Here is a 56,377-nt window from a genome sequence, read left to right as displayed (position 1 = left end):
CCCCCGGTGCTGCCCGCCCCCCGTCGACGGGCAGCCGGTCGGTCGAAGCGATATCGGTACTTCTTCGTCCGTCCGCAGCCCGCCCCGCAGCCCGCCCCGCGACCGATTCGCGACCGATTCGTGGCCGAGGAGCCGGCGGTGCGGGATCGCCGTGCCCGAGTCCCAGATTGGCGGGTCCGAGGGCGCGTGTATTGCACGAATACGTCATGGTGGGGGGCCGCGGCGCGGTCCGGCAGCCGAACAGTCCGATTCCGGGCTCGTCGGCGTCGTGACCGACACGCTACTGTGCGTCGATATGCGAGAAGCCGGTCGACCGTCGGGGGACAGGCGCCCCGAAGCGCGCGGTGGTGGGAGCGCGACGAGTGCCGTCCGCGCCGAGGTGAGTCCTGCGGCAAACGGTGCGGAGGCAGGGGAGTTCGTGGCCCGAAGGGCGGGTCCGGCATTGCGCGGACAGGTGTTGGGCCTGCGTGGATTCCGCCTCCGAGCCCGTGGTACCAGACACCGGTTGGTCGTGCCGGACGGGGTCGTCAGGGTGATGATCGGGTTCGGCGAACCGGTGCGGGTGGTCGACGCGATCGACCCGAGGCGTGCCGTGTCCGGAACCTCGATGGTCACCGGGGGTTGTACGAAGACCGTGATCGGCGAGCACACCGGTGTTCTGGCGGGCGTCACCGTGCTGCTGACGCCGCTCGCGGCCTACCGGATCTGCGGCCTCCCGATGGCCGAATGGGTTGACCGCCCGCTGGACCCCGTGCACCTGCTCGGCACGCGGGAGCGGCACTTCGACGAACGCCTGGCCGAATGCCCCGACTGGTCGGGCCGTTTCGGCTTGGTCGAGGACCTGCTTGCCGCCCGGCTCCGGGACGGTCCGCTTTGTTGTCCCGAAGTCGTGGACACCTGGCGGGAGTTGCTGCGAGTGGACGGACGCGCGCGAGTGGACGAGCTGGCCGACGCGGCCGGCTGGAGCGTCCGGCGCCTGGAGCGGCGCTTCCGCGAGCAGATCGGCACGTCGCCCAAGACCATGGCCCAAGTCCTGCGCCTGCGCGCGGCGTTGCGACGGCATGACGCGGGGCTGTCGTGGACGGAGGCGGCCACGGAGACCGGCTACCACGATCAACCCCACTTCGTCCGCACCTTCAAGGGTCTGATCGGGTGTACGCCCGGTCGATTTCGGTCCGACCAGGAGGTGCGGCGAAGTGTGGGCGAGGCGGGGTGGGTCGATTCGTGACCGGGGCGATCGCGGGGTTGCCCGGCCGGCGGCGGGTCACGACAACAGTCGGTCGACCAGCCCGTCGATGTACTCCGGAGTGAGTGCGCCGATCCCGAACAGGACCCGGATGTACATCGGGGCCATGACGTGGTCGAGTACGTCGAGCGCGTCGGGTGGGTCTTCCCCGCGCTCGGCGGCGCGGTCGAGCATCGACTGCAGTTGCCGGGAGCGTTCGGCGAGGAAGTCGTCGCGTGCCCGCAGGCCCTGTTCGTCCATGTCGGACAGCGCGATGGTCAGGCGCAACACCGCCGGGCCGTGGGGGCCGGTGATTTCGCGGGCCACGTTGGCCGCGTAGGTGTGGAGGTCGCCGGACAGGCTTCCGGTGTCGGGCATCGGCGACCGTGCGGTCAGGCGGGAGTTCGTCACGTCGGCGAGCAGGTTCTCCAGGCTGCCCCACCTGCGGTAGATGCTCGTGTCGGCCACACCGGCGCGGGCCGCGACCTCGCCGACGGTGAAGCCGCTGTAGCCGCGTTCGCCGACCAGGTCCGCGACGGCCTGGTGTACCGCCGCGCGCACGCGGGCACTGCGCCCGCCGGGCCGCCGGGCTCGTTGTGGTTCGTCCATCCGCGGTTCGTCGATCCGTGACTCGTCCATCCGCTCACCTTAACGCAGCTGCTGCTTGCCTTAGTGGGCGGATGCGCTTTACAGTCCTCTCTAACGCAGTAGTCACTTGCGTTTGTGAGGCTTGCCGGGCTGCTTTGTGCCGGCAAGTCGGTCATGCCCGGTCGTACCGGGCGAAGAAGGGGGACGAGCATGGCTGCATTGCCTGTGGCCGCAGGCGGTCGATCGAGCCGGACGGCGTTGCTCGCGTCGACCTGCGCGGGCCAGTTCATGGTGCTGCTCGACAACACGATCGTCGGCGCGGCGCTGCCCGACATGCAGGAGCGTCTGCATACCGAACTGACCGGCCTGCAATGGATCGTCGACGCCTATGTGCTGCTGGTGGCCATGTTGCTGCTGTCCGGCGGCGTGTTCGCCGACCGCTTCGGCCGAAAACGGGTGTTCCTGTCCGGCGTGGCGGTGTTCACCCTCGCTTCGTTGATGTGCGCCATGGCGCCCTCGGTCGGCTGGCTGCTCGCCGGACGGGTGCTCCAGGGTGTCGGCGCCGCCGCGCTGAGCCCGGCGTCGCTGGCCCTGCTCGTCGCCGCTCATCCTGTTCCGCAGGAACGAGTGAAGGCGATCGGACTGTGGGCCGGATTCAGCGGCATCGGCCTGGCCGCCGGCCCGCCGGCCGGTGGCCTGTTGGCCGATGCCTTCGGGTGGCCCGCCATCTTCCTGATCAATGTGCCCATCGGCGTGCTGCTCCTGGCGGCCGGGCTGCGCCTCCTGGACGAATCCCGTAATCCGAACGCGCCCGCGATCGACGTCCCCGGGACGGTGTTGTCCGTCCTCGGCGTGGGGGCGCTGACCTATGCACTGATCGAGGGCGGCAGCCGCGGCTGGACCTCGCCGCTGATCCTGGGCGGTTTCGCCGTCGCGGTCGTGGTCCTCGCCGCCTTCGTCGTCGTCGAGGGGCGCCGCGCCAACCCCGTGTTGCCGCCGCGGTTGTTCCGCCGGCGACTGTTCACCGTGTCCAACACCGCCATGGTCGTGGTGGGCTTCGCGCTCATGGGCTCGACGTTCTTCTTTTCCCAGTTCTTCGTATACGTCCAGGGCAGTTCGCTGGTGCGCGCCGGCCTGCAGACGCTGCCGACCACGCTCGCGATGGTGATCGTCAGCCCGTTCGCGGGCAGGCTTGCCGCCCGATACGGCTTCCGCGTCGTGGTGACCGCAGGGCTGACATTGGCCGGACTCGGGCTGCTGGCACTGGGCTTCGTGCACGCCCACACCGGCTACGGGAACGTGTGGTGGCGACTGGCGATCGTCGGTATCGGCTTCGCCCTGACCATGTCCCCGCTCACCGGCGCCGCCATCCAGGCAGTCGACCCGCAGGAGGGAGGGCTTGCCGCGGGCATCAGCAGCACCACACGCCAGATCGGCGCCGTGTTGGGCGTGGCCGTGCTCGGGGCCGTCGTGCGCACGCGGCAGTCCGACGGTGCCTCGTTCGAGGCGGGCCTGAACAGCGCGTTCCTGGTGGCCGGCGTGGTCACCCTGATCGGCGCCGTGTTCACGGGCCTGTGGCTGACGGCGACCACGCCCACCGAAGCCCCCACGCGGCGGCAACAGGCCGCCGATCCACGCGCGAGCGCGCCCGCCGGCGCGGTCGAGCCTCCCGGGGCTGGTTGACGAGGTCGTGACACGAGGTGCTCCCGGGGCGGCGTGAGTGGTGTGGGGGCGGGCTTCATGTGCCCGAGGTCGGCGCCCGGTCCGCCGGCGGTCGGGCAGTTCGTGGCATCGTGACGAGGGCCACCACCGATGCGCCGGCCACGCAGCCGGCCGCCACACCGCCTCGGGCGGGCGGGACACCCGCGGTCGCGGCCGGCGTGATCGGTGTGAAGGCGGCCGCGGTTCCGAGCCCGAACAACACGCCCGGGACGGCGACGGCCCACCAATAGGCGCCGTGCGCGCCGGCGGTCGCGGACGCCGCGAGCGCCGTAAGCCCCACCGCGCCCAAGGCGCAGTACACGGAGACGGCGCGGGCCGAGCCGAAGGCGACGTGGCCACGGTTCCCGCGCCCGAACACCCACCAACCCACGACTGACCGATCCGGCACGGCCGACTCCTCTCGGCCGGCGCGACGATCGAACGTCCGGACCTCGGCGGCGACCAGGCCGTCGACGCCGGAAGCTCGGCTATTCGGTTGCCCATCGGGAACGGACGGCCGAGGATCGCTGCGGAGTGTGGCGGCTGTGCGCGGGTCACGCTCCGCCGCCGACGGCCGCATCGGCGGGCGTCTCCACGCGTCGCGTCCGGGTCGAGCAGGACCGGCCCACCGTGCTGTTCACCGGAACGGGAATATTAATGGGTACTTACGTGTCGATCAGAGGATGGCTGGAGTGCGACGAGAAGCAACTCGCCGCCATCCACGAGATCATCTCGTCCTACGCAGAGGATCACTACTCCAACGGATGGGGCACACCTCGCCGGCACGTCAACTGGACCCACTACATCTTCTACGGCGCCGACATCCGCGAGTCGTGCCGGGACTGGTTGCTTGACCAGCTCCGAGAGATTGCCCGGATCCCGGCTTCCGATGACGACGGAGACCGAGTCCGGGGCCTCTTCCTTGCCGGTCACGAAGTCGACGGGGCGGCCGAATGGCAGGTCCGCGAAGGTCGCCTCTTCATCTCGCCGGCCGACGTCCGATACCGGTACCTCGACGAATAGCCGCACGTGTTCCGAGGGTTTCGATACCCGGCTCCACCCTTGAAGAGCGTCTTCAGCGTTTGTGGCGGGTCTCTCCTGGTTCCAGGAGCTGGGCTCGGAGGGATGTGAGTTGGTGGGAGTGTTCGACGGAGCGGGTTTCGTCGAGGGAGGCGACGGCCAGTAGGAGTGCGTCGCCGAGGACGAGTGCGGCCAGGGATTCGGTGGTGATGCCGGTCGGGGTGTGGGGGGCGTACAGGACCGCGTCCGCCGTGTCGGCCAGGCGTTCCACCAGTTCGTCGGTGACCACCACGATGCCGGCGCCGAGTACGCGGGCGCGGTCCAGCAGTACCTCCATGTCGTGCAGGAATCGCCCCGGGACGAACATCACCACCACGTCCTGGCGGCGCAGCGTGAGCAGTTCGTCGGCCAGCGCGAAGCCCGTGGTGCCCACGAAGCGGGCTCGCCGGCCCATGCGGTTGAGCTTGAGCGCGAGGTGGCGGCCGGCCAATTCCGAGGCGCCGACGCCGTACGCCAGCACCTCGCCGGCGTCGGCCAGCAGTTGGGTGGCCCGGCGGAAGGCGGTCGCGTCCAGGTTGGCCCGGCCGTGTTCCAGCCGTTCGATCGCCTCGTCGTAGACCCTGGCGCGGATGCCGTCGAGGTCCTGGCCGACCTGGGTGATCCGCTGCCGGACCCGCACCTCGGGGGCCACGTCCGTGACGAAGTCGGCGGCGATGTCGCGCTTGAGCGCGGACAGGCCGCCCAGGCCCAGGCGTTGCAGGGTGCGCACCACGGTGGCGTTGCTGACGCCGATCGTCGCGCCCAGGTCCGCGGCGCTGGCGAAGAGTACCTGCTCGGGGGAGCAGTTGGTCAGGTATCTGGCCACGTTCCGCTCGGCCGGTGACAGGTCGGCCCACTGCTCACGGATCGCCGCCCGGACTCGGGCCAGTGCCGGATTCTCCTGCGGTTGTTCGCTCACGCCTCTTGACTCCCCGGTATCAACCATTACTCTCCTCATGAAACAAGCAATACATGTTACCGCGATCTCGTAATGACTGTTACGGAAGAGCGGCTCGGATCGAACCGACCCGGGACGACAAGTGTCGCCGCGACCCCAGCGACACCCCGCACGGCGGACCCCCATACCCCAGCACCCCAGGAGACGACGTGAGTGGCGTGTCCCTTCCGACCATCGAGATCGGCGGCGAGCCCCGGAGCCGGGGCCGCCAGTACGGCGAAGGGGCGAGCGCGCTCATCCATACCGCTGTCGACTACTACGCCGAGGCATTCGGCGCCGCCGGCGGCCTGACCTGGAGTCAGGTCACCGCCCGCGCCGAACACTGGCTCGCCCCGTCCCGCGCCTTCGCCCCCGACCTGGTCGAGGAGATGACCGGGATCGCCGAGGGCGCCGGCCTCGACCTGCTCGACATCCTCGCCCTCAACGCCCGCGGCGAGATCATCTACGACGACACCTTCGCCGCGATGGGAGCCCCGGCCGCACCGGCCGCATCGCCGACCCCGGAGACCCCCGAGACCCCCGACGGCTGCACCTCCTTCGCCCTCCTCGAACCGGCCTCCGGCGACGGCCACGTGTACGCCGGCCAGAACTGGGACTGGCGCCACGGCGTGCGGGAGACGGTCATGGTCGTGCGCGTGGTCCAGCCCGGCAAGCCCACCGTGGTGATGCAGGTCGAGGCGGGCCAGGTCGGCCGGCAGGGCGCCAACTCGGCCGGCCTCGCCCTCAACGCCAACGGCCTCGGCGGACGCTTCGACCACGCCATCGGCATCCCGCAGACGCTGATCCGGCGCCGCGTACTCGACTGCGCCAACCCGGCCGAGGCACTGGACGTGCTCTTCCGCACCCGCGCACACATCGCCAGCAACGCCCTGCTCACCCACCGCGCGGGCTTCGCGATCGACGTCGAGACCACCCCCGGCGCCAACGGCTGGATGTATCCCGACGACGGCCTGCTCGTGCACGGCAATCACTACCAGGCCTTCATGCCCACCCAGCTGGCCGCGAACTACCGCCCCTCGGCGCCGGATTCGCTGCTCCGGGTGCCGCGCGCCGAGGCCGGCCTGCGGCGCTGCCGGGACGCGGGGGACCCGGCCGAGACCCGCAAGCTGATCCACGCCGCGATGTCCGACCACCTCGGCTACCCCGAATCGTTGTGCACCCACCCGGATCCGGCCCGACCGGCGGTCCGACAGTGGGCGACGCTCCTGTCCAGTTGCGTCGACCTGACCACGGGCGAATACCGCGTCACCGCCGGCACCCCGTGCGATCACGAGTACGAACTCCTGCCCTGGAACCTGCACGACGGCCCCGGCGGCGCCTGATCCCGCCGCTCCCGGCGCCGCTCCCCGCGTTCCCGCATCCTGCGTCCCCGCACGCCCGCATCCCCCGGAGAGTCGCATGTCCCGCACCCGCACCCTCGCCGCCCTCGGCCTCGCGGCCCTGCTCGGCCTGAGCACCGCCTGCTCCAACAAGACCGCCGGCGGCAACCACCCCGCGGGCACCCCCGGCAAACCCGCCGACCTCGCGCTGACCGACACCACCGCCAAGGGCACCGGCCCGGTGGACAGCGTCAGATGGCTGCTCGCCAAGGAACCCAAGTCGCTGGATCTGGACGTGCGTTCGGACAGCGACTCGAACGCGCTGCTCGCGAACGTCTGCGAACGACTGTTCCAGACCCAACCCGACCTGAGCTCGCGCCCGCACCTGGCCGACTCGGCCACCTACACCGACCCCACCACGCTCGTCCTCAAGCTGCGCGCCGGCGTCACCTTCCACGACGGTTCGCCGATGACCGCCGACGACGTGGTGTGGAGCCTGCAACGGCACGCCGCCGATGGCAGGAACGAGTCGGACGAGTTCGAGCGGGTGAGCTCCATCGAACGCACCGGCGACGCCGAGGTCACCGTACGCCTGAAGGAACCCGACGCGCTGTTCACCAAGGCCCTCGCGGGCAACGCGGGCGTCGTGCTCGACCGCGAACAGGCCGAGCCGGCGGGCAAGGACTACGGCACCCCGGGCCGCACCGACGCCTGCACGGGTCCGTACACCCTCAAGGAATGGAAGGCCGGCAGCCGGATCACCCTGGAGCGCTACGACGCCTACTGGGACAAGTCCCGCAAGCCGCTGGTGCGTTCGGCCACCTTCGGCTGGGCCGACGAGAACGCCATGGTCAACAGCATGACCACCGGCGCCGCCGACGGCACCTACCTCACCACGATGAGCGCCGTCCCGCCCCTGGCCGGCAACGGCGCGCTCACCGTCTCCTACGGCTCCTCCTCCCGCGCCTGGACACTCATCCCCACCGAGCGCGGCGGCATGAAGGACCCGCGCGTGCGGCGCGCGCTCTCGCTCGCGCTGGACCGCCAGGGCATCGCCAAGGCGGCCTTCGCCGGACTCGCCACCCCCTGGAAGACGCCCCTGGGACCGGGCGCGTGGGGCTACGAGAAGGCCACCTTCCAGGCCGGCTACGACGCCCTCCAAGGCGCCCCGGCGCAGCCCAGCGCCGCCGACCTGGACGCGGCGAAGAAGCTGGTCACCGAACTGGGCCCCGCCGCCCCCACCCTCGTGATCGCCAACGACGGCACGCCCACCCGCAACCTGATCGCCAACGCGGTGGTGGACGCGGCCCACCGGATCGGCCTCAAGGCCCAGATCAAGACCATGTCCGGCGCCGACTTCACCTCCCTGTACACCGACCAGGCGCTGCGCAAGAGCGTCGACATGTTCGCCGACGACTGGTACATCTCCAAGGCCGACCCGGCCGGTTTCTACGACAACGCGCTCACCGGATCGAACAACAACTGGGTCGGCTTCAGTTCGCCCGAGTACGACAAGGTCGTCAACGAGGCGCTGCGCACCACCGACGACGCCGCCCGGGCCAGGCTGCTGGTCGAGGCCGAGCGCCGGTTCACCGCCGACGCGGTGTGGCTGCCGCTGGTCCAGGTGCCGAACGTGCTGGTCACCAGCACCAAGCTGACCGGCGCCCCCGCGTCGATGTCCAACGTCGCCTACCCGTGGCTGGCCGACCTCGGCGCCAAGGGCTGACGTCTCGCGCCGGCCCCACCGGCGCGCCCCGGCCCGTTCCCCCGCCCCCGGAGGTGTCTCCCATGCCCGCCCGCGCCCTGCGCATCACCCTTGGGCTGCTCGTCACCCTGCTCGCCGCGTCCTTCGTGATCTTCGGCGCCATCTACGCCGCACCCGGCGACCCGGCCGCGTTCCTGGTCGGCGGCCAGGAGGACGCGACGCCGGAGAAGCTGGCCGCCGTCCGAGCCGCCTACCACCTCGACGACCCGCTGTGGGTGCAGTACGGGGACTGGATCGGCGGCGTCCTGCACGGCGACCTCGGCCGCTCGATGCAGTACCACGACCAGGTCGCGGACCTGGTGTCCTCGCGCGTGCCCACCACGCTGTTCCTCGTCTCCTACTCCGCCGTGCTGTTCGTGGTGGCCGGCGTCGCCCTCGGCGTGGTGTCCGCGGTGCGCGGCGGGCGGGTCGACGCGATCGTCGTCGCGGTCACCACGCTGCTCGCGTCGATCCCCAAGTTCGTCAAGGCGCTGGCCCTGGTCGCCTTCCTGGGCGTGCAGTTGGGCTGGTTCCCGGTCACCGGCGCCGGCGAGGGCTTCGGCGACCGCCTCTACCATCTGACCCTGCCCGCGCTCTCCCTGGCCCTGGGTGAACTGGCCGTGGTCAGCCGGGTGACCCGGCAGAGCATGCTGGAGCAGTACGCCCAGGACCACGTCGCCGTGGCCCGCGCGGCGGGACTGTCCGAGTTCAAGGTGATCCGCCGACACGTGCTGCGCAACGCGCTCGCGCCGGTGGTCACCATGTGCGGCCTGATCACCGCGAGCCTGTTCGCGGGCACCGTGGTCGTGGAGACCGCGTTCGGGATCAGCGGCATGGGCTCGCTCCTCGTCCAGGCGATCAATACGCACGACTTCCCGGTGACCCAGGCCGTGCTGCTGCTCATGGTGCTCGCGTACATGCTCGTCACCACGCTCGTCGACCTCGTCCACCCGCTGATCGACCCGCGGGTGCGCCTCGAAGGAAGCGCCGCATGACCCTCCTCCAAGCCGCCGTGCCCTCGGTCGCCACGGCATCCCCCGAGCCGGCCAAGCCCAAGCGGACCTGGCCGATCCCGTTCCGGATCGCGGCCGGATTCCTGCTGCTGACCGCGGCGTTGGCGATCCTGGCGCCGCTGGTGGCGCCGTACGAACCCGACGCGATCGACCTGAACGCCTCGCTCGCGCTGCCCGACGGCGCGCACGTGCTGGGCACCGACCAGTCCGGGCGCGACCTGCTCTCCCGGGTGCTGCACGGGGCCGGCCCGAGCCTGGTGGCGCCGCTGGCGCTGCTCGCGCTCGCGTCAGTGATCGGCATCGCACTGGGCACGCTGGCCGCCTGGTACGGCGGTTGGGTGGACGCGTTCGTCTCGCGCGTCACCGACGTGATGTTCGCGTTCCCCGGGCTGTTGTTCGTCATCCTGATCGTGTCGGTGTTCGGCGACGGGCTGACCACGGCGGTGATCGCGCTCGCGCTGGCCTACTCGCCGGTGGTGGCCAAGTACACCCGCAGCATCGCGCTCGCGGAGCGGGCCAAGCCCTACATCGACGCCTACCGGGTGCAGGGTATGGGCGGATTCGCGATCTGCGCCCGGCGGCTCGTGCCCAACCTGGCGCCGTCGCTGATCGGCTACCTGGTGCTGATGTTCGGCCAGGTGTTGATGGGCATGGCCACGCTCAGCTACCTGGGTTTCGGTGCCCAGCCGCCCAGTTCGGAATGGGGGCTGATGGTCAAGGAGGGGCAGGCCGCGCTGGTCCAGGGCGCGCTGTGGCCGGCCCTGGTACCCGGCACCGCGATCGCCCTGGTCGTGGTGGCCTTCAACGTCGTCGGCGTGCGGATCTCCGACCGCCTGGGGGTGAGGGAACGATGACGACGGTCGACAAGACGAACGCGGTCGTCGAGAACCGGCTCGACCACGATCGCCTGCTGGACATCGAGGACCTGACGGTCGAACTGCCCGGCGTCGGCGCGCGCCGCCCGGTGCTCGACGCGGTGCGTCTGCGCGTGGATCGCGGCGAAGTGGTGGGCCTGGTCGGCGAGTCCGGCTCGGGCAAGTCCACCGCCGCCAAGGCCGTGTTGCGGATGTTGCCGCGCGACGCGCGGATCCGCGGCCGGGTGGGCGTGGGCGGGCGCGACGTGCTCACCCTGGCCACCGGCGACCTGCGCGAACTGCGGGCCCGCCGGGTGGCGATGGTGCACCAGGATCCCCGCTCCTCGCTGAATCCGGTGCGCCGGATCGGTGACTTCCTGACCGAGCGGCTGATCCACACCCTGGGCCGGCCGAAGGCGCAGGCGTACGCCGAGGCGCTGCGGCTGCTCGAAGCGGTGGGCATCGTGCGACCGGCCGAGCGGTTGCGGCAGTTCCCGCACGAGTTGTCCGGCGGGATGCTCCAGCGGGTGGTGATCGCGGCGGCGCTCGCGGGCGACCCCGAACTGCTGCTCGCGGACGAGGCGACCAGCGCGCTGGACGTGACGACCCAGGCCGAGATCCTGGCCATCCTGCGCGAACACCGCGCCCGGCGCGGCCTGGGCCTGCTGTTCATCACGCACGACCTGCACCTGGCCGCGGCCTACTGCGACCGGGTGTACGTGATGTACGCCGGACGGGTCGTGGAGGAGCGCACGGCCGAGCAGCTGTTCGCGGATCCTCGCCACCCGTACACGGCCGGACTCCTCGCCTGTACACCGGAGTTGGGCGATCCGCGCCCGATCCGGCCGATCCCGGGCCGGCCGCCGTCGCTGGACGACGCCTTCCCCGGCTGCCCGTTCGTCACGCGCTGCCCGGCGGCGCAGGGCGCGTGCGAGACCTGGCGGCCGGTCGCCCGCGAACTCGACGGCGGCGGCAGCGTGATGTGCCGCCGCACCGACCTGGACCACCCCGTGGAGATGGTGCGCGCATGACCACGCCGGCTTTGGAAGTACACGGCCTGTGCCGCGAGTTCGCGCTGCCGGGCCGACGCGGCGGCCGGACGGTCGCGGCCGACGACATCTCCTTCACCGTGCCCCCGGGCGGTTCGCTCGGCCTGGTCGGCGAGTCCGGCTCGGGCAAGACCACGATCGCGCGCATGCTGGTGGGCCTGGTCCGCCCGGACGCGGGCACCATCGCGGTGGACGGACATGCGCGCGCGCCACGCGTACGGGGCGCGGCGGAGCGGCTGCGTCGGGCCCGGGAGATCCAGATGGTCTTCCAGGACCCGTACGTGTCGCTGGACCCCCGGCTCACCGCGGCGCAGTGCGTGGCGGGCGTACTGCGGCTGCACGGCGAGGCGGACCGCGACAAGCGGGTGCGCGAACTGCTCGACCAGGTCGGGCTGGGCACGCGCGAGGCCGACGCGCGTCCGCATCGGCTCAGCGGCGGACAGCGGCAACGGCTGTCCATCGCCCGGGCGTTGGCGGCCCGCCCGCGCGTCCTGGTGCTCGACGAGGCGGTTTCCGCGCTGGATGTGTCGATCCAGGCGCAGATCCTGCACCTGCTCACCGAGTTGCGCACGGAGACGCACGTCGCGCTGGTGTTCGTCAGCCACGACCTCGCCGTGGTGCAGCAGGTCACCGACGACCTGCTGGTGCTCTATCGCGGCGTGGCGGTCGAACAGGGCCGCACCTGCGACATCCTGACCGACCCGCGACACGCCTACACCCGGCTGCTGGTCGGCTCCGCACCGCGCCCCGGCTGGGACCCGGCCTCGGTCGGCGCACTGCGCGCGGAACTCGCCGAGTGAGACACGCGGTCGCCGGCGCGTCAGTACGAGAGGCGGGCCTCGATGCCGTCGAGGATGAAGTCGAGGCCGGTCCGGAAGGTCTCGTCGGGGTCCGGGTGCGGGCCGTCGCGGACGACCGACTCCAGTGCCGGGTATCGGCCGGTGGCGAAGACGCGTTCCAGATAGGGCCCGAAGGCGGCCTGCCACTGCCGCTTGTCCATCCCGGTGGCCCGCTCGGCGCGCCACTCGGTGATCTCCCGGCGCACCGCGCCGATCACGTACGCGTCGACCGCGTCGACGGCCGGCACGACGATGTCCAGGCCGATGTCGCCCATCGCGGCCAGCACGGCCTCCCCCCTGGCCAGCGCGTGCGGCCCGAGCCGGGGACGCCCACCGATCAGATCGGCGAACCACTCGTGCCGGTGGGCGGCCTGCCGGGTGGTTTCGGCCAGGGAGTGCAGCACCTCGCGCCAACCGTCTCCGACCGGCCGAATCTCGGCGTGAACCGCGTCGACCATCAGGTCGAGCAACTCCTCCTTGGTAGCGATGTAGCCGTACAGCCGCATCGGCCCGACGCCCAGCACGGCGGCCACCTTGCGCAGCGACACCGCCTCCAGGCCGTCCACATCCGCCAGCCCGATCGCCGCACCCAGAATCCGCTCCCGACTCAACGGCGCCGGCACCGGCCGACTCGGCGGCTCCTCCCGCTCCCACACCAACATGCCGCCGACGATACATCGCGACGTGTGCGGCCGGAGGTGGGCGGATATCCGGTCACCTCCGGCCGGGGGCGAGTCTGGTGGAAGGCCCGGCCCTCCCCGTTGGGCGGGGCGTGATCCGGGTGTGGGGCCGCTTGGGGTCGGGCGGCGTGTTTGTTCGGCCTGTGCTTCCGCCCCGTGTCGGATCTTCGGCCGATTTCGTCGCCTGTACCCATGTGGCTTCGCACCCGGAGTCCTCCACTCCGGCTCGAATTGCTCGGGCGGGCGGACGACGTTGTCCGTTCGCCTCGTGTCCGAAGCCTGGTCGATTCGGCGTCGTCTGAAAACGCCTTTCAGGCTGGGCTGAAACCCGCTGGTCGGAGCGCCGTCGAGGACGCACACTGTCGTGGTCCTCCCGATGAGGTGCGCACCCAACGGGAGGCGGCATACAGCGCGTCTCGGACGAATCGCCACCGACCCTCGGAGTACACGAGTGCTGCGGATCCACTTCACCGCGGAGGACCTGGCCCGGACCCGACTGGCCACGACGGTCGGTGCGGCGGCCGAGACCTACCACAGCCTGGAACTGCTGCACGGCCCGCGCAGACCGCTGCCCTTCCGGGCCTGGCGCGCCGAGGTGGCCGCGCGACTGGAGGCGGCGCCCGGTCCGCTCACCGCGCTGATGCCCGTCCGCGGCCCCGGCCTGGACCTGCGCACGCTGGTCGGCGACTCGCCCTCCCTCGACGAGGGCATCGAGAACCTGCTCGCGGTACCCGGCGCGCGATTACGCGCGGAACTGGCGGACCTGACCTTCGATCCCGCCTACGCGACCTGGGTGCGCGACTTTCTGGACGGCGCCCTCGAACCGCGCCGCGAGTTCGCCGAGGCGCTGCGGGCCGCCCATGCCGTGACGGTCGCGCCCTTCCACGAGCGGGTGCGCTCGCATCTGGAGGCCGCCCGCAGCCGCTACACCCGCACCTTGCTCGACGGCGGCGTCGAAGGACTGTTGGCCGGGTTGTACGTGCCGTACATCCGGTGGAATCCGCCGGTCCTGGAGATCCGACGGCGCAAGGACCACGACATCGTGCTCGGCGGCCGGGGCCTGGTGATCGCACCGACGCTCTTCGTCTGGCGGGAATCGGCGGTGCTCTGGGACGTCCAGGACGAAACCGCGCCGTACGTGCTGGCCGTACCCACCGTGCGCGACCTCCAGGACGGCGCCGCGCTGTGGCAGCCCGGTACGGGCGACGACCGCGCGCTCGGCGCCCTCCTGGGGCAGACCAGGGCCGCCGCGCTGACCGTGATCAACGACGGCTGTACGACCACGGAGTTGGCCCGTCGGCTGAACGTCTCGCCGGCGTCCGCGAGCCAACACGCGACCGTGCTGCGAAACGCCCGGCTGATCACCACGACCCGTCGTGGCGGCGCGGTCCTGCACTCGCTGACCTCACTGGGCCTGGAACTCCTCGGCGACAGCCCGCCGCGCGCCCGCCACCCGGCGCGGACCTGACCCGACCCGACCCCACGACGCGACCCGACCGCTCACGTCGGCGGCGCCGGTATCGCGATCACCGGTTCCCCGAGCACCTCGCGGTTGCCCGGCAAGGCCTGGAGCGCGGCGAGCAGGCCCCACGGCGCCCCGGGCCGTTCCGGGCCTGCGCACCCGGGCCCTCGGCCCGGGATTGCGCGGCGGGCGCGGGCGGGAAGGCTGCCGGTGACCGGTTGTCGTCGTCGTGTCGGGAAGGAATCGCCCGTGATGCGCAGGGGTTCGGGTACGAGCGCACAAAAGGGTCATCCGTTCGGTCGTCGGCCCACCGGCGGTTGGGCCGACACGGTGTGGGACTGGTCGAAGTCCGGTACCCGCGACGCCGCCCGGAACCGGCTGTTACGCCGACTCCCCGGCGTCGGCCCGGCGACCGCGTACCGGTTCGGCCTGGTGGAGCGGCCCCACTACGCCTACGGCGTGCGCCGGGCCACCGAATCGGCCGCACGCCTGGGGCATCGGGGCGTGACGGTGGTGGAGTTCGGGGTCGCCGGCGGCAACGGTCTGCTGGCGCTGGCCGAACACGCCCGCCACTACGCCGCCGCCACCGGCGTGGCGGTGCGCGTGGTCGGCTTCGACGGCGGGGCGGGCATGCCGCCGGCCAAGGACCCCCGCGACCTGCCCTACCTGTTCGGCCCCGGCTTCTACGCCATGGACCACGCCCGACTACGCGCCCGCCTGGGCGAGACCGAACTGGTGATCGGCGACCTCGACCGCACGCTCCCCGACTACCTGGACACCCACACCCGCGAACTCCGGGAAAACCCGGTCGGGTTCGTCGCATTGGACCTGGACCACTACACCTCGACGACCACCGCACTCGAACTCTTCCGCAGGCCCGACCACGGCCACCTGCTGCCCAGGGTCACCTGCTACCTCGACGATCTCCCGGGCACCGTCGAGCAGATCGGCGAGGCCGCCGCGATCGCCGACTTCAACGCCGCCCACCCGACCCGACCGATCGGCCGCGTCCTGGGACTGCGCGCGTTCACCCCGTTCGACCCGCCGTGGGCCGACCAGGTCTACGCCCACCACCGCCTGGACCACCCCGACTACCCGACCCTGGAAGCGGGCGCGACCGGCAACCAACTCCCCCTCACCCGCTGATCGCGCCCGGCGCCGCCACGTCCTCCGGCCGCTACGCCGTCTCGGCTGCCGAGTCGTCGCCGATGATCGAGTCGACGGTGATCCAGTCCGGCGGCATCGTGGACGGCGTCTTCCAGAAGATGTCGAGCTTGCGGATCAGCCCGTCGTCGTTCAGCTCCAGGTAGTTGGCGAAGCGCATCGCGAGCGGCTCCTCGCCGGCGGCGTACGTGATGGTCTCCACGGCCTCGTTGAACGCGTAGCGGCCGTCGTCGCTGAGGAACGTGAAGCGCGACCGCAGTTCGTGGGCCCGGGTGCGGCCGATCACACCGGACACGAACGCGATGTACGCGTCCTTGCCCCGGCAGGTGTCCTCTTCGTTGTCGCGCATGCCGATGCGGACGAAATCGTCGGCGAGAGTGGACGCGACGAGGTCCCAGTCGTGGCTGTCGACGCCCTTCCAGAAGTTCGCGACGGTCTTCGCCCGCTGCTCGCGGTCGCTCATGACGGCGGGTTCCTTTCGCTGGATTGCCCGGCCCTGCACCGAACCACAGTTGCGCCACTGACGCAACTATCTTGCTAAAATGGGCCCCGCCGGGCGGCCCGGCACCACACGACGCGACCGGGAAGCCCAGATGACCGACGCCACCCCCCAGCCCGACCCGCACCCCCGACTCAGCGAGGCGGCCATAGGCGGCGACTCGCCGCACGGTGCCTGGCTGCGCTCGGTCATCCCGCCCCTGCGCGACCTGGTGCGCGTATCCCGCGACGACCGCCTCGTCGAACGTGTGGGACGCGAGGCCGGCGTACGGGTCCCCACCCACCTGGTGCTCGCCCTGACCCGCATCGGCGACTTCCAGCCGGTACGCCTGTCCGACCTCGCCGATCGGATGGAGGTCGGCCGCACCACCCTCAGCCGCCAGGTCGCCGAACTCGTCGCCGCCGGATTCGTACGGCGTACCCCCGACCCCGACGACGCCCGCGCCGCCGCCCTCGAACTCACCGACCACGGCGAGGAGACGCTGCGCCGGATCTGGGCGGCCTGGAGCGACGTCATCGCCGAAGTCACCCGAGACTGGCCCGAATCCGACCGCGAGGCCCTCCCCATACTGCTGGGCCGCCTCACCTCGGGACTGCGAGGCCTGACCGAGAACGTAACCGAGAACGGACCGAAGTCCCCGACCCGGTAACGGCGATCAGGCCGCCGGCGACGCCCCGGGCGCCGGTCCCGTGCTGGCCCGAACCAGCAGCGTCGGCTCCACCGCGGCCGGCTCCTGTGGCGCCGCCGGGTCGGCGATGTACCGCAGCAGCCGGCCGACCGCGAGGGCTCCCATCCGCCCGAACGGCTGGGCCACGGTGGTCAGGGACGGCGAGCAGTATTCGGCCAGCGGGATGTCGTCCACACCCACCACGGACACGTCCGCCGGCACCCGGCGGCCGAGTTCGTGCAGCGCGCGGATCACCCCGAAGGCCATCTCGTCGCTGGCCACGAAGACCGCCGTGACGTCGGGGATCTTGCCCAGGATCAGGCCGTGGTGATAGCCGGAGGCGGGGGACCAGTCGCCCACCAGCTCCGGCGGCACCGACCGGCCCTCCTCCTCCAGGGTCGCGACCCGGCCCCGCGAGCGGCCGGCCGCGTCGTGCCACTCCTGCGGCCCGGCGACGTGCCAGACGCTCTCGTGCCCGAGGTCGAGCAGGTGCCGGGTGGCCAAGCGGCCCACCGACACCTGGTCGACGGCGACCACTTCGGTCGCCGCCGTGCGCGAGCCGTCGACGGTGATGGTGGGCACCACGGAGGTGAGCTGTTCGATGCGCCGGCTGACGTGGATCAGCGGCACCGCGAGGATGACGCCCTCGACGTGCTGCTCGGACAACCGGATCAGCGCGGCCTCGATCGCGGAGGTGTCCAGCGAGGCGGTGGTGGCGGTGCTCACGGTGTAGCCGGCCTCGTCGGCGGCGCGTTCGATGCCGACGGTGAGGGCGGTTCGGGAGTAGAAGCCGGTCTGGAGGGTGACCACGCCGAGGGAACGGCTGCGCCCCGAGGACAACACCCGGGCCGCGTTGTTCTTGCGGTAGCCGAGCTGGTCCACGGCGACCAGCACCTTCGCGCGGGTCTCGGCCTGGACGTTCGGATGGCCGGCCAGAGCGCGGGAGACGGTCTGCGCGGAGACGCCGGCGACTCGGGCGACGTCGGCCATCCCGGGTGGCCGGGCGGCGTCACGTGGCCTGTCGTTCGCCATGGGGATCCTCCCCCGTCGAGCCGCCGGGGGTCCTCCCGGTCGAGCCGCCTTGATATCGATGCCAGTCGATCACAAATGAAATATCGATTCAAGGCGGCCCGATCGATCCCCGCGCCGGGATCGATGACATCCCGGGGTCCGTCAGGTGATCGTCCACCGCTGGAGCGGCGACCCGGTGTCCGTCTGCTGCGTTACCGCAGCGCCGTTCGCGGTCGAGCCGGTGGTGAGCAGTAGTCCGCTGTGTACGGAGGCGACGGTGTAGTCCCCGGCCGGCAGCCCGGTCAGGGTCCACCGCTGGTTGTCGCGGCCGGTGCAGGTCCACTGGACGATCTTGGCGCCGGCCGTGGTCGCGGCGCCCTCGACGTCGGCGCACAGCCCGGATTCGGCGTTGGCCAGTTCGTAGGAGCCGTCGCTTTGCCGGGTGAAGCGCCAGCTCTGGTTGAGGCCGCCGCCGGCGGTCCAGGTGATCAGCGAAGTGCCGGGCGTGGTGCTGTGATTCGGGTCGTCGAGGGCCTTGCCGCCGGTGGTGAGGGTGTGGGTGCCGCTCAGGTCGCCCGGCCCGGTGCCGACCGCGGTGATGGTCAGGGTCTGCTCGGCGGCGGTACGGCCCGCGCCGACGCCGCTGCCGGTGGTGTCGGTCCAGGCGCGGACCGGGGTCGTCTCGGCGAGTCGGCCGGATGTCCCCGAGAGGCCGACGACCAGTCCGCTGTAGCGGTTGACCAGCCGGTACGTCCCGGTGGCCGCGCCGTCGGCGGCGGTGCCGGGGATGACGAACCACTGCTGACCCAGGCTCGGCCCGCCGGCACCGACCGCCGTGACGGTGGGGGCGGTTCCCCAGGCGCGGCCCGCGGCCGGGGTGGTCGGGACGCCGAGGAGTCGGCCGGTGGCGGCGTTGGTGATGCGGTAGGAGCCGTCACCGTTGGCGGCGAAGCTCCACGCCTCCAGACTCGATCCGGTGGCGGCCGGCAGGGACGTGGTGGCCGAGCCGCCCGACACCTGGGCCAGGACCCGGCCGCTCCCGCCGCCGATGCGGTACGTCTTCGCGGGGTCGAACGGGGCGACGGCGGGCGCCGAGCTGCCGATGTCGACGTTGACGTATTCGGACGAGGATCCGCCGGAGCAGCCGAAGGAGCAGTAGGAGCGGAAGTTCTTGCCGACGATCATGGAACTCGTCTTGCTCGCGCCGTCGAGGAACCAGCGGTACCACGAAGCCGTGTGGTAGCCGCCGGTGTCGCCGATGAGCTTCCACTTCTGGGTGGCGAGGTTGTCGGTGGCGTAGAACTGCTGCGGCGCGTTCCCGCTCTGGTCGACCGCCTGCGGTTGCCCGATGTACAACCCCAGATAGGCGTTGTACGTGATGTCCATGACGAACAGCGGCGAGGTCGACGGCGCGGTGCCGGCCGCGACCTGCTGAGCGACCGTGCCGGTGTTGGCCGGGTCGTACTCCTTCGAAGTGGGCGTGTATCCGGTGGAGTTGGTGGCGTCCACCGGTACCGCGTTGCTCTCCTTGCCGCCCACGCCGGGCTGCGACCATGCGCCGTCGTACCACTTCTGCCAGGTGCCGGTCGCCATCTTCCCCGAGATGGGCGCCCGGGCCACGTGCGCGTGGAACGCCTTCCAGCCGCCGTTCTTGTCCACCACGCGCGAGCCGTAGAAGGCGTAGAAGTAGCCGGAGGCGGTGTCCACGTAGAGCCGTTGGTCGCCGTCGCCATAGGAGTAGGTCTGGTTAGGGAAGGCGGCGGTGTCACCCCGCTTGGTGCTGTAGGGCGAGGTGATGGCGTGGTCCTTGATCGTCCACGTCCGGCCCTGGTCTCGGGAGACCGCGTAGTCGATGGAGTCGAAGTGCACACCGTCGCCGAAGGGTTGCGGGCTGAACTCGTTGTGTACCAGCCCGTACCAGTCGCCGGTGTCCGGGTCGACCCACATCCCGGTCAGATCGCAGAAGTTGCGCTGCGAGTACCCCGAACCGGCGGGCGCGTAGGTGGACTCCACGCCGGTGGGGCTGTTGTTGCAGAAGGCGGTCGTGTTCGCGTTCGTGCCCGCGTTGCCGATCGTGTCGGAGAAGCGGGCCGAGTCGAAATCGGTCCCGGTGAAGAAGCTCCACGCGCGGCTCTGGGTCGCGCCGTAGAGGGAATGGGCCTGCTGGAAGTAGAAGGTGCCGTCCTTGTCGATGTAGGGGTTGGCCGGGGTGTCGTCCGGGTGCGTCCACGACCCCTTGGCGCCGACGGCCACGGAGTAGGTGGTCGCGGTCGCGGTCGCGGTCGCCGTTGCCGGCGCCGAAGCCGACTCCGTCGCGGAAGCCGTACCCGCCGAAGCCGAGCCGCCGCTCGCGAACGCCAGGGCCGTGCCGAGGACCGCCGCGATGATTCTTCCGGGAGGTGACATCTCTCTCCGTTCTCCAACGCCCCACCGCAGCACCTGCGGACGGCGCGTTCTGATATCGATATCAGCGTGGATCGCTCGGTCGTGGCGGCCCGTGAAGGCCGGACTTCCGAGGGGAAAGCGAGTACGTCGTGCCGGCGAGCGCGCGCCGACGCCAGGAACTATGGCAGAGGATGTTATCGATGCCAATGGTCTTGGCCGGGCGACCATACGCAAAAGGCCGCCTTCCCGTTTCCGGGAAGACGGCCTTCGGCCCGCCTACGTGCGGTACTAGATCACCAGGCTCAGCAACGCCGCGACCGCGAAGCCCGCCACCGACAGCACGGTTTCGAGGACGGTCCAGGACTTGAGGGTGTCGCGCTCGGAGATGCCGAAGTACTTGGCGACCATCCAGAACCCGCCGTCGTTGACGTGGGAGGCGAAGATCGAGCCCGCGGAGATCGCCATGATGATCAGGGCGAGGTGGGCCTGCGACATGTCCTGACCCTCGACCAGGGGCACGACGATGCCAGAGGTGGCGACGATGGCCACGGTCGCCGAACCCTGGGCGACGCGCAGGACCACCGAGATCAGCCACGCGAGGACGATGACCGGGAGGCCGACGTTGTCGAAGGTCGTCGCGAGCGCGTTCGCGATACCCGACGCCTTGAGGACCGCGCCGAAGACCCCGCCCGCGCCCACGACCAGCAGGATGTTGCCGACGGGCTTGAGCGAGGCGGTCGACACCGTTTCGAGCGACTTGCGGGACCAGCCCCGGCGGATGCCGAGCAGGTAGTACGCGAGGATCAGCGCGATCGTCAGGGCGACGAAGGGGTTGCCGAAGAACTCGATGACCGAACGCACGGTCGACGGGTCGAAGGCGATGGAGGAGAACGTCGCGCCCAGGATCAGGATGAGCGGCGTGCCGATGATGGCGAGAACCGTACCGAGCGCGACGGGCTTCTCCGGCGGCTCGATGCCCGAGGCGGCCTGCTCGGCGGCGACGGCGGCCTTCGCCTCCGCGGCGGCCTCGACCATGTCGTGCGGGACGTCGACGAAGATGCGCTTGCCGATCCACGCCGCGTACGCCCAGGCGGCCAGCACGGCGGGGATGCCCACGACGACGCCCATGAGGATGACCCAGCCGAGCGAGACGTCGAACAGCCCCGCCGCGGCCACGGGTCCGGGGTGCGGCGGCAGGAACGCGTGGGTCATCGACAAACCGGCGAGCAGCGGCATCGCGTACAACAGGATCGACTTGCCGGAGCGCTTGGCGGCGGCGTAGACGATCGGCGCCAGTACGAAGATGCCGACGTCGAAGAAGACCGGGACGCCGAAGATGAGGCCGGTCAGACCCATGGCGAGCGGCGCGCGCTTCTCGCCGAAGAGGTTCAGCAGGCGGGTGCTCAGCACCTCCGCGCCGCCGGACACCTCGAGGATCGCGCCGAGCATCGTGCCCAGGCCGATGATGATCGCCACATGGCCGAGAATGCCGCCCATGCCGGACTCGATGACCGAGACGGCGGCGGACTTCTGGACGGTACCGAAGAGTTCGGTGACGGACAGCCCCGCGCCGAGGCCGACGGCTATGGAGACCGCGAGCAGCGCGACGAACGGCTGGAGCCTGACCTTGATGATCAGGTAGAGAAGGAGCGCGATGCCGAGCGTCGCGACGGTCAGCAGAGCGGCCGTGCCGTCGAACAGGAGCAGTAGACCGCCGGTGTGCGGTGGGGACTTCGGGGGCGGCGTCGAAGCCGGCAGCGTGGACAGCACGGAGGGGACCTCATGGATTCCGGGCGTGGGGCAGGGGGGACCGCGGCACGGCGCCATGGGGGAGGAGGGCGCCGTGCCGAGGGGGACAGCCGGGAACAATCGGGGCAACGGGTCTCAGCCGAGAACGGCGAGTGCGTCGATCTCGATGAGCAGACCCGCGGGGAGGCCGACGTAGACGGTGGTACGGGCGGAGGCGGGCGCGGTCAGGCCCTGCTCCTCGAAGTACGCGTTGTAGATCTCGTTCATCTCGGCGAAGTGGCCGGTGTCGGTCAGGTAGACGCGCATCATCATCACGTCGTCCCAGCTCGCGCCGCCCTCCTCCAGGATCGCCTTGACGTTGGCGAAGGTCTGGAGGGTCTGCTCGCGCAGGGTCGGACCGGCGGGGGTGGGCGCCTGGCCCTCGACGGCCGGAAGGAATCCGACCTGGCCGGCGACTTGGAGGATGTTGCCCTTGCGCACGCCGTGGGAGAACTTGGCGGGCGGCGCGGTGTGGCCGGCGGGGGTGATCGCGATCTTTTCGAGCTTGTCGGTCATGAGCGTGCCTTCTTGGTCGGGGCGGTGATCGGGCGCTGATCGCGCGGTCGTCGAGCGGTCATCGCGGGGGGTGGGCGGTGCCCGAGTACTCCCGCGTGATGGCGTCGGCGGTGCGGCGTACCAGCGGGAGCAGGCTCAGGAGTTCCTCGGCGGTGACGACGACATTCGGCGCGGAGACCGACATGGCGGCGACGACCAGACCGTCCGCACCGCGGACGGGGGCCGCGACGCAGTTGATGGACTCCTCGTGGCCACCGAGGTCGGTGGCCCAGCCCTGTTCGCGGACGGTCGCCAGTTCCCTGAGAAACGCGGCGGCGTTCGGTATCGAACGGGACGTGTACATGGGGTAGTCGAGCCGCTCGGCGAGGGCGCGCCGCTCGGGCTCGGGCAGGTCGCCGAGAAGCAGCTTGGCGACGGCGGCGACGGTGATCGCGACCGGCTTGCCGACGCGCGAGTACATCCGCACCGGGTAGCGGCTCTCGACCTTGTCGATGTAGAGGACCTCGTTCTCCTCGTACACCGCGAGGTGGACGGTGTGCCCGCACTGCTCGTTGAGCGCGACCAGGTGCGGGTGCGCGATCTCGCGGACGTCGAGGTTCTCGACGGCCTCCTGGGCGAGCGCGAACAGGCGCGCGCCCAGGCGGTAGCGCTGGTCCTGCTGGCGGTAGACGAGACCGTGCTCGTGCAGGGTGCGGAGCAGGCGCAGCGCGGTGGACTTGTGCACGCCGAGGCGCTCGGCGACCTGTCCGAGGTCCGCGGGCCCCTGGGCCAGCAGCGGCAGGATGCTCAGCGCTCGGTCGACGGTCTGGCTCATGGCGTACATACCTCCCGGTCCGCCCCGGTGGCGGCGGCCTCGGTCCAGCCGGGGCCGAGACGCAGTCTGCCCCAGGCCGCGTCGTCCAGGGCCGCGAGGCGATCGGCGACGGCGCGCGGCGGGGGGACGGCGAGGTCGCCCGCGACGGTGAGGGCGGCGGCGGCCATGAGGTGGCCGTGGCGGATGCGCCGGCGTACCGGCAGGCCGCGCAGGGTCGCGGACAGGAACCCGGCCGCGAAGGCGTCGCCCGCGCCGACGGGAGCGGCGATGTCGACGGTGAGGGCCGGGACGAACACCGACGGCCCGTGGTCGGTGAAGACGGTGGCGCCCGCGCCACCCTGCTTGACGACGACGATGCCCGGCTCGGGGAGCGCGGCCCGAATCGCGTTCGCGCCGCGGATGTTCCACGCGGCTTCGGCCTCGTCCTCGCCGACGAAGACCAGGTCGGCGCCGCGCGCCAGGTCGAGCAGGACGGTGGGGTCGGCCGCCACGCTCCGGCGCTCGTCCCAGAGGTTCACGCGGTAGTTGACGTCGAAGGACACGAGGGGCCGACCGGGCCGGCGGCGGGTCGCCTCGCCCAGGAGCGCGAGGCAGTCGTCGGAGAGGGCGGCGGTGATGCCCGAGACGTGCAGGATGCGGCCCGACCACAGGTCCCTGTCGGGTACGACACGGGGCGACATGGCGGAGGCCGCGGAGCCGGCGCGGTAGTAGAGGACTTCCGCGACGGGTTCGGCATCCGTGGCGACCGCGACTGCTGCGAGCGCAGCGTCGGTCCCGGCCCGGTCGCCGTCCCCGACGGCCCGTTCGCCCGCGGTGCGGAAGTAGATGCCGGTCGGGCGGAGCCGGTCGCGCTGCACGGCCGACGTGTCGACCCCGTACGCCGCGACCGCCTCGACGAGGTGGTCGCCGAAGCCGTCGGTGCCGACCCGGCTGAGCCAACGTGTACGGTGCCCGGCCGCGGCCAGCGCGCACGCCACGTTGGACTCGGCGCCGCCTATGCCACGTTCGAAGGACGGAACGTCGGCGAGGCGACCGGAGCGTGTGGGCACGAACGTGACCATGGACTCGCCGAGGCAGACGACGTCGACGGTTGCTGATGCGGTCACGCTCACGATGGCTCGGGCTCCTGGTTCATCGGACGATCGAAGATCATCGGCGGTCGCATCCGCCTCGCCGACGGTCGCGCGACGCCGACCATTGACCCGGCGTTGGCTCGGATGTTAGACAGCACCGAGCGATATACGCAATGGCCGTTGCACAGGATGCAACGATACTCCGGAGGTATCCATGGCTGTCGACAACGCCGTCGGACGGCTCGCCAGGCTCGCGGACGAGCGTGTCGACCACCGTTTCAAGGGCCTGCCGCCGGACGCCGAGGGCCTGACCGTCGGCGAACTGGCCGCCGAGCGGCGCAACCTGTTCACCGGCGGCTTCACCACGCCGGTCCTGGCGCTGTCCGCCGAATCCGTCGAGCACAACCTCGCCCTGATGGAGACGTACGCACAACGACACGGCCTGGCGTTCGCCCCGCACGGCAAGACGTCGATGGCCCCGCAGTTGTTCGCCCGCCAACTCGAACACGGCGCGTGGGGCATCACCGTGGCCGTCCCACACCAGGCCCGGGTCGCCCGCGCGTTCGGCGTCCCGCGCGTCTTCCTCGCCAACGAGCTGGTCGACGCGGCGGCGCTGCGCTGGGTGGCCGCCGAACTCGACGCCGACCCGGACTTCCGATTCCTGTGCTACGTCGACTCCGTGCGCGGCGTCGCGTTGATGGACGCCGCACTGCGCGCCGCCGGGGCCCGCCGCCCGGTCGACGTGGTCGTGGAACTCGCGGCGGGCGAGGGCGCCCGCACCGGAGCCCGGACCGAGAGCGAGTGCGCCGAGATCGCCGACGCGGTCGCCGCCTCCCCGGTCCTGCGCCTCGTCGGCGTCGCCGGCTACGAGGGCGAGGTGCCGCGGGCCGACGGCGACCGGGTGCGTGCGTGGCTGCGCCGACTGACGTCCCTGGTCGCCGAGTTCGACAAGCGGGGCCGCTTCGAACAGCTCGACGAGATCGTGCTCAGTGCGGGCGGCAGCGCCTGGTTCGACGCGGTGGCCGACGTCTTCGCCGAGCTTCCCGCGCTGTCGCGCCCGGTCCTGAAACTGCTGCGCTCCGGAGCGTACGTCTCGCACGACGACGGCCACTATCGCCACCTCACGCCGTTCAACCGGGTCCCCGACGAGGGCGCCCTCCAGCCGGCCTTCCGGCTGTGGGCCCAGGTCGTCTCCCGCCCGTCCGCGACGCAGGCGTTCGTCAACGCCGGCAAACGCGACGCCGCGTACGACCTCGACCTGCCCGAAGCACAGGTGGTGCGCTCCGCGCGCGACGGCTCGACGCGACCCGCCACCGGCATCGCCGTCACCGGCCTCTCCGACCAGCACGGCTGGATCACCACCGACGCGGGCGCCGAGTTGGAGGTGGGCGACTGGCTCGGCATGGGCCTGTCGCACCCGTGTACGTCCTTCGACAAATGGCAGCTGATCCCGTTGGTCACCGCCGACGGCACCGTGACCGACTACATCCACACCCTGTTCTAGGAGCCGTCGCATGGACCTCGTCATTCGTGATGCACGCGTCATCGACGGCGCCGGCGGCGCGTCATACCGGGCCGATGTGGGTCTGGACGGCGGCCGGATCAGCGAGATCCGGCGTGCGGGCGGTCGCCGGCTGTCCGGCCGGCGCACCCTCGACGCGGACGGCCTCGCGCTCTCGCCCGGCTTCATCGACATGCACGCGCACAGCGACCTCGCGCTGCTGCGCGACCCGGACCACTCCGCCAAGGCCGCACAGGGGGTGACGCTCGAAGTCCTCGGCCAGGACGGCCTGTCGTACGCGCCCGTCGACGACCGTACGCTCGCCGAGGTGCGCAGGTCGATCACCGGCTGGAACGGCGACGGCTCCGACATCGACTTCGACTGGCGCACCGTCGGCGGCTACCTCGACCGCCTCGACCGCAACTTCGGCGGGCAGGGCATCGCGGTCAACGCGGCCTACCTCATCCCGCAGGGCACACTGCGCATGTACGCCATGGGGTGGGACGGCCGCCCCGCGACCGACACCGAACTCGCCCGGATGAAACAGCTCGTCGCCGAGGGCATGGAGCAGGGCGCGGTCGGCATGTCGTCCGGCCTCACCTACACCCCCGGGATGTATGCGGACGACGCCGAACTCACCGAACTGTGCCGCGTCGTCGCCCGATACGACGGCTACTACTGCCCGCACCACCGCTCGTACGGAGCCGGGGCGTTGCAGGCGTACGAGGAGATGGTGCAGCTCACGAAGGCGGCCGGCTGCGCGCTCCACCTGGCCCACGCCACGATGAACTTCGGCGTGAACAAGGGCCGCGCCCCCGACCTCCTGGCCCTGCTGGACGCGGCGCTGGACGACGGCTGCGACATCTCCCTCGATACGTATCCCTACACACCCGGCTGTACGACGCTCGTCGCCGTGCTGCCGAGTTGGGCGAGCGAGGGCGGCCCCGAAGCGACCCTGGCCCGGCTCCGGGACGACGCCGCGGCCGAGCGCATCCGCCACCACCTGGAGGAGATCGGCTCCGACGGCTGCCACGGTGTCCCCATCGAGTGGGACACGATCGAGATGTCCGGCATCACCGACCCGGGGCTGGAGGCGTACGTGGGCAAGACCGTCGCCCGCAGCGCCGCCGAGCGCGACGAGGAGCCCTGGGTCACCGCCCGACGCCTGCTCATCGGCGACCGGCTCGGCTCGACGATCCTCCAGCACGTCGGGCACGAGGAGAACGTCCGACAGATCATGCGCCACCGGGTGCACACCGGCGGCAGCGATGGAATCCTCCAGGGGGACAAGCCGCACCCGCGCGCGTACGGCACCTTCCCGCAATACCTCGGCCGCTACGTCCGCGAGTTGGGGGTGCTGAGCCTGGAGGAGTGCGTGGCGCACCTGACCTCGCGTGCGGCGGCCCGACTGGGCCTGCCCGACCGGGGCCTGGTCCGCGAGGGATACCGCGCCGACCTGGTCCTGTTCGACCCGGACACGGTCGCGGCCGGCTCGACGTTCGAAAACCCGCGCGTCCTGCCCACGGGAATCCCACACGTCCTGATCGACGGCAGGCCCGTCATCGAGGACGGCCGGCGCACGGACGTCCTCGCGGGCAAGGCGATCCGCCGAACCGGGACGGCCGCCGCCTGAGCGCACGCCGCGCCACGCCGCGCGCCGGACCGCCCCCCGCACATCGGCGGCGGGGTCAGCCCGGGAGGGTTTCGCCGCCGATGGGGGCCAGGACTTCGCCGGAGTAGTAGCCGGACAGGCGGCCGGAGGCGAAGAAGACGTAGGACGGGGCGATCTCGTCGGGGTGTGCCGCGCGGCCCATGGGTGTTTGCTTCCCGAACGAGGCGACCTTTTCCGGCGGGAACGTGGCCGGGATGAGTGGGGTCCAGACCGGTCCGGGGGCGACGGCGTTGACCCGGATGCCGCGTTCCTGGAAGGACTGGGCCAGGGAGTAGGTGAACGCGAGGATCGCGCCCTTGGTCGCGGAGTAGTCGATCAGTGTCTTGTTTCCGCGCAGGCCGTTGATCGACGACGTGTTGATCACGCTGCCGCCCGAGGGGAGGTGGGCCAGGGCGGCCTTGGTGGTCCAGAAGAAGCTGTGGATGTTCACCCGGAACGTGTGGTCCCATTGGGCGCTGTCGAGTTGCTCGAGGTCGTCGACCGGGTTCTGGGTGCCGCAGTTGTTGACGAGGATGTCGAGCCCGCCGAGGTCGGCCACGGTGCGCTCGACCATCTCCCGACAGTTGCGCTCGATGGACAGATCGGCGCGGTGGAGCACACACGTGCGCCCGGTCGCCTCCACGAGCCGTCGGGTGTGCGCGGCGTCCTCGTCCTCCTGGTCGGACAGGTACGCGACGGCGACGTGGGCGCCCTCCTTGGCGAAGGCGACGGCCACGGCGCGCCCGATACCCGAGTCGCCGCCCGTGATCAACGCACGCTTGCCGTCGAGGAGCCCGCTGCCCCGGTAGTCGGCCATCTCGTCCCGAGGGGACGGCGTCATCTCCCTGGTCGTGCCCGGCGCACTTTGCTGCTGCGGGGGAGGGGGCGGGGGAGTCTCCTTGGACGGTTTACTCATCGCGGATCCTTTCGAGCACGACCATGGGGCGGTCGGTGAGTGGCCGTCGCCCGTGTGGGCGCGCGATCCGCCCGCTACCCGCAGGGCTCCGGCCCATGCGCGGCGGGCAGCGGGCGGATACGTGCGACGGCGCCCACCCGGTGCGATCCCGTCGGCGCGAGGATCATGGAGTTTGTCGGGGCCCCACCGGGGCAGCCGACGATGATGAGAATGCTTCGTTTGCCCGGTGTGTATCGACCTCAGGCGGACACGAAACTCCTGGCGTCGGCGTTCGTCGAGCAGGGGTTGCATCGAGCCGATCAGGTGTTGGACGTCGGGACCGGGACCGGGGCGGTGGCGCTCGCGGCGGCTTCCGCGACGTCCGCCGGCTGTCGGGTCACGGCTATCGACATCTCCCGCCAGGCCGTGTGGGCGGCTCGCCTGAACAGCGCGTGGCGTCGCAGCCGGGTCAGCGTACGTCGCGGCGACCTGTTGGAACCCGTGGCCGGCCGGACGTTCGACGTGGTGTTGGCGAATCCGCCGTACGTGCCCACGCGGGAGGAAAACGCTCCTCCGCGCGGGCGCGCGCGGGCCTGGGACGCCGGTACGGACGGGCGACTCGTGTTGGATCGGCTGTGTACCCAGGTGCCGCGCCACCTGAAGCCCCAGGGCACGCTCCTGGTCGTGCACTCCGCGCTGTGCGGCGTGGGGACGACGCTGGGGCTGCTCGAAGCCGTCGGCCTGCGTGCCCGGGTGGTCGCCCGCAGCCTCGAACCGTTCGGTCCCGTGCTGTCCGCGCGGGCGGCCTTCCTGGAGGAACGCGGCCTGATCGAGCCGGGCTGTCGCGAGGAGGAGTTGGTGGTCATCCGTGGCGACTTCCCACAGTGACACCCGCAGGATCACGGTCGTCGACGGCGGGCCGATGCTGGTCGAGGGGCCCGTCGAGGTGGAGCTTGCCGACGGGAGTACGGCCTTCTCCGACCGGAGCGTGGCGGCCCTGTGCACGTGCCGCCGAACCCGTCGCCCGCCGTGGTGCGACACCAGCCACCGGGCTCATCGGCTCCCACCGGAGCCACGATCCACCCCACCGACGGCCGGGGAGGACGGATGACCACGCCGATACTGCCCACCCCTCGCGGGCCGCTGTCCCGCGCGGTTCTCGCGGCTCTGGCCGAACCGGCCGGGACGGGCGTACGGGTGCCGGCCGGAGCCGACCCGGACGCCGACTCCGGTGCCGACGGCTTCGGCGAGGACCTTCAGTTCGCCCTGTACGCCTGCTACGAACTGCACTATCGCGCGTTCGCGGGAGTCGATCCGCGCTGGGAATGGGACCCCGACCTGCTGCGTCTGCGTGCGCGACTGGAGAAGTCGTTCCTGTGCGCGCTGCGGGAGAACGTCGACGCCGATGGCGGTGTGGACGATGCCCTCGCGCCGCTGCTGATCGAGCCGCTCGACGGCACCGGGGTCAGCCGCCACCTCCTGGAGCGCGGCGACCTGGAGCAGTTCCGCGAGTACGTCGTGCACCGCTCGCTCTACCACCTGAAGGAGGCCGACCCCCAGGCGTGGCTCATCCCGCGCCTGACCGGACGCGCCAAGGCGGGCGTGGTGACCGTCGAGTTCGACGAGTACGGCGGCGGCCGTGCCGAGCGTATGCACGCGCGGCTGTTCGCCGACCTCATGCGCGGACTCGGACTCGATCCGGCGTACGGCTTCTACCTCGACCGGGTGCCCACGCCGATGCTGGCGGTGGTCAACCTCATGTCACTGTTCGGACTGCACCGGGCGCACCGGGGCATGGCCGTGGGTCAGTTCGCCGCCATCGAGATCGGCTCGCCACCCGGTGCGGCCCGCCTTGCCGCGGCACTGGAACGGTTGAACGTCGCGGACCCGGCGTGCGCCCTGTTCTACACCGAACACGTCGAGGCGGACGCCGTCCACGAACAGCTCATGCGCCGCGAAGTGGTGGCGGCGCTGCTGGAGCACGAACCCGACCTCGAGGACGACGTGGTCTTCGGGATCCGGGCCGGCGGCGTCGTGGAGGACCGGCTCGCCGCGCACCTGCTCACCGCCTGGAACGAGGGCCGCAGCTCCCTGCGCCCACCGGAGCGGCCTGCGTCGGAGCCGGCGCGCCGGGCCGCGACGGGCGCACCGTGATCACCGAGTACGAGGATCCCGGCGCACTCGTCCTCCTCGCCAACTTCGTCTCGCCCCTGGCCGCCGACCTGGCCGAGGAGGCGACCCTGCGGCGCTGGTCGGAGCAGGCGCCGCGCAAACTGTGGCTGATGCGACCGGACGACGTCCTGGTCACGCCCGTGCCGGTGTCCGACACCTTCCGGCACTATGCCTGCCGGCGCCTGGGGATCGCCGAGGCATCCCTCACCGTGCTGACGGTGCCGGACACCCCGCACCTGCCGATGGCACAGGCCGTCACCGCGCACGGTCTGCTGGAGCCGCTGCGCACGCTGGTCCGCGAGCGCCCGGAAGCGCGCCTGCTCCCGATCGCGCTGGACGTGGCCGCCGTCCGCCTCGCCGCCGACCTCGGCATCGGGATCGCTCCGTACGAGGCGGGCGGGCCACGGCCGGACGTGCTCCGCCTCGTCGCGGACCTGAACACCAAGACCGGCTTCCGCACCCTCGCCGGACGACTGGGCATGCGGCTGCCGGAGGGGCGGGAGTGCACGCGCGCCGACCTCGATCGGGTGACCGACGAACTGCTCTCCGAAACGAAGCGCGTGGTCGTCAAACCCGACCGCTCCGCCGGCGGACACGGCATGCGCTTCGTGACTCGTGGTGACAGCCGCTCACCGGCGCCGGCCACCACCGGTGACCGATGGGTCGTGGAGCGGTACGTGGAGCACACGCGAGCGGTCAGCGCCCAGGGCTACGTCGCTTCGGGCCGGGCGCGGGTGCTGTTCGACGGCGAGATGCGGATGTCCGGCGGCTCCTTCGCCGGGTACATCTGCCCGCCGTGCGACCTCCCGGGCGTTGCGCGCGCCGAACTTGCCGACTGGACGCTCGCCCTCGGCCGTCACTTGGCGGCCGAGGGATACCGGGGCCCGTACAGCCTGGACGCCGTCTGCGCCGTGGACGGCACCCTGTACGCCCTGGAATGCAACGTCCGCCGCACCGCGACCAGCACCGTCCACGCCCTGGTGACCCGACTCGCCGGTACCGACCGCCCGGCGCCGGTCTGGGCGATGGGAACGATGCGGGCCGATGCCACGATGCCGTTCGACGCGGCGGTGGAATGCCTGATCGCAGCGGGTCTGGATCTGCGACCGGGCACGGACCGGGGAGTGATCCTCTACGTGGACCGCCCGGCGGACGGCGGCGGATGGCGCTATGTCGTCGTGGGGCCCGACCACGCCGGAGTCGACGCGTTGGAGAGCCGGCTGGCCGCCGCCTTCGCCGGGCACCGGGCGTGACCGGCTGCGCTTCGGCTCGCTCGTCCCCGGAGCGAGCGAGCCGAAGCGCGGCACCCCGTCGGCCCGCTCGTGGGTACGGCGGGCCCGGCGGGGGTTGTCCTCGCGGGGTGGTCCGGCCGGGTCCTCGCGGGATGCAAGCGCGAGGACCCGGGTCTCGGTCGCGAGGCCGAGAGTGCCCGTCGGGCGCCTCTTTACGGCCCAACGACACGGATGCTCAGGGGGATCGGGTGCGGGGGCGGTTCACTCGAACGCGGTATCCGGTGGCGGCGGATCCTCCGGTTCCGGATCCTCCGGTTCCGGGGCGAGGGCGCGCGCGTGGTTCTCGTGTCCGCGGACCTGGATGTGGTGGTCGGTGCACGCGATCACGACGCAGGGGTGGCCGTGGTCGGTGTTCTCGGTGTCGATGTGCAGTTCACCCTCGGTGCCGACGGCGAGTTTCGGGCCGCCGGTGAGTACCGCGTTCCAGGTGAACGGGTAGTCGGTGTCGGCCGCGGGCCAATCGTGCAGACAAACGTCCACCTCGACGTGGCCCCCACCCGGCACGTCGATGTGGCCGTGGGCGGCGAGAACGTCCATTTCCCCAGTGTGCCCCCGAGGCTGCCGGCGCGGACCCGCGGAACCGGGGGACGTACGAATCCGGGGCGTCTGCCCGGCGCCTTCGGCGGGCATCCGCGGGGTGTTCGCGGCCGACCCGAGCGGAGTATCGCTCCGGGTGACGGGGGTAGGCGTATGGGTGTGCCGGCTGCTCCGGTGGCCGGTGCCCGCGCGATCCGGTGTCGGTCCATCCTCCCGGTCCGACGAACGGACCGCGTGTGCGGAGGAAGCGTCGGCGGTCGGCGGAAACGGGAGCTTCACGCCGACCTCCGACCTCCGGCCCGGACCCGGCTCCGGTCCGCGCTCGATCCCGTTGCCGGCGCGCGGCGGTGGGTTGCTCCAGGGGAGTGAAAACGTCGGCTCCGTACCTGGCGGGGGAGGGGTCAGCGGCTGGGGGCGCGTCGCTCGCCAGGAACAGTACGGCGTCGGCACTTCGCGCGGGCGGCCGAAGCGGCCCATCAGGGTGCGATCAGCGACGGCCGTCGCCGCCCGGGCCGCCGCCGCATGGATTCATCCGATCCTGGACCGCGCCGCCGAGGCGGGCACCCTGCGACCCGGCACCGGCGTCAGCGGGGTGGGAGTCGGGTTCCGACGATCACGCCGAGGTCTGCCGCGAGGCGGAGTTGGGTGGCTCGGAGTTCGGGGTGTTCGAGCCAGTGCAGGCGGGAGTGGTCGACCGCGCCGTCGAAGTACGGCGGCCAGGTGGCGGTGGGGGTGAAGTCGTCGATCACGACCGTCCCGCCGGGGGTGAGCAGGTGAGCGGGATCCGCGGCGCCGTTGCCCTTGGCCTGGCCTCCGCCGTCGAGTACGAGCAGGTCGTAGGGGCCGCGGTCGGCGATGCGCCGCCAGTCGCCGGGGAGGACGTCGACGTGATCGCAGTCCCGGAAGACCTCCGCCGCGACGCGCGCTCGGTCCGGGTCGCGTTCGACGCTGACGAGCCGGGTTCCGGGGAGCGCGCCGGAGGCCAACCACGCCAGGCCGACGCCGTATCCGGTCCCGGTCTCGCCGATGCGGTGCGCGGCCCCGGCGGCCAACACCTGTAGCAGGCGGCCCTGTTCGGGTCTACAGGAGAACGCGAAGCCGTGCCGGCGCGCCGCCTCCACCGCCCGCCGGACCAGCGGGGGCAGGGCGTCGTCGTCCCGGTACGCGTCGGTTCCGGTGAGCGACATGACGCCATTATGAAGCCGCGCCCGGCACCGGCGGTCAGGGGTGGTCGGTGATGCGGTGCGCCAGCCAGGCCAGGGCGGGCGGCATGCGGTGTTCGACGGCGTGGTGGCCGCCCTCGAACAGCTCGAAGTGCACGATGTCGTCGGGGACTTCGATGTCGGTGAGCGCGTCGCGGAAGGCCAGTGCGCCCAGGTCGAGGAACCATTCGTCGCGGGTGCCGGCGTCGATCCGGATGCCGCGCTGCGAGCGGAGGGCGTCGGCGTGCGCGGGGGCCATGCGTACCGGGTCCCAGGCCAGCCAGCGCTGCCACTCGCTCTCGATCAGAGCCCCGGTGCGGGGATCGAAGGGGAGGGTGGGGGAGCCGTCGGGGCCGGGGGAGAAGCAGGCGGAGACGCCGAGGATCTCCAGGAGGTTCAGGTCTTCTTCCCTGGTGAACGCGACGCGCGAGCGGAAGTCGGCCCACCAGCGGAGGATCTCGCCGCCGTAGGGCCGTAGTTGGCGGGCCGCGGTGAGGAAGTGCGGGTGGTATTGGGCCTCGGACAGCGAGTCGCCGGAGTGGGTGGCGAAGGCGCCGAACAGGTCCGGGCGGAGCATCGAGGTGATCGCGGCGCCGAGTCCGCCGCTGGACTTGCCCGCGATGGCCCGGTGGTCGCGCTCGGGGAGGGTGCGGTAATGCGCGTCGACGTACGGCACGATCTCCTCGCACAGGTAGGAGTGGTAGCGACCGGTGCCGGGCGAGTCGATGAACTGGCTGCCGCCGTACGTGGTCCAGGCGTCCACGAAGACCAGCACCATTCCGGGTGCCTCGCCGCGGGCGAAGATCTCGTCGATCAGTTCGGGGACCGGCTTGCGAAAGGCCGTGCGGTTGCCCCAGACCGGGAGGGTGCCGGCGTAGCCGAGCAGCAGATACGTGACGGGGTAGCGGCGTTGGGGCGCGTCGTCGTAGTCGGGTGGGGTGTAGACCCACAGCGGGCGTCGGGTCGGGTCGCCGAGGGGATTGCCGCGCAGCAGCACACTGTCCACGACGTGTTCGTCGATGCGGCCGGCGAGGGTGAAGGTCGACATGGATTCGGACAGTACTACGATTTCAAAATATCCGAAGTCATAATTTTCGGAGGGTAGGGTGGACCCGTGACAGCACGGCATGCGGCGGCGGAATCGGCGCCGACACGAGACTCGATCGACCGGCACATCCTCCGTTGGGAGCGCGAAGTCCCGGGCCTGGAACCGGAACTGGAGGGCGCCGTCACCCGCATGCAGATGCTCGTGCGACACCTGCACGAGGAGAAGGAGGCCGCCCTGGCGCGGCATGGCCTGAAGTTGTGGGAGTACGAGATCCTGTGGCGCCTGCGCTCGGCGGGCGAGCCGTATCGGATGGCGCCCACCCGCCTGGCCCGGGGGCTCGGCGTGCATCCCGCGACCCTGACCAGCCGCCTCGACCGCCTGCAGTCGGCGGGCCTGATCACGCGTGAGCACACGGCGGAGGATCGCCGCAGCCTGCTCGTCGGCCTGACCTCCCGGGGCGCCGAGACGTGGGCGGCGGTGATCGACGACCAGCGGGCGGCCGAGGCCGGCCTGCTGGCACCCCTGACCGGGAAGCAGGTGGGCGACCTGGCCGCCCTCCTGAGGGTCGTGGCCCTTGCCGTCGAGGAGCACGGCCCGCCCCTCATGCCGGACCTCGACTGAATCGCCATCGAGCGGGGACGGCGGCCCGTATCCGGCACCGACGAAACCGGGGGCGGGCCTCGGCCGTACCGACCCGAAGGGGTGCACCGCGAGGGACCGCTATTCCGGTGCCTCGTCGCCCAGGCGGGTGACGCGGGTTCCACGCCACCGGGGCCGAGGAACGGGTGCGCGCCGACACCTCCTGGTCGGTCCGGCCCCCGGGCGACGAGCTCGGCCACCCCCGAGGCGCGTTCGGTCGGCACCGGCGTGCCCGCGCCCGTCCCGCGCCGGCCGTCGCGCGGCCGGTCGGCGGGCTGCCCGGGCCGGCCGGCTCTCCGGCCACGTCGCGCCGTGGACGCGGAACAGGGCGCGAACCAGGCTCTGAGCGGCAACCTGGGTCAGTCCGTCGTCGGGGCTCAGAGTTGTTGTCGGGCGCCGGGATGCGGGGTGGTCGGTGGGGATTCGGTGCCGTGTGCGGGAAGGGCGTCGTCGGTGGTCCAGGAGGCGAGGAGGCGGAGGCTTTCGTCGGCGGGGGAGCCTGGTTCGGCGGTGTAGACGGTGAGGATGAGGCCGGGCTCGGCGGCCATTTCGAGGCTCTGGTAGGCGAGGGTGAGGTCGCCCACGACGGGGTGGTGGAAACGTTTGTCGCCGGTGCCGTGGCGGCGGACGTCGTGGGAACCCCAGCGGGTGCGGAAGTCGTCGCTTCGGGTGGACAGTTCGCCGACCAGGTCGTGAAGGCTGCGGTCGTGCGGGTCGCGGCCGGCCTCGGTGCGCAGGATGGCGACGGTGGTGTCCGCCACGAGATCCCAGTCGCGGAAGAAGCGGCGCCCGGCCGGGTCGAGGAAGGTGAAGCGGGCGAGGTTGGGCCGGCGTTCGCCGCCGGCGTAGAGATGGGCGTAGAAGGCGCGGCCGAGCGCGTTGGCGGCGAGCAGGTCCATGCGGCCGTTGCGGACGAAGGCGAGGCCTCCGGTGACGGCGTCCAGGGTCCATCGCAGGCTCGGGTGCGGGGTCCACGACCGGGACGCGCGGCGCCGAGGCCGGGCGAGGGCGTCGGCGCCGGTGGCGGTGTGGGCCAGGTTGAGCAGATGCGCACGTTCCGCGTCGTCCAGTCGGAGCGCTCGTGCGACGGCGTCGAGGACGGCGGGTGAGACGCCGGCGAGGTTGCCGCGCTCCAGCTTGGCGTAGTACTCGACGCTGACGTCCGCGAGGGCGGCGACCTCGCTTCGGCGCAGACCCGACACCCGGCGCCGACCGCCGGCGGGGAGTCCGGCCTGCTCCGGGGTGATCCGGCCGCGCCGCGAGGTCAGGAACTCGCGGACTTCGTCATGGTTGTCCACCCCTCGACCGTACGTCCTCGCCGCGCGGTGAGGGATGTACTGCCGGTACACCCCACACCGGTGACTCCCTGCGGCGCGGGGGATCGGGTTGTCTTGAGGACGTGGCGCCTCCGGGGCGCGACGGGCCGTTTGCCGCTCACCGTGGCCGGCGCCGGCGGCGCATGCGGGTGATATCGGGGCGACACCGCGTGCGCGGCAGGTCCGTTCCCCCGGGCCGTCCTTCAATGACCGGCGGGTCGGTATCCGATCCGCGGTATATGACCAGTGAGGTTAGGAGCACTCCCCATGCGTGGTGTCGTGATGCATGCCCCCGGTGACGTCCGGGTGCAAGAGCGCGAGGACCCGACGATCGTCCGCCCGACCGATGCGGTGATCCGGATCGCGGCGACGTGCGTGTGCGGGTCGGACCTGTGGCCGTATCGCGGGATCGAGGCCGTCCACGGCCCGGCCCCGATGGGGCACGAGTACGCCGGCGTCGTCGAGGAGGTCGGCAGCGCGGTCACCTCGGTGCGGCCGGGCCAGTTCGTGGTGGGGTCGTTCTTCGCCTCGGACAACACCTGCGAGATCTGCCGCGCGGGCTACCAGTCCTCGTGCGTCCACCGCGAATCGCTCGGCGCGCTCGGCTCCCAGGCGGAGCGGCTGCGGGTGCCGCTGGCGGACGGCACCTTGGTGGCCACCCCCGGCATGCCCGACGACACGATGGTCCCGAGCCTGCTGGCGGCGTCCGACGTGCTCGGCACCGGCTGGTTCGGCGCGGTCGCCGCGCAGGCCGGCCCGGGCCGGACGGTCGCGGTGGTCGGCGACGGCGCGGTCGGGCTGATGGCGGTGCTCGCCGTGAAGCAGCTCGGCGCGGAGCGGATCATCGCGATGAGCCGCCATGAGCCCCGGCAGAAGCTCGCGATCGAGTACGGGGCGACCGACATCGTCACCGAACGCGGCGACGAAGGCATCGCGCGCATCCGGGAGTTGACGGACGGCCTCGGCGCGCACTCCGTGATCGAGGCGGTCGGCACCCAGGAGTCGATGACGCAGGCCATCGGCGCGACGCGGCCGGGCGGGCACGTCGGCTACGTCGGCGTCTCCCACGACGTGTCCCTGGACGGCCACCAACTGTTCTTCTCCCACGTACACCTGCACGGCGGCCCGGCCCCGGTACGGCAATACCTGCCGGAACTGATCGACCTGATCTGGAACGGCCGCATCGACCCCGGCAAGGTCTTCGACCTCACGCTCCCCCTCGATGAGGCCGCAGAGGCATACCGCGCCATGGACGAACGCCGCGCCATCAAGGCCCTCCTCCGCGTCTGACCGGCCCCGGGCCGAACCGGTGCACCCGGCCGCCGCCCTCGCGGTCGTGAGACGGGCTTCGTCCGGTGTGGGCCCCGGCGGCCTTGCCGAGGCGGCGTATTGACCGCGGGGGCGGCAGCTCCTAGGTTGTCAGACAAATTGGCTTGGTTGGTCTGATGAATACCAGGACGAGGACGGTGCACCCATGCGCAATCGATGGTCCGACGCGGACGCCGGCGACGGTCCCCTGGGGCAGTGCGCCTACGGTTCACGGCTGATCGGCCGCGAACCCACACTCGTGCTGCACGGCGGCGGCAACACCTCCGTCAAGGCCGAGATCGCCGATGTCACCGGCGCGCCGGTCGAAGTGCTCTACGTCAAGGGCAGCGGCCACGACCTGGCCTCGATCGGCCCCGAGGGGTTCGCCCCGCTGCGTCTGGCCCGGCTGCGCGAACTGCTCACCGTCAGCGCGCTCAGCGACGCCCAGATGGTCAACGAACTGCGCTGCGCGCTGCTCGACGCGTCCGCCCCCGACCCCTCCGTCGAGGCGCTGCTGCACGCGATGTTGCCGCACCGCGCGGTACAGCACAGCCACGCCGACGCGATCCTGACCCTGACCAACCTCGCCGACGGCGAGGCGGTGATCCGGGACGTGTTCGGCGACGACGTCGCGATCGTCCCGTACGTGATGCCCGGCTTCGACCTCGCCGTGCGCTGCGCCGAGGTGTGGCGCGACCAGGCACACGACGGGACCATCGGCCTCGTACTGCTCAACCACGGCCTGTTCACCTTCGGCGACGACACCCGCGAGGCGTACGAGCGCCACCTGGACCTGATCACCCGCGCCGAGCGCCGACTGGCCGAGCACGCCGACGCCGCACCCGCCCCCGCCCCCGTGCCGACCCGCCCGACGAGCGCCGAACTCGCCCTGCTGCGCCGGGAGATCAGCCAGGCCGCGGGCCGGCCGATGATCGTCGCCCGGCACGCCGACGAGGACACGGCGAGGTTCGTCGCGCGGGCCGACCTGGCCGAGGTCGCGTCCAGGGGCCCGGCGACCCCCGACCACGTCATCCGTACCAAGCGGGTGCCGCTGGTGGGCCGCGACGTGGCTGGCTACGCCGACCGCTACCGGGAGTACTTCGAACGCCATCACCGGCGTCGCGGCACCGAGTTGAAGCCGCTGGACCCGGCGCCGAGGATCGTCCTGGACCCCGACCTGGGCATGCTCACGGTCGGCGGCAGCGCCAAGGACACCGACGTGGCCCGCGACATCTACCGGCACACGATGGACGTGATCACCGTCGGCGAACGCCTCGGCGGCTACCGGCCCGCGTCCGAGGAGCACATCTTCGACCTCGAATACTGGGACCTGGAGCAGGCCAAGCTGCGCCGGGCCGGGGCGCCGCAGGCGTTCGCCGGCGAGGTCGCGCTGGTCACCGGGGCCGCGTCGGGCATCGGCAGGGCGTGCGCGCAGGCGCTGGCGGCGGCCGGTGCGAGCGTCGTCGGCTGGGACCTCGACGCCGGCGTCACGCAGACCCTGCCGGGTGCCGGATACCTCGGTCAGGTCGTGGACGTCACCGACCGCGCCGCCGTGGAAAGCGCGCTGCGGGCCGCCGTCGAGCGGTTCGGCGGCCTCGACATGGTGGTCGCGAGCGCGGGCGTGTTCAAGGCGGGCGCGCCGATCTCCGCGCTGGACGCCGACGCGTGGCGCACCTCGATGGCGGTCAACGTGGACTCTGTCGCCCTACTGTTCCGCGAGGCCCACCCGCTGCTCGCGCTCGCGCCGCGCGGCGGCCGGGTGGTGGTGATCGCGTCCCGCAACGTGCCGGCGCCCGGGCCGGGCGCGGCGGCGTACTCGGCGTCCAAGGCGGCCGTCACGCAGTTGTCCAGGGTGGCCGCGCTGGAGTGGGCCGCCGACGGCATCAGGGTCAACGTGGTGCACCCGGACGCCGTCTTCGACACCGGCCTGTGGACCGACGAGATCCTGGCCAAGCGGGCCGCCGACTACGGCATGACGGTCGAGGAGTACAAGCGGCGCAACCTGCTGCGTACCGAGGTGAGCAGCGCCACCGTGGCGCAGGCGGTCACCCGGCTGTGCTCCGACGACTTCGCCGCGACCACGGGCGCGCAGATCCCCGTGGACGGGGGCAGCGAACGCGTCGTGTGAGTGCCCGCCGTGCCCACGAACGGGCACGGTAGGGGAGTTGGGCGGGTACGCGCGGAACTGCGCGCGCGTACCCGCTCGTTCCCGTGCGCCGGCGCGGTCGGGCCCCGCGAGGCCGTGCGCTCGTGCACTCGCGGGTTCGCCCTGGACGCCGTGCGGTCGGGGCGCCGTGGCGGCGCGGTCAGGCCGTGCGTACCAGCTGGAACTCGTAGGAACCCTCGACGAAATACGTCTTGCAGTACGCGAGCAGGCGGTGGTCGTCGTCGTAGTGCAACTGGTCGAGCAGCACGAACAGGCGGTGTTTGGCCGCGTCCGGACCCCACGCGATGTGCGCCGACGAGACCGCGTGCACCTTCGCGAGGCCGAGCGTCGGATGGATGCCCAACTCCGTTTCGAAATAGGCGAACAACGACCCGCTCAGCTCCTCCGGATCGAACGCGGCCGGCAGCAGGCCGCGCGGGATCACGTCGTAGGAGTACGCGACCACGTCGCCGTCGGCGGTCACCCGGCGGCGCAGTTCCAGCGCCTCGGTGTCGGACGGAACACCCATACGTTCCGCCTCGTCGGGCAGCACCTGGCGCAGCGTGCGCCGCCCGTACTCGTGCCCGGGTTCCTTGCCGCTGCGCCGGATCGACTCGGTGATCGAGCCCATGCGTTCCAGGCCGTCGCGCACCGCGGGGCGGGTGCGCACGAACGTACCCGCGCCCTGCTGGGTGCGGATCAGGCCGAGCACGTCGAGTTCCTTGAGCGCGGTGCGCACCGTGGCCCGCGAGACCCCGAACCGCCTGCACAGGTCGGCCTCGGTCGGCAACCGTGCCCCCGCGGGATGGACGCCGTCGCGGATCTCGATCTTGAGTTCCCGAACGATGTCGTCGGCCAGCGGCCGCCGTGTCTGGGTCGCCATGTCGGACATCTTGACACGCTTCGAATTGTCTGACAACTTCGGCGCACTCGGATCATGAGGACGACCCCCGGAGGCATCGACGGGTCGTCCCACGAAGAGACGGAGACGCGGCGGATGCGCACGATCGACTGGATTCCCGCCGACGACGCCGAGCGGGAACCCGGCAGGGGATTCATCAGGCTGGTCGACCAAACCCTGCTGCCCGACAGCCTCGTCGAACTCGACATCCACGACCTCGACGTCCTGGTGGACGCGATCCAACGACTGGCGGTACGCGGAGCCCCCGCGCTCGGCGTGGCCGGCGCCCTGGGCGTCGCGCTCGCCGCGCAGAACCTGCCGGCCGACCGGGCCCGGCAGGCCATCGCCGAACTGCGCGAGGCCCGGCCCACGGCGGTCAACCTCGCCTACGGCGTGGACACCGCGCTCGCCGCCCTGGAGCAGGGCGGCCCGCTCGCCGCCCTGGACGCCGCGCTGCGGGTACGGGATGCGGACATCGCGGCCTGCGTCGCGATGGCCGAACGGGGTACCGACGCGCTGGCGCGGCTGGTTCCGGACCGGGCCGCGCTGACCGTACTGACCATCTGCAACACCGGCGCGCTCGCCGCCGTCGAGCACGGCACGGCGCTCGGCGTGGTGGCGAAGCTGCACCGCGACGGCCGACTGGTGCGCGCCATCGCGTGCGAGACGCGGCCGCTGCTCCAGGGTGCGCGGCTGACCGCGTGGGAACTGGGCCGCATGGGCGCGCCGTACGACGTGATCGTGGACTCGGCCGCGGCGATCACGCTGGCCCGAGGCGGCATCGACGCGGTGCTGGTGGGGGCCGACCGGATCGCCGCCAACGGCGACACGGCGAACAAGATCGGCACGTTCGCGGTGGCGTTGGCCGCAGCTCGGGCCGGGGTGCCGTTCCTCGTGGTCGCGCCCGAGACCACGATCGACCGGGACACCCCGAACGGCGACGCGATCGAGATCGAGGATCGCGGCGGCGCCGAGGTCCGCTTCTTCCACGGTGTACGGGTCACCCCGCCCGACGCCACCGCCCTCAATCCCGCCTTCGACGTGACACCCGCCGACCTGATCACGGCGATCGTCACCGACACGCGCGTCATCGACGTCGCGGCGGGCGACACGCCCGCCGGCGACACCCGTGCCTGACACCCCCGCGGCCCGGCCGGTCGCGGCCGAGACCACCGAGTGAGGAGAACACCATGAGATCCAAGGCCATTCGCGTGATCGGGGCCGCCGCCGTCGGAATGTCCCTGCTCGCCGCCTGCTCCCAGAGCACCGACGACAACAAGGCGCAGCCCGGCGCGTCCGGCGCCGCCGGCGGCGCCGGCAACTGCGCGACGCAGCGCACCGTCGACAACGCGCGCAAACTGCCCGAGGCCAAGCCCGCCGCACTCAAGGGCGACTTCAAGGTGGCGCTCGTCCGCCAATCCGGCGTCGGCGACTACTTCGAACAGTGGGGCGACGGCGCGACCAAGCAGATCAAGGCCGCCGGCGGCAGCGTCACCGTCTACGACGCGCGGGGCAACAACGCGACCCAGGTCAGCCAACTCGACCAGGCCATCAACGCCAAGCCCGACGTGATCATCGTGGACCACGGCCTCGCCGACTCGGTCAACCCCAAGATCGACGACGCGATCGCCAAGGGCATCCCGGTCGTCGTCTACGACGTGGCGATCTCCAACTGCAAGGCCACCTACATCTCGCAGGACGACGCCTCGATCGCCGACAAGATCCTCGGCTACATGAAGCAGGACAACCCCTCGGGCGGCAAGCTCGCCTACGTCAACGTGTCCGGCATCGCGCCGCTCGACTCCCGCGACAAGGTGTACCAGCAGTTCCTCAAGGACAACCCGACGTTCACCCAGAAGGCGCGCTTCGGCAAGTACACCGAGTCGGTGGCCGCCGACACCGCGACCGAGGGCACCGCGGCGCTGTCCGCCGCCCCGGACACCACACTCGCGTTCGCCGCCTACGACGAACTCGCCAAGGGCACGCTGATCGCGCTGCGCCAGAACGGCATGACGAACAAGGTGAAGGTCTACGGCGTGGACGTCTCCACCGCCGACATCCAGCTGATGACCGAGGCCGGCAGCCCGTGGCGGGCCACCGCCGCCACCGACCCGGCGAACGTGGGCGCGGTCGTGGCCCGGGCCTCGATCGCGGCGGCCGGGAAGGTCGACCTGCCGCAGAAGATGACCATCCCCGCGACGCTGATCACCCAGGACACGCTCAAGGCGAACGGCGTGACGAACATGGACACGCTGCGCAAGGCGCTGCCCGAACTGGCCACCCCGGACGTGCTCGGGGCGCCGTGGATCACCCCGATCCGGCCGGGCGCCTGACCCACTCTCGGTCGAAAACCGGAAAGGAGGCCCCGTGCAGCCCCGACAAGACGACCGACGCGAAGACCGCGACCGCCGAGACCGCCACCGGGACACCGTGCTCGAAGTGCGGGACATCTCGAAGAGCTATGGCCCGAACCGGGTGCTGCGCGGGGTCGGCCTCCGCATCGGCGCGGGTGACATCTACGGCCTGATGGGCGCCAACGGCGCGGGCAAGTCCACGCTCATCAAGATTCTCTCGGGCGCGGAATCCCCGGACGGCGGCGAGATCCTGCGCGACGGCGAGGTCGTGGTCTTCCCCGACCCGCTCGCCGCCCAGCGCAGCGGCATCGGCACCGTGCACCAGAACCCCAACGACGGGGTGATCCTCGACATGACCGTCGCGGAGAACCTGGCCTTGGACCGGCTCGGCGACCGATCCTCGCCCATCCTGTTCAGCCGGCGCCGGACCGAGGCCCAGGCCGTCGAGGTCGCGGCCACCCTGGGTCTGCGCTTCGACCGGCAGACGTTGCGCTCGCCGGTGCGCGACGTGGGCGTCTCCGAGCGGCAACTTCTGGTCCTGGCCCGGGCGTTGTCCCGCAAACCCAGGCTGCTGATCCTGGACGAGCCCACCTCGGCGTTGTCCGCGGAGGAGAGCGCGCGCCTGTTCGACCTGGTGCGCGCGCTCGCCGCGGACGGCATGACCGTCCTGTTCGTCACCCACAAACTCGCCGAGATCGACCAACTGTGCGACCGCGTCGGCGTCCTGCGCGACGGGGCCATGCAGGGCGAGTTCGAGCCCATACCCGGGCGGGGGTTCGACTGGACGACCGTACTGACCGCCCTGTTCGACCGCACCCCCGCCGAGTCCGAGCGTGCCGAACTCCCGCCGGGAGAACCGGTATTGGCGCTCGAAGGGGTCCGCCTGCACGAGGACGACCCGCACCCCCTCGACCTCGAACTGCACCGCGGCCATGTCACCGTGCTGCTCGGTCTGCTCGGCAGCGGCAAGACCGAACTGCTCGAATGGATCTTCGGCGCCACGTCGATCGGCGCGGGCCGGCGAACCCTCGACGGTCGCCCCTTCGACCCCGGGTATCCCGGCGCCGCGATCAAACGCGGCGTCTACCTCGTCCCCGAATCCCGCCACGAACAGGCGATCATCCCCGGCTGGCCGATCCGCTCCCAACTCACCCTGCCCTTCGTGAGCACCTTCACCCGGGGCACCCTGATGCGCATCGGCGCCGAACGCCGGGCCACCGCGACGATGATGCACGACCTGGGTGTGGTGGCCGCCGGACCCGACGCGCCGATCGAGACCCTGTCCGGCGGAAACCAGCAGAAGGTCGTCATCGGCCGCTGGCTGCTCGGCGAACCGCGAGTACTGCTGCTCGACGAACCGTTCCGCGGCGTCGACATCAACGCCCGACACGACATCGGCGCCACCGTGCGCGAACTCGCCGCCACCGCCGCGGTCCTGGTCGCCACCTCCGACGTGGACGAGGCCCTCGAGGTCGGCGACCGCATCGTGGTGCTCGACCGCGGCCGGATCACCGCCGACCTCGCCCTGAGCGACGCCGGCCGCGAACGCCTCATCGCGGCGATGAGCGTACGCCGTACCCCGTCACCACCGCCCTCGGAGGCAGCGCCGAGCGCAGCCGGAAAGGAAAGCCACGCATGAATCTGCGCGACTCGACATCGACCGCGCGGCGGACCCCACTTCCGGCCGCGTTCCCGGCCGCGCTCGGCGACTTCGTGGTCCGCTACGGGATCATCCTCGTGGGCGTCACCCTCTACATCGCGTTCTCCGCCACCACGACGGGCTTCGGCACCTGGGACAACACGGTGTCGATCCTGCAGATCCAGGCGGTCGCGGCGATCGCCGCGCTCGGGATGACGCTGACCGCCATCGTCGGCGACCTCGACCTGTCGGTCGGCGCGGTCACCGGCCTGTCGGTCACGGTGGCCGCCGAGGCGATGATCCACTACGAACTCACCGGCCCGAGCGCGATCGCCATCTGCCTCCTGGTCGGCCTGCTCGTCGGATGTGTCAACGCCACCCTCATCGTGTTCCTGAACATCCCGCCGCTGCTCGCCACCCTCGGCACCATGTTCACCATCCAGGGCCTCAAACGCTGGCTCGTCGACGGCCAGACCCTGACCACCGGCATGAAGCTCGGCGACGGCACCGTGGTCAAGGGCAGGTTCACCGACGACTTCACCGCCATCGACGGCGACAAGCTGTTCGGCATCCCCTACTCCGTCTACCTCTTCCTCGTCATCGCCCTGCTGTTGTGGGTCTTCCTGCAACGCACCCGCCACGGACGGGTGTTCTACGCCGTCGGCGGCAACGAGGAGGCCGCGCGCCTGGCCGGCACCCGGGTCAAGCGCTACAAGTTCGCCGCCTACGCCATCTCGGGTGTACTCGCCGCGACCGCCGGCATCATCCTCGCCTCGCGCCTGCGACAGGGCGACGTCACCGCGGGCGACTCCTCGCTGCTGGACGCGGTCGCCATGACCCTGGTCGGCTACGCGGTCCTGGGCGCCAAGAAGCCCAACGCGCTCGGCACGTTCGTCGGCGCGGTGTTCATCGGGCTGATCCTCCAGGGCCTGACCATGCGCGGACTGCCCTACTACACGCAGGACCTGATCAAGGGGCTCGTGCTCATCTTCGCCCTGTTGATGTCCTTCTCGCTGCGCCGCGGCCGGCGCCGCCGGGCCGCCGCGGCGACACCCGGCTCCGACTCTCGGGTCGGAGCCGACCCCGAAGTCCCCACCACCGCACCGGCGATCGCGGAGCGCACCCATGGCTGACCGGATCCTGACCTCCGCCGAGGTCCCCGCCTACATCGCCGAACGCGCCACGCTGCGCGACCTGATCGACCCGACGACGCTCACCGTCGCCGAGGTCGGCGACGGCAACCTCAACCTCGTCTTCGTCTGCGCCGACGCCGCGGGCCGACGGCTGGTGCTCAAGCAGGCGCTGCCGTATGTACGCCTCGTCGGCCCGGAATGGCCGATGACCGAACAGCGCGCGGTGCGGGAGGCGTCCGCCCTGCGGATCCACGGCGCACTGTCCGAACATGTCTGCGGTCTCCTCGACTTCGACCCCGACGGGTTTGTGCTCGCGCTCGAAGACCTGTCCGACCACGAGGTGTTCCGCACCCGGCTCAATGCCGGCGGAGCACACGAGGGCGTCGCCGAACGACTCGCCGAATACCTCGCCGACGTCGCGTTCGGCACCTCGGTCGGCAGCCTCACCGAGGCCGAGTTCCGTGCCCGTGCCGCCGCCGCGATCAATCCGGAACTGTGCGAGATCACCGAGGATCTCGTGTTCACCGAGCCCTTCCTGGGCGCCGAACGCAACTCGGTACGCCCGGCGCTCGACGCGCTCTACGCCGAACTGCGGGCGGACCGGGCGTGGTCGGCCGCCGCGATGGCGATGAAACACACGTTCCTCACCACGCAGGAAACCCTGCTGCACGGCGACCTGCACACCGGCAGCGTCTTCGTTCGCGGCAACACGCGGGACGGCGACCTGTCGGTGCGGGCGTTCGACCCCGAGTTCGCGTGTTACGGGCCGATCGGGTTCGACCTCGGCATGTTGTGGGCCAACCTGCTTTTCGCGGGCACCCGGGCCGCTGCGCTGGGCGAACAGGAGCGTGCCGAGGCCCTGTTCGGGACACTCACGACGAGCTGGGACGCGTTCACGGCACGGCTGCGCGGACACTGGCCGGGGCGGCGCGCGCCGGAGCGCTACCCGGACGCCTACCTCGACGGGCGGCTGCCGGCCATCCTCGCCGACGCGTTCGGCTTCGCGGGCTGCGAGGCGGCGCGGCGTACCGTGGGGCTGGCCAAGGTGAGCGACCTGGAGACGCTGGACGACGATCGGTACGCAGTCGTCGGCGCCGCGATGTTGCGGCTGTCCCGAACCCTGCTCGTGGACCGGGCCACGCTGACCCCGGCGCGTGTCGCCGAGGCCGCGTCCGCGCTGTCGGGCGGCGAGGGACGCGCGCCCCGATGACGGCGGAGCACATCCTCGCGGCCCTGGTCGACGCCGGCCGGCAGTGCGTGGACAGCGGCCTCGTCCTGGCGAGCGGCGGCAACCTGTCCGCCCGGCTGCCCGGCACCGACACCTTCGCGGTGACGGCTGCCGGCAGTCGGCTGGACCGGCTGACCGAACGGGACTTCGCGATCGTGCGCCTCGACGGCGAGCCGCTCGCGGGCGGCGGGGGTTCGGCGGCACCGTCCAGCGAGTGGCGCCTGCACCAACACACCTACCTGGCCCGACCCGACGTCGAGGCGGTGGTGCACGTACACCCCGAATACGCGGTGCTCGTCGACGCCTTGGGCGAGCGCATCCGCCAACTCACCCTCGATCACATCGCGTACGCCCCCGTGATCGAACGTGTGCCGTTCCACCCCAACGGCTCCCGCGAACTAGCCGAAGCCGCGGCGACCGCGACCCGCCACAGCGACTGCGTAATCCTGGCCCACCACGGCTGCTCCACGGTCGGCACATCCCCCCAGGACGCCCTACGCAAAGCCCAAAACCTGGAAAGCGCAGCCCGCTACACGTACCGCCTACTCACGTTGGGCAACCAAACCACCGAATTCCCCCAATCCGCCCGCACCTCGGCAACCCAACACCACTGACACCCACTTCTGGGGCCGGCCCCCGAAGTCTCCTGCAAAAGGTGGCTGAGCCGACGGCGGGAGATGAGGGCTGCTTGGTGTTCGGTTGTCGCGTAGTGGTCCGCGAGTTCGTGGGCGAAGTGCGTCGAGGGCCGCATCCGGTCCGCGCCGCCCGCGATCAGGAGCAGATCGGCCGTGGTCTTCTCCTCGGGTGGGTCAAGTGGGGGTGTGCCAGGGGCCGATGCCCAGGCGGGCTGTGGTGCCGAGGTCGATTCCGCCTGGGACCGGTATTTGTTGGCGGGCTTGGCCGGGGAGTGGCTCGACGTCGAGGTGGAGGGCGTTTTGACTGGAACCTGCCGTGACGGTGTTGCGCCAGACGACCACGGAGACCGCCTGCTCGCCGGGGTGCAGCGTTACTGATCGGGGCTTGGCCTGGAGGCTTTCCATGGTGGTGATCGACGCTGCCCCCGGGTCGATGTCGACGCTGAGCCCGGCTCGGTGGGCGTCCAGGACCCGGAGGCTCGGGTATCCGGTCACGGTACGGGGTGCGTTGCCGCAGTTGGCCATCGTCAGGGTCATTGCCCTCAGTCCCATCGCCGCCTCGGGCTCCTCGGCCGTGAGCCGCACTCCGGATTCGGGACAATCGGCGGGCGGGGTCGGCGTGGTCGGCTTCGTCGGTGTGCTCCGGGCCGTCGGCACGGAGGTCGATCCGCCTCCGCCGGCCTGCGTGGTCGACGCCGACCTGTTGCCGCATCCGCTCATACCCATCACGACCGCCGACACGAGCAGGCCGTAACTCCATGCTCGCCACGCTGTGATCATCCGGTGATCATCCCATATTCCGCTGCCTCACCGCCCTGTTCGACCGCGGTGGTCATGCCGACGGTTCACACTCGCGCACACCGTTGCGATGCGCTGTAGCGGGCAATACAGTGTATCGGCATGAGACATCGCATCGCCGTAGTCGGGAGCGGCCCCGCCGGCCTTACCTTCGCCCGCGTCCTGCACCGCCATGGACATCCCGTCACCATCCTCGAACGTGATCCCGCCCCCGACGCGCGCCCCCCGGGCGGCACGCTGGACCTGCGTGAGGGGATGGGCCAACTCGCGCTGGACAGGGCAGGGTTGGCGGCGGAGTTTCGGGCGCTGTCTCGTCCCGAGGGGCAGGCCATGCGCATCCTGGACCCGGACGGGGCCGTCCTGCGCGACTGGCGACCCCGTCCGGACGACCGGGCCAATCCCGAAATCGACCGCGGGCAACTCCGCGACCTGCTGCTCGGCCCTCTCGACGTCCGGTGGGGGAGCGGCGTGACCGAGGTGGTGCCGGGGACCCGGGACGGCGTACTGGTCCACTTCGCGGACGGGCGTCAGGAGACGTTCGACCTCGTGATCGGCGCGGACGGTGCCTGGTCCCGGGTCCGCCCGGCGGTCTCGTCGGTGATGCCGCACTACACCGGCGTCACCATGGTCGAGACCTCCCTCGACGACGTCGACACCCGCTACCCCGACCTGGCGCGGATGATCGGCGACGGCTCCATGGCCGTGTACGGCGTGAACCGAGGTCTTGTCGCCCAACGCAACAGCGGCGGCCACGTCAAGGTGTACGCCCAGTTCCGCGCGCCGCTGGATCGGCACACGAGCCAGGAACCGGCCGACGTCGAGGCCGTGCGATCAAGCCTGTTGGCCCTGTTCGACGGCTGGGCCCCTTCCGTACTCGACCTTCTCCGCCACGGCACCGATTTCGTCCACCGCCCGCTCCACGTGCTGCCCGAGTCGCACACCTGGACCCACGTCGGCGGGGTGACGCTCCTGGGCGACGCCGCACATCTGATGCCGCCATTGGGGGCGGGCGCGAACCTCGCGATGCTGGACGGCGCCGAACTCGCCGAGTCCATCGCCACCGGCTCCGGGGATCCGGACGAGGCCGTGCGCACCTTCGAGGAGCGGATGTGGGTACGGGCCGCCAGGTGGGCGAAGATCACGACGGCCGGTCTGGACCGCCTCGTGAGCCCGAACCCCGCCGACGCCGTCGCCCTGTTCGACGAGGTCCAGTCGTCCTGACCGACATCGCCGGCCCGGCGGATCAGGAACGGCCCGGCACCGGCTGTGCGGCGCCGTAGGCCGCGGCCATGGGGGAGTTCGCGTTGGTCACGAAGCTCCTGATGCCCGCCAGGTAGGCGTCGCGGTCGACCAGTCCGTCGCCGTCGGTGTCGAGGGCGTCGAATGCCGCGGCGGCGTCGGTTTCGGCGTTGCCCCCGGCCGTACGCAGGCGGATGAACTCGGCGCGGTCAAGGCGTCCGTCGGCGTCGGCGTCGGCGATGTCGAACAGGGAGCCCAGCGCGGGTCGGCAGGAGCGTTCGAACGCGTCGTGCCCGACCCACGTGCGGTATTCCTCGAATGTGACGCGTCCGTCGCGGTCGGCGTCCATGTCCTGGAAGACCGCCTCGTGAGCGGTCCGCGACGCCGCCACGACCGGATGGTCGGCGTCGCGGCCGACGGCGGAGGCCACGCGGTCCACCCGGGAAAGGTATTCCTCGTGCGTGATGGCGCCGTCGCCGTCGACGTCCAACATGGCGAAGATGCGGTGCTGCGGTGAGTCGGACACTGCGTTTCCTCCAGGGTGCTCCGCGGTTTTGCAACCGCAAGATACCCTGAAGGTGCCAAAATGCTCATATGCAGAATAAGTAATATATAGGGCTTAATGCCCCTGGGTGGGATCGGTGTGAGACTGGGCGAGGAAGGGGTGGTCGTCGTGTCGGACACACCGCGCGTGTTCTCCGTTCCCGACGACGCCGTCGACGAGAATCGCCTGGAAAAGCTGCTCGTCGAGGCGCAGACCGCACTGCCGGTCGAGCTGCCCGCGCTGGCGAATCGGTGTGCCGACCTCCTCGGCCTGGACACCGCGTCGATCTACCTCGCCGACCTGCAGCAGCGTCTGCTCGTGCCACTCGACGAGGCCGCGGAGTCCTTGCGGGTGGACGGCACTTCGGCCGGATGGGCGTACCGCACGGTCTCCCCCCGGGTGGCCGAGGTCGACAACGGCCTGATCCTTTGGATGCCCCTGGTCGACGGCGCGGAGCGGCTGGGCGTACTGGCAGTACGGACCGCCGCGCTCGACGCGGTGCGCATGCGCCGCAGCCGGATGCTGGCCCATCTGCTCGCCATGCTGATCACCTCCAAGCGGGCCTACAGCGACTGGCTCGCCGCCCGTACCCGCACCCAGTCCATGGGCGCGCCCGCCGAGATGTTGCGGGCCTTCCTGCCCCCGCGCACGATCGGCAGCAGGCGCTGCGTGTCGACCGCGGTCCTGGAACCGGCGTACGACATCGCGGGCGACGCCTTCGACCATTCGGTGGTCAAGAACATCCTGCACACCATGATCCTGGACGCCATGGGTCACGATCTGACCGCCGGACTGACCTCGTCGGTCGCCATGGCGGCGGCGCGCAACGCCCGCCGAAACGGGGCCGAGCTGCCCGACATCGTCGGCTCCGTCGACCGGGCGCTCGCCCAATGGTTGCCCGACCACTTCTGCACCGGCGTGCTGTGTCGGCTCGACGCGGAGACCGGAGTGCTGCACTGGGTCAATTGTGGTCATCCTCCGCCGCTGCTGATCCGTGCCGAGCGGGTGCTCCCCGGGGCGCTGGACCGGCCCCCGCAACCGCCGATCGGCCTGGCCGGTTCGCTCGCCCCGGCGGCCCGGCAGGTGCACGAGGCGACCTTGGAACCGGGCGATTGTGTCCTGCTCTACACCGACGGCGTCGTGGAGGCCCGCGACGCGAACGGCGCGGAGTTCGGCCTCGACCGGTTCACCGACTTCATCATCAGCTCCTCCTCCGCGGGGCAGCGCCCGGAAGAGGTGTTGCGGCTGCTCATCCACGCCATCCTCGACTACCAGAGCAACCCGCTGCGCGACGACGCGACCATCCTGCTCTTCGAATGGAGTCCGCAGCCCCGGTGACGCGAAACGGCACGCCGGCGGCCACGACCGCGACCGGATCAGGGTCCCCCCGTCCCGCACGTGCGTCGGTAGGACCGCCCCGGGACCAGCTGCCGCCATTCCTCCCGGGTCAGGTCGCGGGCGAGCGTGGTGCACAGGTCGGTCGCCGTGCGGGTGGGGTCGGTGTCCCACAGGCGGACGACGCGGTCGTCGCCGCCGCTGGCCAAGGTGTGACCGTCGGGCCCGAAGGCCACGGTGCGGACCTGTCCGGTGTGACCCGTCAGGGTGGCCAGACGGGTGTGGTCGGCGACGTCCCAGATCATCACGGACGTGTCCGCGTTGGCCGTGGCCAGGACGCGGCCGTCGGGACTGAAGGTCAGCGAGATCGTGGCGCCGGCGGTGTTCAGGAGCGTGGCCCGCCGGGCCTGTCGGGCAGGGTCCCACAGCTGCACGGTCTGATCGATGCCGGCGGTGGCCAGCGTGCGGCCGTCGGGGCTGAAGGCCACCGCGCGCACCTGCCCGGTGTGTTCGGTGAGCACGGCCGTACGGACCCACCGGGTCGTATCCCACAGGGTGACGCGCCCGTCGTAGTTGGCCGTGGCCAGGGTGTGGCCGTCGGGGCTGAACGCGATCGCGTTGACGCCGCTGCCCTCCGTGCCGGTGTCCACGACGAGTCGGGTCAGGGGCGTGTGCCGCACGGCGTCCCGGACGATGACCGTCTTGTCGACGCTCGCGGTGGCGATCGTGCGGCCGTCCGGGCTGAAGGCCACGTCCGTCACCCGTTCGTCGTGGCCGATCAGCCGCACCGGCGGGGCGCCGCCCGCGAGGTCGAAGAGCGTGAGGACCTGTTCGTTGGGGTCGGGTGGTTGGGCGGGGCCGTTGGTGCTGTCCGGGGACACGCCCGCCACGGTGGCCAGGGTCCGGCCGTCGGGACTGAAGGCGACGCCCCGGATCGCGCTCGTCCCGGGGGCGAGTGCGCGGGGGCGGGAGCCGCGAGCGAGGTCCCACAGCAGTGTGGCCCGATCGGTGCCGCTCGTGGCCAGGGTGCGTCCGTCCGGGCTGAACGCGATGTCGTTGACCCGGTCCGAGTGGCCGTCGAGCGGACGCCTGGTGGGATCCCACAGGGAAACCGTGCCGCTTTCGCCCGCCGCGGCCAACCGGTCGCCACGCGGATGGAACGCGATCCCGTAGATGTTGGAGCCGTGCCCGACGAAGGTGGCCCCGAGGCTGTGCCGCGCCGTGTCCCACAGTTTGATCATGTGGTCCTGGCCGGCGCTCGCGAGCGTACGGCCGTCGGGGCTGAAGGCCACCGCCCTGACCTCCGCGTCGTGGCCGCGCAGGACGGCCACACTCGTGCCGCGGGCGATGTCCCACAGCTGCGCGGTGCGATCCTGGCTGCCGGTGGCCAGCAGCGTTCCGTCGGGGCTGAACACCACGGAGTCGACCGAGGCGGTATGGCCGGTCAACACGGTCAGCGGGGCGCCGTCCTCCGCGCGCCACAGCCGAGCCGTGCGGTCCGCGCCGGACGTGGCGATCGTGCGGCCGTCCGGGCTGAACTCCACCGCCCACACCCGGCTGGCGTGCCCGGTCAGCGTCAGCCGGCGCCGCCCGCTCTCCACGTCCCACACCGCGGTGGTGCCGTTGTCCCCGGCAGCCGCCACGGTGCGGCTGTCGGCGCCGAACGCGACGCCCTTGATCGAGGCCCCGTAGCCGGTCATGGTCGCGCGCGGCCTGCGCTGCGCCACATCCCACACCACCACCCGGCCGTCGTCCCCACCCGTGGCCATCGATTGCCCGTCCCGGCTGAAGGCCACCGCCCGCAACCAGCCCGGATGATCGGTCAGCGTCGCCAGGCGCACGCGGCGGACCGAATCCCACAGCACGACCTTCCCGTCCCGCCCGACACTGGCCAGGGTGCCGTCCGGGCTGTACGCGACCTCCGGCACCGCGTCGACGTGACCGGTCAACTCGGCCTGGTAGAAGCGGCGCGTGGACATGCTCAGCAGCGCGCCGCGCGCCTCGGCGGTATGCGCGGTGCGATACGCCTCCACGCTCAGCAGCATCGCCGTCCCGGGCCGGGAATCCGCCAGGTTCAGCGCCTGGGCGGCCAACTGGCGCGACAGCGCGGTGTCCCGGGACCGAAGCGCACTGCGGCGCTGCTCCACCGCCACCCCGCCGACGACCGTCACCGCGACCAGCAGCAGCGCCAAGCCCGCCGCGAGATAGCGCAGACGACGGGTGCGCCGGGCGGCCACGATGCGCTCGCGGTCCTCGGCGGCGATGCTCGCGGCCAGGAAGTCCCCTTCCAGCTCGGTCAGTTCGTCGCGATGCCGATCCCGCTCGGTCCACTCCCGAGCCACCGCCAGCCGGGTTCCCCGGTACAGCGTGCCCGGGTCGCGCGCGAAGTCGGCCCAGACGCCGGCCGCCTCCGTCAGTCGTCGGTGAGTGAGGATTCCCTCGCGGTCCTCGTCGATCCAGGCCCGCAGCCGGGGCCAGGCGGTGATCAGCGCCTCGTGGACAAGCTCGACGTTCTCCCCGTCGAGGGTGACCAGACGGGCCCGCACGAGCTGTTCGAGGATCGACGCGATGCCCTGCGCCGGCTCGGTCCCCGGCGCGGCCGCGCCCGTGCCGACGGCCTCCAACTCGGCCCGGGCGGCCGGGCGGCGAGTGTCCTGCGCTCCCTCGCCCGGTGTGATCAGCCGCAGCAACACCCGGCGGACCGACACGAGTTCCTCGGCCGAGAGCCGGGAGCACACCTGCTCCGCCGTGGCCGCGATCGCGCCGTGGACGCCACCCGCCGCCTCGTACGCCTCCACCGACAGGGTTCGGGCGCGACGCCTGCGCCAGATCTCCCGCATCACGTGCGACAGCAGCGGCAGTCCGCCCGGCTCGCCCTGCACCTCCTCCACCAGCCGTGCGGTCAGGGCCCGTTCGACGATCAGGCCGTGGGCCTGGGCGGGCCCGACGATGGCCTGACGCAACTCGGCGGGTGTCATGGGGCCCACCAGGAGGGTGGTTTCGCGCAACGCCTCGGCGAGTTTCCGGTGTTCGGCGCAGCGGCCGTAGAAGTCGGCGCGCACCGCGATGACGACGCGCACCCCGCCCTGGGGCCGGCGCACGGCCGCGATCAGGCCGTTCAGGAACTCGGTGCGTTCGGCCCGGTACCGGCAGAGCGTGAAGATCTCCTCGAACTGGTCGACGATTACGACGATGTCACCGGCGTGCCCGTCGCCGTGGCCGTCCCCATCGTCCCCGTCGTCGCCCCGAGGGGCGAACGCACCGAGCACGTCGGCGGGATGCGCCCCGGGGGTACGGATGCGGATCTCGGCGGGACGCCCGAACGGGGCCGCGCCGCCCGGGTCGCCGTCGGATTGCCGCAGTCGGGGTATCAACCCCGCGCGCAGCAGCGAGGACTTGCCGCTGCCCGAAGCCCCGACGAGCGCGGCCAGCCGATGGGTGCGCACCAGGTCGAGAACGTCGTCGATCAGTCGATCCCGGCCGAAGAACTGCTCCGAGTCCTCGGTTTCGAATCGGGCGAGGCCCGGATAGGGCGACGGGACGTCGTCGAGCGGTCGGGAATCCTCGTCCGCCGCCTCCTGCCATCGCCGCGTCCACGTGTCCGGATCCCCGCCGCACGCGGCCGCATAGGCCAGTGCGACCTTCAGGGTCGGCAACTGCTCGCCGGCCGCCGCACGGGACAGCACCGTGACCGAAACACCGGTTTGCCGGGACATCTCGCGATACGTGGGACCGCCCGCGTCGGCCCGTAATCGACGGAGTTCGTGTGCGAAACGCTGCACCGGCCCGGCATCCGGGTCCAGTGGTTTCTCCGGCCGTCCCGCCACCGGTTCCCCTCCCATGAGCGTCGCCGAAGGCACGCCGAATCCCACACCACCCGGAACGGTACCCGCGTGCCGCCGGCCCCGACCAGTAGCGAATTCGGCCGGATGCCGAAGATCACCGCAGGAAATCCATTGATCCCGACGATTGTTTCGGGCGCCCGACCTGCCTGCGCAACAATGCCCCGCCCCGAAGGCTTGGAGGTGTCCCCGGCGGCACGACCACCGGACCGCGCCGGGGCACGGACTTGTTCGACGCGAACGGGGGATCATGGAAACGGTGTTCGACCAAGAGGCGTTACCCCGGGGCGGCAACCCGGCCGCGGAGCCACCCGCCCACGGAGCGCGCGTGTCGATCGTGACCCGGGGCATCGTCCGGATGTCCGCGATCTCCCACGGGTCACGGGCATGCCGGCGCACACCGGCGGCGATCCGGCGCTCGGACCCCGAGGTGTACCTGCTCGCCCTGCTCCGCCACGGCCGTCAGGGCGTCGAACAGGCGCACAACCAAGCCTCGTTGGGACCCGGCGACCTCGTCCTGGTGGACAGCTCCCGTCCCTTCGACGCCGGTGCCGAGGCCCCGGACACGGCGTCCGGGTCGGTGGTGCTGCAGATCCCGAAACGACTGCTGCCCG

50 protein-coding genes (1 of these 50 running past the window's edge) are annotated in these 56,377 nt (G+C 71.5%); 30 read left to right on the top strand and 20 right to left on the bottom strand.

What is annotated here, in order from left to right; translation table 11 throughout:
- The first annotated feature begins 511 nt into the window (after positions 1-511).
- Complete coding sequence (locus tag ACMXN5_RS34485; RefSeq protein WP_439678829.1) at positions 512-1,228, top strand: helix-turn-helix domain-containing protein; 717 nt, start codon at positions 512-514, stop codon at positions 1,226-1,228.
- Between the two features lie 36 nt (positions 1,229-1,264).
- On the opposite strand, the gene ACMXN5_RS34480 is transcribed toward ACMXN5_RS34485, so the two are convergent.
- Complete coding sequence (locus tag ACMXN5_RS34480) at positions 1,265-1,834, bottom strand: TetR/AcrR family transcriptional regulator (RefSeq protein ID WP_395795075.1); 570 nt, start codon at positions 1,832-1,834, stop codon at positions 1,265-1,267.
- 189 nt (positions 1,835-2,023) lie between these two features.
- On the opposite strand from ACMXN5_RS34480, the gene ACMXN5_RS34475 reads away from it, so the two are divergent.
- Positions 2,024-3,496, top strand: coding sequence for an MFS transporter (locus ACMXN5_RS34475; RefSeq protein WP_439678828.1), 1,473 nt, complete (start codon positions 2,024-2,026; stop codon positions 3,494-3,496).
- Between the two features lie 55 nt (positions 3,497-3,551).
- Here ACMXN5_RS34475 and ACMXN5_RS34470 read toward each other — a convergent pair whose 3' ends face one another.
- On the bottom strand, positions 3,552-3,923 hold the full coding sequence (locus tag ACMXN5_RS34470) for a hypothetical protein (protein WP_439678827.1): 372 nt from the start codon (positions 3,921-3,923) through the stop codon (positions 3,552-3,554).
- A gap of 248 nt (positions 3,924-4,171) precedes the next feature.
- Between ACMXN5_RS34470 and ACMXN5_RS34465 the strand changes: the two genes are divergently transcribed.
- Positions 4,172-4,537 carry a hypothetical protein gene (locus tag ACMXN5_RS34465; RefSeq protein ID WP_439678826.1) on the top strand — a complete coding sequence of 122 codons (366 nt, stop codon included), beginning with the start codon at positions 4,172-4,174 and terminating at the stop codon, positions 4,535-4,537.
- Between the two features lie 52 nt (positions 4,538-4,589).
- Here the strand turns inward: ACMXN5_RS34465 and ACMXN5_RS34460 are convergent, their stop codons facing one another.
- Positions 4,590-5,492, bottom strand: coding sequence for a MurR/RpiR family transcriptional regulator (locus ACMXN5_RS34460; protein WP_439678825.1), 903 nt, complete (start codon positions 5,490-5,492; stop codon positions 4,590-4,592).
- A 197-nt stretch (positions 5,493-5,689) separates the two neighbouring features.
- Between ACMXN5_RS34460 and ACMXN5_RS34455 the strand changes: the two genes are divergently transcribed.
- From ACMXN5_RS34455 to ACMXN5_RS34430, 6 genes are all read left to right on the top strand, one after another.
- On the top strand, positions 5,690-6,853 hold the full coding sequence (locus ACMXN5_RS34455) for a C45 family autoproteolytic acyltransferase/hydolase (RefSeq protein ID WP_439681341.1): 1,164 nt from the start codon (positions 5,690-5,692) through the stop codon (positions 6,851-6,853).
- A 76-nt stretch (positions 6,854-6,929) separates the two neighbouring features.
- Positions 6,930-8,576, top strand: coding sequence for an ABC transporter substrate-binding protein (locus ACMXN5_RS34450; RefSeq protein WP_439678824.1), 1,647 nt, complete (start codon positions 6,930-6,932; stop codon positions 8,574-8,576).
- Positions 8,577-8,638: 62 nt separating this feature from the next.
- Positions 8,639-9,589 (top strand): ABC transporter permease, encoded by a 951-nt coding sequence (locus ACMXN5_RS34445; protein ID WP_395794902.1) that lies wholly within the window; start codon positions 8,639-8,641, stop codon positions 9,587-9,589.
- Positions 9,586-10,461, top strand: a complete 876-nt coding sequence (locus ACMXN5_RS34440; protein WP_439678823.1) for an ABC transporter permease — start codon at positions 9,586-9,588, stop codon at positions 10,459-10,461. The genes ACMXN5_RS34445 and ACMXN5_RS34440 overlap by 4 nt, the downstream gene beginning before the upstream one ends.
- A complete protein-coding gene (locus ACMXN5_RS34435) occupies positions 10,458-11,492 on the top strand; it encodes an ABC transporter ATP-binding protein (RefSeq protein WP_439678822.1) in 1,035 nt (344 codons plus the stop codon). Before ACMXN5_RS34440 ends, ACMXN5_RS34435 begins: the two co-directional genes overlap by 4 nt.
- Positions 11,489-12,310: an ABC transporter ATP-binding protein gene (locus tag ACMXN5_RS34430; protein WP_439678821.1), complete on the top strand. Its 822-nt coding sequence runs from the start codon at positions 11,489-11,491 to the stop codon at positions 12,308-12,310. Before ACMXN5_RS34435 ends, ACMXN5_RS34430 begins: the two co-directional genes overlap by 4 nt.
- Positions 12,311-12,330: 20 nt before the next feature.
- On the opposite strand, the gene ACMXN5_RS34425 is transcribed toward ACMXN5_RS34430, so the two are convergent.
- Positions 12,331-13,011 (bottom strand): TetR/AcrR family transcriptional regulator, encoded by a 681-nt coding sequence (locus ACMXN5_RS34425; protein ID WP_439678820.1) that lies wholly within the window; start codon positions 13,009-13,011, stop codon positions 12,331-12,333.
- A 469-nt stretch (positions 13,012-13,480) separates the two neighbouring features.
- On the opposite strand from ACMXN5_RS34425, the gene ACMXN5_RS34420 reads away from it, so the two are divergent.
- Complete coding sequence (locus ACMXN5_RS34420; protein ID WP_439678819.1) at positions 13,481-14,497, top strand: ArsR/SmtB family transcription factor; 1,017 nt, start codon at positions 13,481-13,483, stop codon at positions 14,495-14,497.
- Between the two features lie 246 nt (positions 14,498-14,743).
- The gene (locus ACMXN5_RS34415) at positions 14,744-15,637 is read left to right on the top strand and encodes a hypothetical protein (RefSeq protein WP_439681340.1); all 894 of its coding nucleotides are present in this window, start codon (positions 14,744-14,746) and stop codon (positions 15,635-15,637) included.
- 31 nt (positions 15,638-15,668) lie between these two features.
- On the opposite strand, the gene ACMXN5_RS34410 is transcribed toward ACMXN5_RS34415, so the two are convergent.
- Positions 15,669-16,118, bottom strand: coding sequence for a nuclear transport factor 2 family protein (locus ACMXN5_RS34410; RefSeq protein ID WP_380006166.1), 450 nt, complete (start codon positions 16,116-16,118; stop codon positions 15,669-15,671).
- 130 nt (positions 16,119-16,248) lie between these two features.
- Between ACMXN5_RS34410 and ACMXN5_RS34405 the strand changes: the two genes are divergently transcribed.
- A complete protein-coding gene (locus ACMXN5_RS34405; protein ID WP_439678818.1) occupies positions 16,249-16,803 on the top strand; it encodes a MarR family winged helix-turn-helix transcriptional regulator in 555 nt (184 codons plus the stop codon).
- 6 nt (positions 16,804-16,809) lie between these two features.
- Here ACMXN5_RS34405 and ACMXN5_RS34400 read toward each other — a convergent pair whose 3' ends face one another.
- The 6 genes from ACMXN5_RS34400 to ACMXN5_RS34375 form a co-directional block, all read right to left on the bottom strand.
- Positions 16,810-17,853 carry a LacI family DNA-binding transcriptional regulator gene (locus tag ACMXN5_RS34400; protein WP_439678817.1) on the bottom strand — a complete coding sequence of 348 codons (1,044 nt, stop codon included), beginning with the start codon at positions 17,851-17,853 and terminating at the stop codon, positions 16,810-16,812.
- A 141-nt stretch (positions 17,854-17,994) separates the two neighbouring features.
- Entirely contained in the window at positions 17,995-20,238 is a 2,244-nt protein-coding gene (locus tag ACMXN5_RS34395; RefSeq protein WP_439678816.1) for an RICIN domain-containing protein, read from the bottom strand.
- A 267-nt stretch (positions 20,239-20,505) separates the two neighbouring features.
- Positions 20,506-21,984: a GntP family permease gene (locus ACMXN5_RS34390; RefSeq protein WP_395795079.1), complete on the bottom strand. Its 1,479-nt coding sequence runs from the start codon at positions 21,982-21,984 to the stop codon at positions 20,506-20,508.
- A gap of 117 nt (positions 21,985-22,101) precedes the next feature.
- The gene (locus ACMXN5_RS34385; protein ID WP_395794916.1) at positions 22,102-22,521 is read right to left on the bottom strand and encodes a RidA family protein; all 420 of its coding nucleotides are present in this window, start codon (positions 22,519-22,521) and stop codon (positions 22,102-22,104) included.
- 58 nt (positions 22,522-22,579) lie between these two features.
- The gene (locus tag ACMXN5_RS34380) at positions 22,580-23,335 is read right to left on the bottom strand and encodes an IclR family transcriptional regulator (protein WP_439678815.1); all 756 of its coding nucleotides are present in this window, start codon (positions 23,333-23,335) and stop codon (positions 22,580-22,582) included.
- A complete protein-coding gene (locus ACMXN5_RS34375) occupies positions 23,332-24,441 on the bottom strand; it encodes a sugar kinase (RefSeq protein WP_439678814.1) in 1,110 nt (369 codons plus the stop codon). The genes ACMXN5_RS34380 and ACMXN5_RS34375 overlap by 4 nt, the downstream gene beginning before the upstream one ends.
- 181 nt (positions 24,442-24,622) lie before the next feature.
- On the opposite strand from ACMXN5_RS34375, the gene ACMXN5_RS34370 reads away from it, so the two are divergent.
- Together ACMXN5_RS34370 and ACMXN5_RS34365 are read left to right on the top strand one after the other, a co-directional pair.
- A complete protein-coding gene (locus tag ACMXN5_RS34370; protein WP_439678813.1) occupies positions 24,623-25,912 on the top strand; it encodes an amino acid deaminase in 1,290 nt (429 codons plus the stop codon).
- A gap of 10 nt (positions 25,913-25,922) precedes the next feature.
- On the top strand, positions 25,923-27,542 hold the full coding sequence (locus ACMXN5_RS34365) for an N-acyl-D-amino-acid deacylase family protein (RefSeq protein WP_439678812.1): 1,620 nt from the start codon (positions 25,923-25,925) through the stop codon (positions 27,540-27,542).
- A 55-nt stretch (positions 27,543-27,597) separates the two neighbouring features.
- Here the strand turns inward: ACMXN5_RS34365 and ACMXN5_RS34360 are convergent, their stop codons facing one another.
- Positions 27,598-28,476, bottom strand: a complete 879-nt coding sequence (locus ACMXN5_RS34360; protein WP_439678811.1) for an SDR family oxidoreductase — start codon at positions 28,474-28,476, stop codon at positions 27,598-27,600.
- Between the two features lie 210 nt (positions 28,477-28,686).
- Here ACMXN5_RS34360 and ACMXN5_RS34355 point away from each other — a divergent pair, with 210 nt between their 5' ends.
- From ACMXN5_RS34355 to ACMXN5_RS34340, 4 genes are read left to right on the top strand one after another with little or no spacing between them, the layout of a single operon-like run.
- On the top strand, positions 28,687-29,343 hold the full coding sequence (locus ACMXN5_RS34355) for a HemK2/MTQ2 family protein methyltransferase (protein ID WP_439678810.1): 657 nt from the start codon (positions 28,687-28,689) through the stop codon (positions 29,341-29,343).
- A 34-nt stretch (positions 29,344-29,377) separates the two neighbouring features.
- Positions 29,378-29,566 carry a CDGSH iron-sulfur domain-containing protein gene (locus ACMXN5_RS34350; RefSeq protein ID WP_439681339.1) on the top strand — a complete coding sequence of 63 codons (189 nt, stop codon included), beginning with the start codon at positions 29,378-29,380 and terminating at the stop codon, positions 29,564-29,566.
- Positions 29,563-30,609, top strand: a complete 1,047-nt coding sequence (locus ACMXN5_RS34345; protein ID WP_439678809.1) for an iron-containing redox enzyme family protein — start codon at positions 29,563-29,565, stop codon at positions 30,607-30,609. The genes ACMXN5_RS34350 and ACMXN5_RS34345 overlap by 4 nt, the downstream gene beginning before the upstream one ends.
- Complete coding sequence (locus tag ACMXN5_RS34340) at positions 30,606-31,880, top strand: peptide ligase PGM1-related protein (RefSeq protein ID WP_439678808.1); 1,275 nt, start codon at positions 30,606-30,608, stop codon at positions 31,878-31,880. The genes ACMXN5_RS34345 and ACMXN5_RS34340 overlap by 4 nt, the downstream gene beginning before the upstream one ends.
- Before the next feature lie 240 nt (positions 31,881-32,120).
- On the opposite strand, the gene ACMXN5_RS34335 is transcribed toward ACMXN5_RS34340, so the two are convergent.
- The 3 genes from ACMXN5_RS34335 to ACMXN5_RS34325 all read right to left on the bottom strand — a co-directional run bounded on the left by ACMXN5_RS34335 (position 32,121) and on the right by ACMXN5_RS34325 (position 34,706).
- On the bottom strand, positions 32,121-32,456 hold the full coding sequence (locus tag ACMXN5_RS34335) for a hypothetical protein (protein WP_439678807.1): 336 nt from the start codon (positions 32,454-32,456) through the stop codon (positions 32,121-32,123).
- Positions 32,457-33,040: 584 nt separating this feature from the next.
- Complete coding sequence (locus ACMXN5_RS34330) at positions 33,041-33,643, bottom strand: O-methyltransferase (protein WP_439678806.1); 603 nt, start codon at positions 33,641-33,643, stop codon at positions 33,041-33,043.
- Between the two features lie 34 nt (positions 33,644-33,677).
- A complete protein-coding gene (locus ACMXN5_RS34325) occupies positions 33,678-34,706 on the bottom strand; it encodes an alpha/beta hydrolase (protein ID WP_439678805.1) in 1,029 nt (342 codons plus the stop codon).
- A gap of 66 nt (positions 34,707-34,772) precedes the next feature.
- On the opposite strand from ACMXN5_RS34325, the gene ACMXN5_RS34320 reads away from it, so the two are divergent.
- The gene (locus ACMXN5_RS34320; protein WP_439678804.1) at positions 34,773-35,327 is read left to right on the top strand and encodes a MarR family winged helix-turn-helix transcriptional regulator; all 555 of its coding nucleotides are present in this window, start codon (positions 34,773-34,775) and stop codon (positions 35,325-35,327) included.
- A gap of 395 nt (positions 35,328-35,722) precedes the next feature.
- Here the strand turns inward: ACMXN5_RS34320 and ACMXN5_RS34315 are convergent, their stop codons facing one another.
- Positions 35,723-36,643, bottom strand: a complete 921-nt coding sequence (locus tag ACMXN5_RS34315; RefSeq protein WP_439678803.1) for a helix-turn-helix transcriptional regulator — start codon at positions 36,641-36,643, stop codon at positions 35,723-35,725.
- 285 nt (positions 36,644-36,928) lie between these two features.
- Between ACMXN5_RS34315 and ACMXN5_RS34310 the strand changes: the two genes are divergently transcribed.
- Together ACMXN5_RS34310 and ACMXN5_RS34305 are read left to right on the top strand one after the other, a co-directional pair.
- Complete coding sequence (locus tag ACMXN5_RS34310) at positions 36,929-37,951, top strand: zinc-dependent alcohol dehydrogenase family protein (RefSeq protein WP_439678802.1); 1,023 nt, start codon at positions 36,929-36,931, stop codon at positions 37,949-37,951.
- Positions 37,952-38,135: 184 nt separating this feature from the next.
- On the top strand, positions 38,136-40,097 hold the full coding sequence (locus ACMXN5_RS34305) for a bifunctional aldolase/short-chain dehydrogenase (RefSeq protein ID WP_439678801.1): 1,962 nt from the start codon (positions 38,136-38,138) through the stop codon (positions 40,095-40,097).
- Positions 40,098-40,275: 178 nt separating this feature from the next.
- Here ACMXN5_RS34305 and ACMXN5_RS34300 read toward each other — a convergent pair whose 3' ends face one another.
- Positions 40,276-40,998 carry a GntR family transcriptional regulator gene (locus ACMXN5_RS34300; RefSeq protein ID WP_078982397.1) on the bottom strand — a complete coding sequence of 241 codons (723 nt, stop codon included), beginning with the start codon at positions 40,996-40,998 and terminating at the stop codon, positions 40,276-40,278.
- A gap of 114 nt (positions 40,999-41,112) precedes the next feature.
- Between ACMXN5_RS34300 and mtnA the strand changes: the two genes are divergently transcribed.
- The 6 genes from mtnA to ACMXN5_RS34270 are packed head-to-tail and all read left to right on the top strand — an operon-like array spanning position 41,113 to position 47,984.
- Complete coding sequence (gene mtnA / locus ACMXN5_RS34295) at positions 41,113-42,153, top strand: S-methyl-5-thioribose-1-phosphate isomerase (RefSeq protein ID WP_439678800.1); 1,041 nt, start codon at positions 41,113-41,115, stop codon at positions 42,151-42,153.
- A gap of 53 nt (positions 42,154-42,206) precedes the next feature.
- Positions 42,207-43,349: a sugar ABC transporter substrate-binding protein gene (locus tag ACMXN5_RS34290; RefSeq protein ID WP_439678799.1), complete on the top strand. Its 1,143-nt coding sequence runs from the start codon at positions 42,207-42,209 to the stop codon at positions 43,347-43,349.
- Between the two features lie 34 nt (positions 43,350-43,383).
- Positions 43,384-45,009: a sugar ABC transporter ATP-binding protein gene (locus ACMXN5_RS34285; RefSeq protein WP_439678798.1), complete on the top strand. Its 1,626-nt coding sequence runs from the start codon at positions 43,384-43,386 to the stop codon at positions 45,007-45,009.
- Positions 45,006-46,142: an ABC transporter permease gene (locus ACMXN5_RS34280; protein WP_439678797.1), complete on the top strand. Its 1,137-nt coding sequence runs from the start codon at positions 45,006-45,008 to the stop codon at positions 46,140-46,142. The genes ACMXN5_RS34285 and ACMXN5_RS34280 overlap by 4 nt, the downstream gene beginning before the upstream one ends.
- The gene (gene mtnK / locus ACMXN5_RS34275; protein WP_439678796.1) at positions 46,135-47,352 is read left to right on the top strand and encodes an S-methyl-5-thioribose kinase; all 1,218 of its coding nucleotides are present in this window, start codon (positions 46,135-46,137) and stop codon (positions 47,350-47,352) included. Before ACMXN5_RS34280 ends, mtnK begins: the two co-directional genes overlap by 8 nt.
- On the top strand, positions 47,349-47,984 hold the full coding sequence (locus ACMXN5_RS34270) for a class II aldolase/adducin family protein (protein WP_439678795.1): 636 nt from the start codon (positions 47,349-47,351) through the stop codon (positions 47,982-47,984). Before mtnK ends, ACMXN5_RS34270 begins: the two co-directional genes overlap by 4 nt.
- A 195-nt stretch (positions 47,985-48,179) precedes the next feature.
- Here ACMXN5_RS34270 and ACMXN5_RS34265 read toward each other — a convergent pair whose 3' ends face one another.
- Positions 48,180-48,785 carry a DUF4232 domain-containing protein gene (locus ACMXN5_RS34265; RefSeq protein WP_439678794.1) on the bottom strand — a complete coding sequence of 202 codons (606 nt, stop codon included), beginning with the start codon at positions 48,783-48,785 and terminating at the stop codon, positions 48,180-48,182.
- Between the two features lie 120 nt (positions 48,786-48,905).
- On the opposite strand from ACMXN5_RS34265, the gene ACMXN5_RS34260 reads away from it, so the two are divergent.
- Positions 48,906-50,024, top strand: a complete 1,119-nt coding sequence (locus ACMXN5_RS34260) for an FAD-dependent oxidoreductase (RefSeq protein WP_439678793.1) — start codon at positions 48,906-48,908, stop codon at positions 50,022-50,024.
- A gap of 22 nt (positions 50,025-50,046) precedes the next feature.
- Here ACMXN5_RS34260 and ACMXN5_RS34255 read toward each other — a convergent pair whose 3' ends face one another.
- The gene (locus tag ACMXN5_RS34255) at positions 50,047-50,568 is read right to left on the bottom strand and encodes an EF-hand domain-containing protein (protein WP_439678792.1); all 522 of its coding nucleotides are present in this window, start codon (positions 50,566-50,568) and stop codon (positions 50,047-50,049) included.
- Between the two features lie 96 nt (positions 50,569-50,664).
- Here ACMXN5_RS34255 and ACMXN5_RS34250 point away from each other — a divergent pair, with 96 nt between their 5' ends.
- A complete protein-coding gene (locus ACMXN5_RS34250) occupies positions 50,665-51,924 on the top strand; it encodes a PP2C family protein-serine/threonine phosphatase (RefSeq protein ID WP_439678790.1) in 1,260 nt (419 codons plus the stop codon).
- 38 nt (positions 51,925-51,962) lie between these two features.
- On the opposite strand, the gene ACMXN5_RS34245 is transcribed toward ACMXN5_RS34250, so the two are convergent.
- The gene (locus ACMXN5_RS34245; protein WP_439678789.1) at positions 51,963-55,703 is read right to left on the bottom strand and encodes an nSTAND1 domain-containing NTPase; all 3,741 of its coding nucleotides are present in this window, start codon (positions 55,701-55,703) and stop codon (positions 51,963-51,965) included.
- A gap of 388 nt (positions 55,704-56,091) precedes the next feature.
- On the opposite strand from ACMXN5_RS34245, the gene ACMXN5_RS34240 reads away from it, so the two are divergent.
- Positions 56,092-56,377, top strand: the 5' end (the start) of a protein-coding gene (locus ACMXN5_RS34240; RefSeq protein ID WP_439678787.1) for a helix-turn-helix domain-containing protein. It continues 689 nt past the right edge of the window; 286 of the gene's 975 nt are visible here — the first part of the coding sequence; its start codon is at positions 56,092-56,094; the stop codon falls past the right edge of the window.

Source organism: Embleya australiensis (genome assembly GCF_051903075.1).
Lineage (GTDB): Bacteria > Actinomycetota > Actinomycetes > Streptomycetales > Streptomycetaceae > Embleya.
The sequence above is the reverse complement of the archived record's forward strand: the minus strand, read 5'-3'. Positions and strand labels throughout refer to the sequence as shown.

Excerpts from the sequence above, each read along its gene's own strand:
- ACMXN5_RS34480 (WP_395795075.1), bottom strand. The coding sequence starts at position 1,834 with ATGGACGAACCACAACGAGCCCGGCGGCCCGGCGGGCGCAGTGCCCGC.
- ACMXN5_RS34475 (WP_439678828.1), top strand. The coding sequence starts at position 2,024 with ATGGCTGCATTGCCTGTGGCCGCAGGCGGTCGATCGAGCCGGACGGCG.
- ACMXN5_RS34465 (WP_439678826.1), top strand. The coding sequence starts at position 4,172 with ATGGGTACTTACGTGTCGATCAGAGGATGGCTGGAGTGCGACGAGAAG.
- ACMXN5_RS34450 (WP_439678824.1), top strand. The coding sequence starts at position 6,930 with ATGTCCCGCACCCGCACCCTCGCCGCCCTCGGCCTCGCGGCCCTGCTC.
- ACMXN5_RS34445 (WP_395794902.1), top strand. The coding sequence starts at position 8,639 with ATGCCCGCCCGCGCCCTGCGCATCACCCTTGGGCTGCTCGTCACCCTG.
- ACMXN5_RS34440 (WP_439678823.1), top strand. The coding sequence starts at position 9,586 with ATGACCCTCCTCCAAGCCGCCGTGCCCTCGGTCGCCACGGCATCCCCC.
- ACMXN5_RS34435 (WP_439678822.1), top strand. The coding sequence starts at position 10,458 with ATGACGACGGTCGACAAGACGAACGCGGTCGTCGAGAACCGGCTCGAC.
- ACMXN5_RS34430 (WP_439678821.1), top strand. The coding sequence starts at position 11,489 with ATGACCACGCCGGCTTTGGAAGTACACGGCCTGTGCCGCGAGTTCGCG.
- ACMXN5_RS34425 (WP_439678820.1), bottom strand. The coding sequence starts at position 13,011 with ATGTTGGTGTGGGAGCGGGAGGAGCCGCCGAGTCGGCCGGTGCCGGCG.
- ACMXN5_RS34415 (WP_439681340.1), top strand. The coding sequence starts at position 14,744 with ATGCGCAGGGGTTCGGGTACGAGCGCACAAAAGGGTCATCCGTTCGGT.
- ACMXN5_RS34410 (WP_380006166.1), bottom strand. The coding sequence starts at position 16,118 with ATGAGCGACCGCGAGCAGCGGGCGAAGACCGTCGCGAACTTCTGGAAG.
- ACMXN5_RS34405 (WP_439678818.1), top strand. The coding sequence starts at position 16,249 with ATGACCGACGCCACCCCCCAGCCCGACCCGCACCCCCGACTCAGCGAG.
- ACMXN5_RS34400 (WP_439678817.1), bottom strand. The coding sequence starts at position 17,853 with ATGGCGAACGACAGGCCACGTGACGCCGCCCGGCCACCCGGGATGGCC.
- ACMXN5_RS34395 (WP_439678816.1), bottom strand. The coding sequence starts at position 20,238 with ATGTCACCTCCCGGAAGAATCATCGCGGCGGTCCTCGGCACGGCCCTG.
- ACMXN5_RS34385 (WP_395794916.1), bottom strand. The coding sequence starts at position 22,521 with ATGACCGACAAGCTCGAAAAGATCGCGATCACCCCCGCCGGCCACACC.
- ACMXN5_RS34380 (WP_439678815.1), bottom strand. The coding sequence starts at position 23,335 with ATGAGCCAGACCGTCGACCGAGCGCTGAGCATCCTGCCGCTGCTGGCC.
- ACMXN5_RS34370 (WP_439678813.1), top strand. The coding sequence starts at position 24,623 with ATGGCTGTCGACAACGCCGTCGGACGGCTCGCCAGGCTCGCGGACGAG.
- ACMXN5_RS34365 (WP_439678812.1), top strand. The coding sequence starts at position 25,923 with ATGGACCTCGTCATTCGTGATGCACGCGTCATCGACGGCGCCGGCGGC.
- ACMXN5_RS34360 (WP_439678811.1), bottom strand. The coding sequence starts at position 28,476 with ATGAGTAAACCGTCCAAGGAGACTCCCCCGCCCCCTCCCCCGCAGCAG.
- ACMXN5_RS34355 (WP_439678810.1), top strand. The coding sequence starts at position 28,687 with ATGCTTCGTTTGCCCGGTGTGTATCGACCTCAGGCGGACACGAAACTC.
- ACMXN5_RS34350 (WP_439681339.1), top strand. The coding sequence starts at position 29,378 with ATGCTGGTCGAGGGGCCCGTCGAGGTGGAGCTTGCCGACGGGAGTACG.
- ACMXN5_RS34345 (WP_439678809.1), top strand. The coding sequence starts at position 29,563 with ATGACCACGCCGATACTGCCCACCCCTCGCGGGCCGCTGTCCCGCGCG.
- ACMXN5_RS34335 (WP_439678807.1), bottom strand. The coding sequence starts at position 32,456 with ATGGACGTTCTCGCCGCCCACGGCCACATCGACGTGCCGGGTGGGGGC.
- ACMXN5_RS34330 (WP_439678806.1), bottom strand. The coding sequence starts at position 33,643 with ATGTCGCTCACCGGAACCGACGCGTACCGGGACGACGACGCCCTGCCC.
- ACMXN5_RS34325 (WP_439678805.1), bottom strand. The coding sequence starts at position 34,706 with ATGTCGACCTTCACCCTCGCCGGCCGCATCGACGAACACGTCGTGGAC.
- ACMXN5_RS34310 (WP_439678802.1), top strand. The coding sequence starts at position 36,929 with ATGCGTGGTGTCGTGATGCATGCCCCCGGTGACGTCCGGGTGCAAGAG.
- ACMXN5_RS34305 (WP_439678801.1), top strand. The coding sequence starts at position 38,136 with ATGCGCAATCGATGGTCCGACGCGGACGCCGGCGACGGTCCCCTGGGG.
- ACMXN5_RS34300 (WP_078982397.1), bottom strand. The coding sequence starts at position 40,998 with ATGGCGACCCAGACACGGCGGCCGCTGGCCGACGACATCGTTCGGGAA.
- mtnA (WP_439678800.1), top strand. The coding sequence starts at position 41,113 with ATGCGCACGATCGACTGGATTCCCGCCGACGACGCCGAGCGGGAACCC.
- ACMXN5_RS34290 (WP_439678799.1), top strand. The coding sequence starts at position 42,207 with ATGAGATCCAAGGCCATTCGCGTGATCGGGGCCGCCGCCGTCGGAATG.
- ACMXN5_RS34280 (WP_439678797.1), top strand. The coding sequence starts at position 45,006 with ATGAATCTGCGCGACTCGACATCGACCGCGCGGCGGACCCCACTTCCG.
- mtnK (WP_439678796.1), top strand. The coding sequence starts at position 46,135 with ATGGCTGACCGGATCCTGACCTCCGCCGAGGTCCCCGCCTACATCGCC.
- ACMXN5_RS34270 (WP_439678795.1), top strand. The coding sequence starts at position 47,349 with ATGACGGCGGAGCACATCCTCGCGGCCCTGGTCGACGCCGGCCGGCAG.
- ACMXN5_RS34265 (WP_439678794.1), bottom strand. The coding sequence starts at position 48,785 with ATGATCACAGCGTGGCGAGCATGGAGTTACGGCCTGCTCGTGTCGGCG.
- ACMXN5_RS34260 (WP_439678793.1), top strand. The coding sequence starts at position 48,906 with ATGAGACATCGCATCGCCGTAGTCGGGAGCGGCCCCGCCGGCCTTACC.
- ACMXN5_RS34250 (WP_439678790.1), top strand. The coding sequence starts at position 50,665 with ATGCCCCTGGGTGGGATCGGTGTGAGACTGGGCGAGGAAGGGGTGGTC.